This is a genomic window from Mesorhizobium sp. M4B.F.Ca.ET.143.01.1.1, from assembly GCF_004792275.1.
Classification (GTDB): Bacteria; Pseudomonadota; Alphaproteobacteria; order Rhizobiales; family Rhizobiaceae; genus Mesorhizobium; species Mesorhizobium abyssinicae.
In genome coordinates, this window is sequence record NZ_SRSR01000023.1 from 1 (window position 1) to 53800 (window position 53800).

At 66.1% G+C, this 53800-nt stretch carries 60 protein-coding genes (1 of these 60 cut by a window edge); 22 read left to right on the top strand and 38 right to left on the bottom strand.

The genetic code is table 11. From position 1 onward, the window contains the following. Positions 1 to 248: 248 nt before the first annotated feature. The 8 genes from EN786_RS32800 to EN786_RS32840 all read right to left on the bottom strand — a co-directional run bounded on the left by EN786_RS32800 (position 249) and on the right by EN786_RS32840 (position 9032). Entirely contained in the window at positions 249 to 869 is a 621-nt protein-coding gene (locus EN786_RS32800) for a 2,3-bisphosphoglycerate-dependent phosphoglycerate mutase (protein ID WP_127286529.1), read from the bottom strand. Positions 870 to 962: 93 nt separating this feature from the next. Continuing rightward, positions 963 to 1784 carry a 4-hydroxy-tetrahydrodipicolinate reductase gene (dapB, locus tag EN786_RS32805; RefSeq protein ID WP_127286528.1) on the bottom strand — a complete coding sequence of 274 codons (822 nt, stop codon included), beginning with the start codon at positions 1782 to 1784 and terminating at the stop codon, positions 963 to 965. Then, complete coding sequence (locus EN786_RS32810) at positions 1781 to 3637, bottom strand: ABC transporter ATP-binding protein (protein ID WP_189524344.1); 1857 nt, start codon at positions 3635 to 3637, stop codon at positions 1781 to 1783. The genes dapB and EN786_RS32810 overlap by 4 nt, the downstream gene beginning before the upstream one ends. 125 nt (positions 3638 to 3762) lie before the next feature. Next, positions 3763 to 4782 carry a glucokinase gene (locus EN786_RS32815; protein ID WP_127310990.1) on the bottom strand — a complete coding sequence of 340 codons (1020 nt, stop codon included), beginning with the start codon at positions 4780 to 4782 and terminating at the stop codon, positions 3763 to 3765. 331 nt (positions 4783 to 5113) lie between these two features. Continuing rightward, a complete protein-coding gene (gene mepA / locus EN786_RS32825; protein WP_135909603.1) occupies positions 5114 to 6220 on the bottom strand; it encodes a penicillin-insensitive murein endopeptidase in 1107 nt (368 codons plus the stop codon). Positions 6221 to 6302: 82 nt separating this feature from the next. Continuing rightward, positions 6303 to 7208 (bottom strand): SDR family oxidoreductase, encoded by a 906-nt coding sequence (locus EN786_RS32830; RefSeq protein ID WP_127310992.1) that lies wholly within the window; start codon positions 7206 to 7208, stop codon positions 6303 to 6305. Beyond that, positions 7205 to 8359 carry a tRNA epoxyqueuosine(34) reductase QueG gene (gene queG / locus EN786_RS32835; protein ID WP_127310993.1) on the bottom strand — a complete coding sequence of 385 codons (1155 nt, stop codon included), beginning with the start codon at positions 8357 to 8359 and terminating at the stop codon, positions 7205 to 7207. The genes EN786_RS32830 and queG overlap by 4 nt, the downstream gene beginning before the upstream one ends. Continuing rightward, entirely contained in the window at positions 8340 to 9032 is a 693-nt protein-coding gene (locus tag EN786_RS32840) for a glutathione S-transferase family protein (RefSeq protein WP_127310994.1), read from the bottom strand. The genes queG and EN786_RS32840 overlap by 20 nt, the downstream gene beginning before the upstream one ends. A 154-nt stretch (positions 9033 to 9186) precedes the next feature. Between EN786_RS32840 and EN786_RS32845 the strand changes: the two genes are divergently transcribed. After that, entirely contained in the window at positions 9187 to 9993 is an 807-nt protein-coding gene (locus EN786_RS32845) for an undecaprenyl-diphosphate phosphatase (protein WP_127287370.1), read from the top strand. A 143-nt stretch (positions 9994 to 10136) separates the two neighbouring features. On the opposite strand, the gene EN786_RS32850 is transcribed toward EN786_RS32845, so the two are convergent. Next, the gene (locus EN786_RS32850; RefSeq protein ID WP_127284846.1) at positions 10137 to 10514 is read right to left on the bottom strand and encodes a YraN family protein; all 378 of its coding nucleotides are present in this window, start codon (positions 10512 to 10514) and stop codon (positions 10137 to 10139) included. Next, positions 10507 to 11415, bottom strand: a complete 909-nt coding sequence (gene rsmI, locus EN786_RS32855) for a 16S rRNA (cytidine(1402)-2'-O)-methyltransferase (protein ID WP_127284847.1) — start codon at positions 11413 to 11415, stop codon at positions 10507 to 10509. The genes EN786_RS32850 and rsmI overlap by 8 nt, the downstream gene beginning before the upstream one ends. A gap of 164 nt (positions 11416 to 11579) precedes the next feature. On the opposite strand from rsmI, the gene EN786_RS32860 reads away from it, so the two are divergent. After that, positions 11580 to 11774, top strand: coding sequence for a hypothetical protein (locus EN786_RS32860; RefSeq protein ID WP_135909605.1), 195 nt, complete (start codon positions 11580 to 11582; stop codon positions 11772 to 11774). 73 nt (positions 11775 to 11847) lie between these two features. On the opposite strand, the gene EN786_RS32865 is transcribed toward EN786_RS32860, so the two are convergent. From EN786_RS32865 to rph, 6 genes are all read right to left on the bottom strand, one after another. Next, complete coding sequence (locus EN786_RS32865; RefSeq protein WP_127284849.1) at positions 11848 to 12285, bottom strand: EamA family transporter; 438 nt, start codon at positions 12283 to 12285, stop codon at positions 11848 to 11850. Positions 12286 to 12413: 128 nt separating this feature from the next. Beyond that, positions 12414 to 12734, bottom strand: coding sequence for a low molecular weight protein tyrosine phosphatase family protein (locus EN786_RS32870; protein WP_127311631.1), 321 nt, complete (start codon positions 12732 to 12734; stop codon positions 12414 to 12416). 59 nt (positions 12735 to 12793) lie between these two features. Then, positions 12794 to 13951: a radical SAM family heme chaperone HemW gene (gene hemW, locus EN786_RS32875; protein ID WP_127284851.1), complete on the bottom strand. Its 1158-nt coding sequence runs from the start codon at positions 13949 to 13951 to the stop codon at positions 12794 to 12796. 1 nt (position 13952) lies between these two features. Then, positions 13953 to 14600 carry an RdgB/HAM1 family non-canonical purine NTP pyrophosphatase gene (gene rdgB, locus EN786_RS32880; protein WP_127311632.1) on the bottom strand — a complete coding sequence of 216 codons (648 nt, stop codon included), beginning with the start codon at positions 14598 to 14600 and terminating at the stop codon, positions 13953 to 13955. Beyond that, positions 14600 to 15010: a VOC family protein gene (locus EN786_RS32885; RefSeq protein ID WP_127284853.1), complete on the bottom strand. Its 411-nt coding sequence runs from the start codon at positions 15008 to 15010 to the stop codon at positions 14600 to 14602. The genes rdgB and EN786_RS32885 overlap by 1 nt, the downstream gene beginning before the upstream one ends. 184 nt (positions 15011 to 15194) lie before the next feature. Next, the gene (gene rph / locus EN786_RS32895; RefSeq protein ID WP_127284854.1) at positions 15195 to 15911 is read right to left on the bottom strand and encodes a ribonuclease PH; all 717 of its coding nucleotides are present in this window, start codon (positions 15909 to 15911) and stop codon (positions 15195 to 15197) included. Between the two features lie 136 nt (positions 15912 to 16047). On the opposite strand from rph, the gene hrcA reads away from it, so the two are divergent. The 6 genes from hrcA to EN786_RS32925 all read left to right on the top strand — a co-directional run bounded on the left by hrcA (position 16048) and on the right by EN786_RS32925 (position 21739). Then, positions 16048 to 17130, top strand: a complete 1083-nt coding sequence (hrcA, locus tag EN786_RS32900; protein ID WP_127284855.1) for a heat-inducible transcriptional repressor HrcA — start codon at positions 16048 to 16050, stop codon at positions 17128 to 17130. 77 nt (positions 17131 to 17207) lie between these two features. Then, positions 17208 to 17405, top strand: coding sequence for a hypothetical protein (locus EN786_RS32905; protein WP_127284856.1), 198 nt, complete (start codon positions 17208 to 17210; stop codon positions 17403 to 17405). Positions 17406 to 17519: 114 nt separating this feature from the next. After that, positions 17520 to 18869: a sorbosone dehydrogenase family protein gene (locus EN786_RS32910; protein ID WP_127309591.1), complete on the top strand. Its 1350-nt coding sequence runs from the start codon at positions 17520 to 17522 to the stop codon at positions 18867 to 18869. A gap of 326 nt (positions 18870 to 19195) precedes the next feature. Next, on the top strand, positions 19196 to 19813 hold the full coding sequence (locus EN786_RS32915; RefSeq protein WP_127309590.1) for a LysE family translocator: 618 nt from the start codon (positions 19196 to 19198) through the stop codon (positions 19811 to 19813). A gap of 195 nt (positions 19814 to 20008) precedes the next feature. Continuing rightward, entirely contained in the window at positions 20009 to 20989 is a 981-nt protein-coding gene (cysK, locus tag EN786_RS32920; protein WP_127309589.1) for a cysteine synthase A, read from the top strand. 129 nt (positions 20990 to 21118) lie between these two features. Then, positions 21119 to 21739 carry a glutathione S-transferase family protein gene (locus tag EN786_RS32925; protein WP_127309588.1) on the top strand — a complete coding sequence of 207 codons (621 nt, stop codon included), beginning with the start codon at positions 21119 to 21121 and terminating at the stop codon, positions 21737 to 21739. A gap of 9 nt (positions 21740 to 21748) precedes the next feature. Here EN786_RS32925 and EN786_RS32930 read toward each other — a convergent pair whose 3' ends face one another. After that, positions 21749 to 22429: a TetR/AcrR family transcriptional regulator C-terminal domain-containing protein gene (locus EN786_RS32930; protein WP_127309587.1), complete on the bottom strand. Its 681-nt coding sequence runs from the start codon at positions 22427 to 22429 to the stop codon at positions 21749 to 21751. Positions 22430 to 22611: 182 nt separating this feature from the next. Between EN786_RS32930 and EN786_RS32935 the strand changes: the two genes are divergently transcribed. Next, positions 22612 to 23100 carry a RidA family protein gene (locus EN786_RS32935; protein ID WP_127309586.1) on the top strand — a complete coding sequence of 163 codons (489 nt, stop codon included), beginning with the start codon at positions 22612 to 22614 and terminating at the stop codon, positions 23098 to 23100. On the opposite strand, the gene EN786_RS32940 is transcribed toward EN786_RS32935, so the two are convergent. The 4 genes from EN786_RS32940 to EN786_RS32955 form a co-directional block, all read right to left on the bottom strand. Further along, complete coding sequence (locus EN786_RS32940; RefSeq protein ID WP_127309593.1) at positions 23097 to 24344, bottom strand: RNA polymerase sigma factor; 1248 nt, start codon at positions 24342 to 24344, stop codon at positions 23097 to 23099. The two genes, EN786_RS32935 and EN786_RS32940, sit on opposite strands and share 4 nt — an antisense overlap. A 7-nt stretch (positions 24345 to 24351) precedes the next feature. Continuing rightward, positions 24352 to 24720, bottom strand: a complete 369-nt coding sequence (locus EN786_RS32945) for a YciI family protein (protein WP_127285448.1) — start codon at positions 24718 to 24720, stop codon at positions 24352 to 24354. Between the two features lie 204 nt (positions 24721 to 24924). Continuing rightward, entirely contained in the window at positions 24925 to 25377 is a 453-nt protein-coding gene (locus tag EN786_RS32950; protein WP_127285447.1) for a DCC1-like thiol-disulfide oxidoreductase family protein, read from the bottom strand. A 179-nt stretch (positions 25378 to 25556) separates the two neighbouring features. Then, positions 25557 to 25703, bottom strand: a complete 147-nt coding sequence (locus EN786_RS32955) for a hypothetical protein (protein ID WP_126057275.1) — start codon at positions 25701 to 25703, stop codon at positions 25557 to 25559. Between the two features lie 363 nt (positions 25704 to 26066). Between EN786_RS32955 and EN786_RS32960 the strand changes: the two genes are divergently transcribed. After that, on the top strand, positions 26067 to 26930 hold the full coding sequence (locus EN786_RS32960; RefSeq protein ID WP_127285446.1) for a Ku protein: 864 nt from the start codon (positions 26067 to 26069) through the stop codon (positions 26928 to 26930). A 12-nt stretch (positions 26931 to 26942) separates the two neighbouring features. Then, the gene (gene ligD / locus EN786_RS32965; RefSeq protein ID WP_127309585.1) at positions 26943 to 29444 is read left to right on the top strand and encodes a DNA ligase D; all 2502 of its coding nucleotides are present in this window, start codon (positions 26943 to 26945) and stop codon (positions 29442 to 29444) included. A gap of 5 nt (positions 29445 to 29449) precedes the next feature. Here the strand turns inward: ligD and EN786_RS32970 are convergent, their stop codons facing one another. Continuing rightward, positions 29450 to 30124, bottom strand: coding sequence for a winged helix-turn-helix domain-containing protein (locus EN786_RS32970; protein ID WP_127309584.1), 675 nt, complete (start codon positions 30122 to 30124; stop codon positions 29450 to 29452). Between the two features lie 181 nt (positions 30125 to 30305). Here EN786_RS32970 and EN786_RS32975 point away from each other — a divergent pair, with 181 nt between their 5' ends. Both EN786_RS32975 and EN786_RS32980 read left to right on the top strand, forming a co-directional pair. Beyond that, entirely contained in the window at positions 30306 to 30674 is a 369-nt protein-coding gene (locus EN786_RS32975; RefSeq protein WP_127285443.1) for an NIPSNAP family protein, read from the top strand. After that, positions 30671 to 31015, top strand: coding sequence for an antibiotic biosynthesis monooxygenase (locus EN786_RS32980; protein WP_127285442.1), 345 nt, complete (start codon positions 30671 to 30673; stop codon positions 31013 to 31015). The genes EN786_RS32975 and EN786_RS32980 overlap by 4 nt, the downstream gene beginning before the upstream one ends. Positions 31016 to 31053: 38 nt before the next feature. Here the strand turns inward: EN786_RS32980 and mbfA are convergent, their stop codons facing one another. Continuing rightward, positions 31054 to 32037: an iron exporter MbfA gene (mbfA, locus tag EN786_RS32985; protein ID WP_127309583.1), complete on the bottom strand. Its 984-nt coding sequence runs from the start codon at positions 32035 to 32037 to the stop codon at positions 31054 to 31056. Positions 32038 to 32204: 167 nt separating this feature from the next. On the opposite strand from mbfA, the gene EN786_RS32990 reads away from it, so the two are divergent. Next, positions 32205 to 32528, top strand: coding sequence for a hypothetical protein (locus EN786_RS32990; RefSeq protein ID WP_127309582.1), 324 nt, complete (start codon positions 32205 to 32207; stop codon positions 32526 to 32528). Positions 32529 to 32837: 309 nt separating this feature from the next. After that, positions 32838 to 33815 (top strand): threonine/serine dehydratase, encoded by a 978-nt coding sequence (locus EN786_RS33000; protein ID WP_127309581.1) that lies wholly within the window; start codon positions 32838 to 32840, stop codon positions 33813 to 33815. A gap of 41 nt (positions 33816 to 33856) precedes the next feature. Here the strand turns inward: EN786_RS33000 and EN786_RS33005 are convergent, their stop codons facing one another. The 5 genes from EN786_RS33005 to EN786_RS33025 all read right to left on the bottom strand — a co-directional run bounded on the left by EN786_RS33005 (position 33857) and on the right by EN786_RS33025 (position 38634). Beyond that, entirely contained in the window at positions 33857 to 34822 is a 966-nt protein-coding gene (locus EN786_RS33005; RefSeq protein ID WP_135909607.1) for an MBL fold metallo-hydrolase, read from the bottom strand. Between the two features lie 95 nt (positions 34823 to 34917). Next, positions 34918 to 36054, bottom strand: coding sequence for an ABC transporter permease (locus EN786_RS33010; RefSeq protein WP_127309592.1), 1137 nt, complete (start codon positions 36052 to 36054; stop codon positions 34918 to 34920). Positions 36055 to 36062: 8 nt separating this feature from the next. Further along, positions 36063 to 36983 (bottom strand): ABC transporter ATP-binding protein, encoded by a 921-nt coding sequence (locus tag EN786_RS33015; RefSeq protein WP_127309579.1) that lies wholly within the window; start codon positions 36981 to 36983, stop codon positions 36063 to 36065. Further along, complete coding sequence (locus EN786_RS33020) at positions 36980 to 37933, bottom strand: HlyD family efflux transporter periplasmic adaptor subunit (RefSeq protein WP_127309578.1); 954 nt, start codon at positions 37931 to 37933, stop codon at positions 36980 to 36982. The genes EN786_RS33015 and EN786_RS33020 overlap by 4 nt, the downstream gene beginning before the upstream one ends. Further along, entirely contained in the window at positions 37930 to 38634 is a 705-nt protein-coding gene (locus EN786_RS33025) for a DUF1956 domain-containing protein (RefSeq protein ID WP_127287124.1), read from the bottom strand. The genes EN786_RS33020 and EN786_RS33025 overlap by 4 nt, the downstream gene beginning before the upstream one ends. A gap of 91 nt (positions 38635 to 38725) precedes the next feature. On the opposite strand from EN786_RS33025, the gene EN786_RS33030 reads away from it, so the two are divergent. The 3 genes from EN786_RS33030 (at position 38726) to EN786_RS33040 (ending at position 41046) form a co-directional block, all read left to right on the top strand. Next, positions 38726 to 39199, top strand: a complete 474-nt coding sequence (locus EN786_RS33030; protein WP_127287123.1) for a CYTH domain-containing protein — start codon at positions 38726 to 38728, stop codon at positions 39197 to 39199. Then, positions 39196 to 40134 (top strand): CHAD domain-containing protein, encoded by a 939-nt coding sequence (locus EN786_RS33035; RefSeq protein ID WP_135909609.1) that lies wholly within the window; start codon positions 39196 to 39198, stop codon positions 40132 to 40134. Before EN786_RS33030 ends, EN786_RS33035 begins: the two co-directional genes overlap by 4 nt. A gap of 87 nt (positions 40135 to 40221) precedes the next feature. Next, positions 40222 to 41046, top strand: a complete 825-nt coding sequence (locus tag EN786_RS33040) for a lipo-like protein (RefSeq protein ID WP_127309429.1) — start codon at positions 40222 to 40224, stop codon at positions 41044 to 41046. 21 nt (positions 41047 to 41067) lie between these two features. Here EN786_RS33040 and EN786_RS33045 read toward each other — a convergent pair whose 3' ends face one another. Then, positions 41068 to 42360 carry an adenylate/guanylate cyclase domain-containing protein gene (locus tag EN786_RS33045; RefSeq protein WP_245478174.1) on the bottom strand — a complete coding sequence of 431 codons (1293 nt, stop codon included), beginning with the start codon at positions 42358 to 42360 and terminating at the stop codon, positions 41068 to 41070. Between the two features lie 240 nt (positions 42361 to 42600). Beyond that, the gene (locus EN786_RS33050; RefSeq protein WP_127309431.1) at positions 42601 to 43389 is read right to left on the bottom strand and encodes a helix-turn-helix transcriptional regulator; all 789 of its coding nucleotides are present in this window, start codon (positions 43387 to 43389) and stop codon (positions 42601 to 42603) included. A 114-nt stretch (positions 43390 to 43503) separates the two neighbouring features. Between EN786_RS33050 and EN786_RS33055 the strand changes: the two genes are divergently transcribed. Then, on the top strand, positions 43504 to 44355 hold the full coding sequence (locus EN786_RS33055; protein WP_127309432.1) for an ATP/GTP-binding protein: 852 nt from the start codon (positions 43504 to 43506) through the stop codon (positions 44353 to 44355). Here the strand turns inward: EN786_RS33055 and EN786_RS33060 are convergent. The 4 genes from EN786_RS33060 to EN786_RS33075 all read right to left on the bottom strand — a co-directional run bounded on the left by EN786_RS33060 (position 44342) and on the right by EN786_RS33075 (position 47647). Continuing rightward, positions 44342 to 46057 (bottom strand): SulP family inorganic anion transporter, encoded by a 1716-nt coding sequence (locus EN786_RS33060; protein ID WP_127309433.1) that lies wholly within the window; start codon positions 46055 to 46057, stop codon positions 44342 to 44344. The genes EN786_RS33055 and EN786_RS33060 overlap by 14 nt on opposite strands. Before the next feature lie 78 nt (positions 46058 to 46135). Continuing rightward, positions 46136 to 46405 carry a helix-turn-helix transcriptional regulator gene (locus EN786_RS33065; protein ID WP_127309434.1) on the bottom strand — a complete coding sequence of 90 codons (270 nt, stop codon included), beginning with the start codon at positions 46403 to 46405 and terminating at the stop codon, positions 46136 to 46138. Between the two features lie 90 nt (positions 46406 to 46495). After that, complete coding sequence (locus EN786_RS33070) at positions 46496 to 47197, bottom strand: phosphatase PAP2 family protein (protein WP_127309435.1); 702 nt, start codon at positions 47195 to 47197, stop codon at positions 46496 to 46498. A 111-nt stretch (positions 47198 to 47308) separates the two neighbouring features. Further along, on the bottom strand, positions 47309 to 47647 hold the full coding sequence (locus EN786_RS33075) for a hypothetical protein (protein ID WP_127284567.1): 339 nt from the start codon (positions 47645 to 47647) through the stop codon (positions 47309 to 47311). Positions 47648 to 47993: 346 nt separating this feature from the next. Between EN786_RS33075 and EN786_RS33080 the strand changes: the two genes are divergently transcribed. Further along, positions 47994 to 49997 (top strand): PhoX family phosphatase, encoded by a 2004-nt coding sequence (locus EN786_RS33080; RefSeq protein ID WP_127309436.1) that lies wholly within the window; start codon positions 47994 to 47996, stop codon positions 49995 to 49997. A gap of 145 nt (positions 49998 to 50142) precedes the next feature. Further along, a complete protein-coding gene (locus tag EN786_RS33085; RefSeq protein ID WP_127284565.1) occupies positions 50143 to 50367 on the top strand; it encodes a hypothetical protein in 225 nt (74 codons plus the stop codon). 128 nt (positions 50368 to 50495) lie between these two features. Here EN786_RS33085 and EN786_RS33090 read toward each other — a convergent pair whose 3' ends face one another. Both EN786_RS33090 and EN786_RS33095 read right to left on the bottom strand, forming a co-directional pair. Beyond that, positions 50496 to 51176 carry a GNAT family N-acetyltransferase gene (locus EN786_RS33090; RefSeq protein ID WP_127309437.1) on the bottom strand — a complete coding sequence of 227 codons (681 nt, stop codon included), beginning with the start codon at positions 51174 to 51176 and terminating at the stop codon, positions 50496 to 50498. Then, on the bottom strand, positions 51173 to 51664 hold the full coding sequence (locus tag EN786_RS33095) for a MarR family transcriptional regulator (protein WP_127309438.1): 492 nt from the start codon (positions 51662 to 51664) through the stop codon (positions 51173 to 51175). The genes EN786_RS33090 and EN786_RS33095 overlap by 4 nt, the downstream gene beginning before the upstream one ends. Before the next feature lie 263 nt (positions 51665 to 51927). Here EN786_RS33095 and EN786_RS33100 point away from each other — a divergent pair, with 263 nt between their 5' ends. Beyond that, positions 51928 to 52965: a phosphatidylglycerol lysyltransferase domain-containing protein gene (locus EN786_RS33100; protein WP_127309439.1), complete on the top strand. Its 1038-nt coding sequence runs from the start codon at positions 51928 to 51930 to the stop codon at positions 52963 to 52965. An 8-nt stretch (positions 52966 to 52973) separates the two neighbouring features. Here EN786_RS33100 and EN786_RS33105 read toward each other — a convergent pair whose 3' ends face one another. Next, entirely contained in the window at positions 52974 to 53735 is a 762-nt protein-coding gene (locus tag EN786_RS33105; RefSeq protein ID WP_127284561.1) for an ABC transporter permease, read from the bottom strand. After that, positions 53732 to 53800: the final stretch of an ABC transporter ATP-binding protein gene (locus tag EN786_RS33110; RefSeq protein WP_127309440.1), read on the bottom strand. It continues 858 nt past the right edge of the window; 69 of the gene's 927 nt are visible here — the last part of the coding sequence; the start codon falls outside the window, past its right edge; the stop codon is at positions 53732 to 53734. Before EN786_RS33110 ends, EN786_RS33105 begins: the two co-directional genes overlap by 4 nt.

Consider the following 53800-nt stretch of genomic DNA (forward strand, 5'->3'; position numbering starts at 1 on the left):
CGGGGTCGATGGAACGGCGGACGAAGACCCTCGCTCTCCCACGGGCTTCAAGGCCCAAAGATGCTCCGGTCTCTCGTCCGCCACCGCACCTGCTGCAATAGCAGAGTCGGCAAGGGACAAGTTACAAGGATGCCGGCAGGTAGGTGAGGGGCGGCACAGGCGTCGGGCAAAAAGGGGCGGACGGAAATCAGACCGGAGGTGATTGGCCCGGAGAGCCACCGCCCCTGGCTCCCGCCGCCGGCGAAAGCTCAGCCTTCCAGCACTTCCTTCGACGCCACGGTCGAATCGGCGTTGAGCGTGTAGATCACTGGCACGCCGGTGCCGAGCTCGAGCTTGACGATCTCCTCGCCGCTCTTGCCGTCCAGCGCCATGATCAGCGCGCGCAGCGAATTGCCGTGCGCGGCCACCAGCACGGTCTCGCCACGCAGCACGTGCGGCTGCAGGTCGTGCAAGTAATAGGGCCAGACGCGCGCGCCGGTGTCCTTCAGGCTTTCGCCGCCGGGCGGCGAGACGTCGTAGGAGCGGCGCCAGATATGCACCTGCTCCTCGCCCCATTTCTTGCGCGCGTCGTCCTTGTTGAGGCCGGAGAGATCGCCATAGTCGCGCTCGTTCAGCGCCTGATCACGGATGGTCTTGAGATCGCTCTGGCCGACCGCGTCGAGGATGTGCTGGCAGGTCTTCTGCGCCCGGATCAGCGCTGAGGTGAAGGCGATGTCGAACTTCAGCCCGCGTGCCTTGAGCTTCTGGCCGGCGGCCTTGGCCTCGGCATGGCCCTGCTCGGTCAGGTCGACGTCGCGCCAGCCGGTGAACAGGTTCTTCAGGTTCCAGTCGCTCTGGCCGTGGCGCACGAGCACGAGGGTTCTCGACATGTTTGCTCCTTCGAGTTTGAGCAATTCCAGGAAAAGTGTGTCGCGGTTTTCCGTCCGGAATTGCGTAGAACAAAAATATTGGAAGAGGCCGCCTCAGCTCAGGCCGAGCACGTCCCGCATCGAATAAAGTCCGGGCTTCTTCGCGCGAGCCCAAAGCGCGGCTTTTACGGCTCCGCGCGCGAAGATCGCCCGGTCCTCGGCATGGTGGGACAGCGTGATGCGCTCGCCGGTGCCGGCCAGCACCACCGAGTGGTCGCCGACCACCGAGCCGCCGCGCAGCGTGGCGAAGCCGATCGTGCCCGGCTTGCGCACGCCGGTATGGCCGTCGCGCACGCGCACGTCGTTGCCGGCAAGCGGGATCTCGCGCCCGGCCGCCGCTGCTTCGCCGAGCAGAAGCGCCGTTCCCGAAGGCGCGTCGACCTTGTGGCGGTGGTGCATTTCCAGGATCTCGATGTCGAAATCGTCGCCGTCGAGCGCGCGCGCGGCCTGCTCCACCAGCACCGCCAGCAGATTGACGCCGAGGCTCATATTGCCTGATTTGACGATCGTCGCGTGGCGGGCAGCTGCCGCTATCGCGGCGTTGTCGTCCGCCGAGCAGCCGGTGGTGCCGATGACATGGACGATGCGCGCCTGCGCCGCGTAGCCGGCGAATTCGACGGTCGCCGCCGGCGCGGTGAAATCGAGCACGCCGTCGGCCTTGGCGAAGGCAGGCAGCGGATCGTCCGATATCGGCACGTTGATGATGCCGATGCCGGCGAGTTCGCCGGCATCCTTGCCGAGATAGGGCGATCCCGGCCGCTCGACGGCGCCAGCGACGCGCGCCCCCGGCATCGTGTGGATGGCGCGGATCAGCGTCTGGCCCATGCGGCCGGCCGCGCCAACCACCACCAGGCCCATATCGCCCGTTTCGCTCATGCCTCTCTCCCGACCGCCCTCTTCGCGCGGCTGCGCGGCGGCGGAGTTTGGATGGGCTTGGCGTCGTCGACAAGCCCCAGACCCTTCTTGCCCTGCACCCGGTGGAAACGGGCATAGACGCTGTGCGGATCGGCCATCAGCAAGGCATGGGTGCCTTCCTCGACCAGCCGGCCCTCTTCCAGCACGATGATGTGGTCGGCATTCACCACGGTCGACAGCCGGTGCGCGATGACGATGGTCGTGCGCCCTTCCATGACATGGGTCAGCGCCTCCTGGACGCGCGCCTCAGCCTCATTGTCGAGCGCCGAGGTCGCCTCGTCGAGCAAAAGGATCGGCGCCTGGCGCACGATGGCGCGGGCGATCGAGACGCGCTGGCGCTGTCCGCCCGATAGCGTCACGCCGTTCTCGCCGACCGGCGTGTCGTAGCCTTGCGGCTGCTGGCGGATGAACTCGTCCGCCGCCGCCTGCTTTGCCGCCCATTCGATCTCCGCATCCGTGGCCGAAAGCCGGCCATAGCGGATGTTGTCGCGGATCGTGCCCTCGAACAAATAGGGCCCCTGCGAGACATAGGCGATCGAGCTGCGAAGCGAATGCTTCGTCAGCCTGGAAATGTCCTGGCCGTCAACCTCGATGCTGCCGGCCTCGACATCGTAGAAGCGCTGCAGCAGCGCCACTAGCGTCGACTTGCCGGCGCCGGATGCGCCGACGATGGCCGTCACCTTGCCGGCGGCGGCGGTAAAGCTCAATTCCTTGAGCACCGGCGCGTCGGCGGCATAGCGGAACGAGACATTATTGAAACGCACCTCGCCGGTGGTGATCCTCGCTTCGACCGCGCCGGTCGCATCGCCCTGCTGCGGCTGCTGGTCGAGAAGCTCGTAGATCATGCGCGCGTTGACCAGCGACCGCTCCATGCCGACCTGCATGCGCGCCAGACGCCGCGCCGGATCATAGGCCAGGATCAGCGCCGTGATGAAGGAGAACACCGCGCCCGGCGGCTGCCCGAGGACCAGCGCCCGGTAGCCGGAATAGGCAATGACGCCAGTGACGGCGAGGCCGGCCAGCATGTCGGAAATCGGCGTCAGCCGCTCCGAGACGCGGGCGATCTTGTTGCCCCGCTGCTCGGCGCTTTCGGCGAGCTTGCCGATGCGGCGCGCCAGTTCGCCCTCCATGGTGAACGCCTTGACGATGGCGATGCCTTGCGTCGCCTCCTGCATGGCGCCGATCAGCCGCGAGTTGATCTGCACGGATTCGCGCGCGATGCGGCGCACGCGGCGCATCAGATAGACGACGGTGTAGATCAGCGGCGGTCCGATCAGCAGCGACGAGAGCGACAGCAGCGGATCCTGGTAGATCATGACGCAGATCAGGCCGAGCAGCGTCACCCCGTCGCGCGCGATCGAGGTCAGCGTCATCGACAACAGGTCGCGGATGCCGTTGATGTTCTCGTTGACCTGCGCGGCGAGCTGGCCCGAACGGGTGTCGTTGAAGAAGCCGACGCCGAGCTTCATCAGGTGGTCGAAGATGCGGCGCTGATAGCGCGCCACCAGATTGTTGCCGATCCGCGCCAGCGTCACCGCCTGGCCATAGGTGGCCAGCCCGCGCAGCGTGAAGGAGCCCATGATCCCGGCGCAGATCAGCACGATCAGATCGCCGCGTCGCTCATAGAAGATCTGGTTGACGACCGGGCTCATCACCCAGGCGGTGAAGGCCGTCGTTGCGGACACGGTCAGCAGGCACAGGGTGGCGAAGATGTAGGCTGAGCGGTATTCGCGGCCGTTTTCGGCGATGATGCGGCGCAGCACCGCCCAGGTCTCGCCGGGCCGGGCTATCGCTTGGTGTTGAAGCTGGTTCAAATCGAGGGTCGTTCCGTGGTTCCGTCTGGAAATTCGGCACCCCTCTTAGCGTTCCCGTCGCGGCTTGCCTATGGCGAAACTTCGTCGCGGCGCGATTCGCGAACCGACAACCAGGGCGCGAAGCGCTACACCCGCCAGTGCCGCCCCGCCGTCTGCACGCCGAACAGCGAGGGATTCCTGGCATAGGCGGCGAGGCCGAGAAGCGCCGCCAGCGGATGCGTGATGACATAGACCGGCATCGCGCGCAGCAAGGCGCTGTGCGGCGCCTTGTCCTCGAAAGCGGCGCGGAAATTGCCCGCTTTCAGCGCCGGCACGATCTTCTGCGCGATGCCGCCGGTGAGAAAGACGCCGCCCCGGCTCATGAACACCAGCGCCAGGTCGCCGGCGGTGCGGCCGAGGCAGGTGACGAACAGCGAAAGCGCCTCCTCCGCCACCGGGTCGGACTTCGCCAGCGCCGCGCCGGTGATCTCGGCCGGCGCGCTGAACGGCGCCGGCTTGCCGTCGGCCTTGGCCACCGCGCGGTAGATATTGACCAGGCCGCGCCCGCACAGGATCTGCTCGCCGGAAACGCGGCCTTCGAGCCGCTCTATATGCGGGAAAACCTGGAAATCGCGTGGCGAGCGCGGGCCGATATCCATGTGTCCGCCTTCGCCGGGCACCGGTATCCAGTGGTTGAGCGCATGGATCAGCCCGGCAACGCCGAGGCCGGTGCCGGGGCCGAGCACGACGCGGCTGGCGTTCGGCTCCGGCGTGCCGCCGCCGATCTTCTCCATATGTTCCTCGCCGAGCGCCACGACGGCCAGCGCCTGCGCCTCGAAGTCGTTGAGCACGACGACCTCGCTCAGGCCCAGATTGGCGAACATCTGCCTCGGCTTGACCACCCAGGGGCAATTGGTGAGCGGGATCTCGTCGCCGTCGACCGGCCCGGCGATCGCCAGCACGGCCGAATTCGGCCGCACCGAGGAACGGTCGAGCACCGCCGCCTGGATCGCCTCGTCGATGGTGTTGAAATTGGCGGTCTGGACGATCTGCGGCTCGGTCGGCTCCGAATTGGCGTCGAGCACGATCGAGAAGCGCGCATTGGTGCCGCCGATGTCGCCGATCAGGACCGGAAACCGCAGCGTTGTCTCGTCTTCACCTGCCATGCTGTTGCACGTCCCCGTTCCGGCAGTCTGCCGTTTGTCTCTTCGTTGAACTAGCGCATGGGCTTGCAAAGGGAAAGCCGCTTCGCGTCAGCTTGAATCTCGTCCTTTTCAGCGTCGGCGCCGCCCCTCGCCCGCCTGCCGGCACCCTCTCCCCGTATAGTGACGGGGAGAGGGACGCTGTCATTCGCGATCTCGCCGATTGCAGGCGTGTCAAGAAGGAGTGCCAGCGCTGCGGCCTGCCCCCTTCTCCCCGTCACTATACGGGGAGAAGTGCCCGGCAGGGCGATGAGGGGCGGCGCCTGCTTCGACAATTAGCCCGGAATGCCTGGCGTCAGTTTTCCGGCCTTGGCCGTGGCAGTGGAATGCCGATTTTCGGGGTCGGCGCAAAAGCGCTCGCCGAGGCCGGCAGCGCCGCGGCACCAACCGGCACCATCGGTTCCGCCACGGGCGGCGGCGGCTCGGCGGCCGCGATCGGCAGGTCGTTACCCGCGATCGGTAGGCCGTCGCCATGATAGGTGACGGCTTCCGCCGAAGCCGGGTTTGGCGCGTCGAGCACCGCCCGGCATTCCTTCGGCAGGTTCGCCATCGTCATGATGTCGCGCGCCTTCGGCGCGTCCGGGTTCTTGTTGGGGCGCCACGGCTCCGCGGTGAACCACCAGGCCAGCGGCTTGCCGCAGCCGTCATCGGTCGGCGTCGCTTCCTGCGCCTTGCAGCCGTGCGAGCCCGGCTGGCAGCCGATGCGCATGTGGAAATGATAGTCGTGGCCCCAGAACGGCCGGATTTTGCGCAGCCAGGAACGGTCGCCCTTCACCGTGTCGCACAGCTTTTTCTTGATGCCCGGATTGACCAGGATGCGCTCGACCTCGGGATAGCTCGCCGCGCGCTTCAACAGTTGCGTGTGCCGCGTCGTCCACAGCGCGTCCTTCACCAGATGCGTCTTCTCGTCGACCATCAGCGTTGCGCTCATCGATTCGCGCTGCGCCATCGACAGTGGCCGGCGGGGCATCGGCGTCAGCCAGATGTCGGCGTCGAGGCCGATCTGGTGCGACGCGTGGCCGGTCAGCATCGGCCCGCCGCGCGGCTGCGAGATGTCGCCGATCAGAAGGCCGGGCCAGCCGTCGGCATGCGCGTCGCGCGCCAGCTTCTCGATCAGCGCGATCATCGCCGGATGGCCCCAGCGGCGGTTGCGCGAGGGGCGCATCACTTCCCAGCTCGGTCCGTCCATCGGAATGGCGACGCCGCCGGCGAAGCAGCCCTTGGAATAGAAGCCGAAGGATTGCGCCGCCGCCACCGCCGGCAGCTTCTCGGCCCCGAACAGGTCTTTTGCCCGCGGCTCGGCCGTCAGCGCGCCCGCCGCCAGCCCGGCCAGCGCCAGGATCGCCAGCGTCGCCGTCAGGAACGGCCGCCTGACGGGCAATGATCGCAACGAGGTCACCATGAAGCCGCATCCCTCTCCTGTCGCGCCGCCCGATCCTCGAGAGCGGCCGCGGCGCGAATCATAGCATGCCCGGCGCCGCGCTTTAATCAGCGCGTTTCATCGGGCTGCGCGGCTCGCCCTCGCGCCAGCTGCCGTCGGCCCACATATGGTCGAGGGCCGAGCGGTAGTCGGGGAAGGCAAAGCGATAGCCGGCCGCCTTGATCGCGGCGTTGGAGACGCGCTTGTTCTCGCCGTAGAAGGAGCGCGCCATCGGCGAAAGCTGCGCCGTCTCGAAGGCGATTTCCGGCGGCGCTTCGACGCCCATCAGCCCGGCGGCATAGGCGACGACATCCTGCGGCGGCGCCGGCTCGTCGTCGGTGACGTTGAATATGCCGCCGCGATTTTTCCCGGCCAGATGCCAGAGCGCGCCGGCAATGTCGTCGCAATGGATGCGGTTGAACACCTGGCCGGGCTTGACCAGCCGTCTGGCGGTGCCGTCGGCCAGATTGACCAGCGCGTTGCGGCCCGGACCGTAGATGCCGGAGAGGCGCAGGATCGCCACCGGCCGGCCGATCTCCTCGCCGAGCTTCAGCCACTCCTGTTCGGCGGCCACCCGCATCACCGAGCGCTTCGACACCGGTCGGCACTCGGCCCTCTCGTCCACCCAGCCGCCGCCATGGTCTCCATAGACGCCGACGGTGGAGAGATAGGCGATCCATTCCAGCGCCGGCATCGCTGCGATCGCCTCGCGCGCGGCGCCGAGCACCGGGTCGCCGGCCTCTTCCGGCGCCACCGAGACGATCAGATGCGTGGTCGTTTTCAAGGCCTCGCCGATCTCGGCCGTCAGCGCGCCGTCGAAGCGCAGCGGCGCGATGCCGGCCTGGCTGAGCGCCGCGAACTTCTCCGGCGAGCGCGTCGTGCCGAGGATTGTCACCCCATCCCGGCTGGCGCGGGCGAAGGCCTTGCCGGAATAGCCGGCGCCAAAGACGAAGAACTGCTTTTCACTCATGCATGGACCTTTGCTGGCAGGGCCGACAGCCATTCGTCGCGCACTGTCATGTCATCTTCGGTTGCCAGGGCGGTGGCGGCGCGCGAGGCGAACTCGGTGTCGGGTAGAAGCCTGGACAGCGCCCAGACGGCCGCGCCTCGCACCAGCGGCGAGGCGTCGCCCAGCAAGGCACGGACCGCGCCCGCCAGCGCGGCGTCGCCCGAATTGCCGGCGGCGATCAGCACATTGCGGATGAACCGGTCGCGACCGATGCGCTTGATCGGCGAACCCGAGAAAAAGCTGCGGAAGGCCGCGTCGTCGAAGCTGAGCAGCTCCGCCAGCGGCGGCTCTCGCAAATCCGCGCGCGCGGCAAGCTTCGCCTCCGAGGCGGTGCGGGCGAACTTGTTCCACGGGCAGGCGGCGAGACAATCGTCGCAGCCATAGATGCGGTTGCCGATCTTGTCGCGGAATTCGCGCGGGATCGGCCCCTTGTTCTCGATGGTGAGGTAGGAGATGCAGCGCCGCGCGTCGAGCCGGTAGGGCGCCGGAAAAGCGTCGGTCGGGCAGGCGTCGAGGCAGGCGCGGCAGGAGCCGCAATGGTCCTCTTCCGCCGTGTCGGGTTCCAGCTCGGCGGTGGTGAAGATGGTGCCGAGGAACAGCCAGGAGCCGTGTTGCCGGCTGACCAGATTGGTGTGCTTGCCTTGCCAGCCGAGGCCGGCGGCTTCGGCGAGCGGCTTTTCCATCACCGGTGCCGTATCGACGAACACTTTCACGTCGCCGCCGGCCTTTGCCACGATCTTGCCGGCGATCTCCTTCAGCCGGCCCTTCATAATATCGTGATAGTCGCGGTTCTGCGCATAGACCGAGATCGCGCCGCGGTCGCGCCTTGCCTGCAGCTTGCGCGGATCGTGGTCCGGCCCGTAATTCATGGCCAGCACGACGATCGAGCGCACTTCGGGCCACAGCGTCGATGGTTCGGCCCGGCGTTCGATCGTCTCGGCGATCCAGCCCATCGAGCCATGAAAACCGTCGGCGACGAATTCGGCGAGCCTGGCCGGCGCCAGCGGGATGGCATCGGGCCTGGTGACGGCGACGGCGTCGAAACCGGCGCGCCTGGCCTCGCCGTCGATCAGCGCGCGCAGGTTTTCGGTCTTAGAAATCGAGGTCCGCATAATGCGACACCGGCGACAGGCCGCGCACCCGGTCGGACAGAAGTGGCCGGAACGAGGGCCGTGACTTGACCCTTGTATACCATTCCCGCGCCGCGGTGTGCTCGCGCCAGTCGATCTCGCCCAGATAGTCGAGCACCGAAAGTGCGGCCGCCGCCGCGAGGTCGGCATAGGTCACCCTGCTGCCGGCCAGCCAGTGGCGGGTGCCGGCCAGCCAGTTGGTGTACTTCATGTGCTGGCGGATGTTGGCGCGGGCGGCGCGGATCGCCGCCGAATCGGGCGAGCCGCCGCCCGCCGTCTCCGGCATGATCGGCTTCAGCACGCGCTCGCGCACCAGGTGGCGGGTCACCTCGCTCTCGGCCTTGTTCAGGTACCAGTCGGTCAGCCGGCGGATCTCGGCGCGCTCCATCGGGTCCTCGGCGAACAGCCGCTTGTCGCGCTTCAGCACGCCGCGCGTCTCGTCGAGATATTCGGCGATCACCATGGCGCCGACGATCGGCACGTCGCCCTCGGCAAGCAGGATCGGCAAGGTTCCGGCCGGGTTCAGCGCCAAAAACTCCTTGCGCCGCGTCCACGGCTTTTCCTCGATCAGCGCCAGCTCCTCGCCATATTCGCCGAAGGCGAGGCGCACGAACCGGCAGGAGGCGAACATCGGGTGGTGGAAGAGCGTCAGCATGGTCCCGCGATAATAAGGCGCACTGGCGAATCGCCGGCCGCGCCGGTAAGTCTTGGCCGCCCGCAAAGCGGACCGTCAGGGTGCTGCGACCTATAGGGGGACTTCCGCGCCATGACAAGCAAGCCCTTCTTTGAGTCCCAATCCCGAGGTTGCCATGGATAGCCAGACCATCGTCGAAGCGCTGCTGCTCGGCCTGCTGGAGGGCCTGACCGAGTTCATTCCGGTGTCTTCGACCGGCCACATCCTGCTCGCCGGCCATTTCCTCGGCTTCCATTCGACCGGCAAGGCGTTCGAGATCCTGATCCAGCTCGGCGCCATCCTCGCCATCCTCAGCGTCTATTTCAAACGCCTGTGGCAGATGCTGCTCGAACTGCCGCACGACCGGCTGACCAGGCATTTCGTCATCGGCATCCTCATCGCCTTCCTGCCGGCGGCCATCATCGGCGCGCTGGCGCATGACTTCATCAAGACTATCCTGTTCGAATCGCCGCGGCTGATCTGCATCATGCTGATCATCGGCGGCGTCGTCCTGCTTCTGGTCGATCGGATGAACCTCAAGCCCGTCTATCGCGACGTCGAGCGCTTCCCGACGCGGCTCTATCTGCAGATCGGCCTGTTCCAGTGCCTGTCGCTGATCCCCGGCACCTCGCGCTCCGGCTCGACCATCGTCGGCGCGCTGCTGCTCGGCGTCGACAAGCGCGCGGCGGCGGAATTCTCCTTCTTTCTCGCCATCCCGACCATGGTCGGCGCCTTCGCCTTCGACCTGTTCAAGAACCGCAACGTGCTGACCTCGGCCGACCTGCCGATCATCGCCATCGGCTTCGTCGCCGCCTTCGTCACCGCGCTGTTCGTCGTCCGCTTCCTGCTCGATTACGTCTCGCGCAACGGCTATTCGCTGTTCGGCTGGTGGCGCTTGGTGGTCGGCGGGCTCGGGCTGGTGGCGCTGATGATCTGGGGGTAAGCGCCCACCCTCCCCCTTGTGGGGAGGGTCGATCCGCATAGCGGATCGGGGTGGGGGTCAGCGCCAACCCCCGCCCCGGTTCGCCAACGACGCTGCGCGTCGCTTGCTCGCCGACCCTCCCCACAAGGGGGAGGGTAAGGCCTTCAATTCCTTCCATAAAACGCGTTCTCGACATGCACCGGCCAGCGCCAGGGCAGCACGGCCACCATGTCGAAGCGCGCCGACAGTCTGCCATAGTCGGGCTGGCGCGACAGCCAGAGGTCGGCGGCGCTCTCGATGCGGCGCTCCGATTCGTAGGCGATCGCCTCCATCGCTTCCATCAGCGTGCGCCGCGCCTTGACCTCGACGAACAGCACCAGGTCGCCGCGCCTGGCGATCAGGTCGATCTCGCCGAACCTTGTGCGGTGGCGCCGCGCCAGGATCCGGTAGCCTTTCAGCATCAGCGCCAGCGCCGCCAGCCATTCACCGCGATGGCCGCGCCGATAGGCTTTCAGGCGGCTGGCGGCCGGGCGCTCAGCCACCGCTGCCCTCTGCCGAGGTGTCCCTGAGCTCGAGCAGCCGCCGGTAGAGCGCCTGCTTCTGGCCGCCGGTCATCTTCGCCGCTTCCGCTGCCGCCTTGGAGGCCGGCATTTCGGCGGCGAGCGACAACAGCAGCCGGTCGATGTCTTCAGGTTCGTCGGCCTTGGCCTCGGCGGGACCGACGCAGATGACGATCTCGCCCTTGGGCGTGTCGGCCGCCGCATAGTGCTCGGCAAGAGCCCGCAGCGTGCCGGTCCGCGTCTCCTCGAAGGCCTTGGTCAGCTCGCGGCCGATCGCCGCCCGGCGTGTGCCGCCCAGCGCCTCGGCCATCGCCGCAAGCGTCTCGGCCAGCCGCCTGGGCGACTCGAAGAAGATCAGCGTCGCCGGCACCTGCCTGAAGCTCTCAAGTTTCGTCAACCGCTGGCCGGTCTTCACCGGCAGGAACCCGGCGAAAAGAAAGGCGTCGGAAGGCAGGCCGGACGCGGTCAGCGCCGCCAGCGCCGCCGACGGGCCGGGGATCGGCACGACGCGGATGCCACGGTCGAGCGCCTCGCCGACCAGCCGGTAGCCGGGATCGGAGACCAGCGGCGTCCCGGCGTCCGAGATCAGCGCCACGCTCTGCCCGGCCTCGAGCGCCGCGATCAGCTTCGGTCCGGCCTCGGGTGCATTGTGATCGTGATAGGCGGTGGTGCGGCGGCGGATGCCGTAGCGCTCCAGCAGCACGCGCGACACGCGCGTGTCCTCGCAGGCGACGATGTCGGCGGCGGCCAGCGTCTCCAGCGCGCGCAGCGTGATGTCGGCGAGGTTGCCGATCGGCGTCGCCACCAGATAGAGCGCCGGCGCGAGCGGCCGCGCCGCGATCTCGGTCTGCCCGATCACATAGCTGCGTTTGTCGCCGGTCACCCTTGGTCCTCCATGCAGCCTGTTTGGCACGGCTGATGCCCGGTTGCAAAACGTGACGACGAAGTAATGTCGCCCGCCATGCCTTTGCCATAGTGCGGAACGAAACCGTCACCGGCGAATTTTATCCGTGAGTCTCGCATGTGTGAGTCTCGGGGAGGCACAGGATGGATAGCCTGAAGATTCAGGACGTTTTCGAGCCCTATTATGCGGGCCGCAAGCGTTTCGCCATGCGAAGGAACAAGTGCCTGCCGGCCAGCGCCGATGACGCCGCCGGTAAAACCGAGGCCGGCAAGCGGCGTTTGCGCCGCCGGCCGAAGACCAGGCTCAAGGCCGCAACCGATAGCACGACGGAGCACTGACCGGACGATGCCCAATCGCTTCGATATTTTCATCACCCGTCTCGAAACCAGGAACAGCCGCGAAGGCGTGCCGCTAGCCCCGATAGGCGACCAGCACCGCCCCCGCCGCGATAAGGCCGACGCCAAGCCAGTTCGCTCCGGAGAGGCGCTCGCCGAGAAAGACCGCGCCAAACACCGCCACAAGCACGACGCTTAGTTTGTCGATCGGCGCCACCTGCGCCGCGTTGCCGATTTTCAGCGCGCGGAAATAGCAGAGCCACGAGGCGCCGGTAGCCAATCCGGAAAGACCGAGGAACAGCCACGTTTTTCCGGAGATCGATGCCAACGGCTGGAACTGGCCGCTGGCGGCGAGAATGGCCGCGAGCACGACCAGGATGATGGCGGTGCGGATCAAGGTGGCAAAATCGGAATTGATGGTCTCGATGCCGACCTTGGCGAAAATCGCCGTCAGCGCCGCGAAAGCCGCCGACAGCAGCGCCCAGAATTGCCAGGAAGAAGCGGTCAGGTTCATTTCGGGTGGCCTTGTCGGTTTTCTGTCCGCAAGTGCGTTAACCGGATACCGCGAAACGCGCACCACCAGAAGCGCAATCGGCAGGGCTTGGAGATTGGCTGCGCCATCAGCGCTGGCACACCGCTTCTTTACAGATATCGCGGCACCTTAGCCTCGAGCAGCCGCACCAGCTCCGGGTCCATGAACTCGTAATTGTCCGGAATGTCGAGGCAGATGACCCTTGCCCGCTTCAGGCTCGCCTTGAATTTCTTCTGCAGCTTGGCGCGGTGCGCCTTTTCCATCACGAAGATGATGTCGGCCCAGGCGACCAGCTCATGCGTCAGCGGATTGTCGGCATCGTGATTGGTGCCGGCCGAGGCGACCTCGATATCCCTTCGTTTGGAAAACACCTGCTCGGCCGTCGGGCTGCGCAAGCGGTTCTGGCCGCATACGAAGAGGATGTTCTTCAAGGGCTTTTACTCAAGCATGATCTTGTCCGAAAACCGGCTTCCACTTTTCGGGATCATGCTCAGCGCGCCAGGTCCGCCACCACGGCATCGAGCACGATCATGCCGGCCGTCGTGGCGCGCAGCCGGGAATTGCCGACCGGCGCGACAAGCCCCTCTTCCTGCAGCACCGCCAGTCGCGCGCTTGACAGGCCGCGTCCGGAAAACGCCTCGTAGCGCGCAAGATCGATGCCTTCGGCCAGCCGCAGCCCCATCAACAGGAACTCGTCGGCTTCCTCGGAACGCGTCAAAATCTCGCCGCCGGTGACGCCATGGCCCTTGGCCTCGACCAGATTTGCCCAGGTTTCCGGCATCCTCTCGGCGATGGTGACCGTGCGGCGCCCGTTCTCGACGAAACGGCCATGCGCGCCGGGGCCGACGCCGACATATTCGCCGTAGCGCCAGTAGGTCAAATTGTGCCGGCTTTCCGCGCCAGGCCTGGCGTGGTTGGAAATCTCGTAGGCCGGCAGCCCATGCGCGGCGGTCACCTCTTGCGTCAGCGCGTAGAGATCGGCGGCATGGTCGTTGTCGGGAATGGTGAACTTCTTCGCCGCGTGCAGCGCGTGGAACGGCGTGCCTTCCTCGATGGTGAGCTGGTAGAGCGACAGATGGTCGGCGGCATGGCCGATGGCCTGCTCGAGCTCGGCTCGCCAAGCCTCCGGCGTCTGGTCGGGCCGCGCATAGATCAGGTCGAAGGAGAGGCGCGGAAAGATCTCGCGCGCGAGCCCGATGGCATGCAGCGCCTCCTCGACATTGTGCAGCCGGCCGAGGAAGCGCAGGTCCTTGTCGTTCAGCGCCTGTACGCCGAGCGACACGCGGTTGACGCCGGCGGCGCGATAGCCGCGGAAGCGCTCGGCCTCGACCGAGGACGGGTTGGCCTCCAGCGTCACCTCGATGCCATCAGGCACCGTCCAGTTCCTCGCCACCGCATCCAGCACGGAGGCCACCGTCTCCGGCTTCATCAGCGACGGCGTGCCGCCGCCGAGGAAGATGCTGGTCACCTCGCGCGGTCCGGTGCGGGCGCGCATGGTCGCCAGCTCCGTCGCGAACGCGCGCGCAAAACGCTCCTGGTCGACCGGCTGATGGCGGACATGGCTGTTGAAGTCGCAATAGGGGCACTTGGCCGCGCAGAACGGCCAGTGGATGTAGACGCCGAAGCCGGGGCTGCGGTCGAGCAGCATCTCAGGCCGATCCCAACCTGGCGCGCGCGAATTTCTGGAAGGCGCGGGCGCGGTGCGACAGCGCCGTCGGCTGGCCCGGCTTCCAGCCGTGTTTTTGCTCGGCGCTCATCTCGCCGAAGGTCTTTTCGAACCCATTGGGCAGGAACACCGGATCGTAGCCGAAGCCGAGCGTGCCGCGCGGCGGCCACACCAGCGTGCCTTCAGCCTCACCGCGATAATATTCGGCCTCGCCGTCGGGAAACGCCAGACAGATGACCGCGACGAAACGGCCCGTGCGCTGCGCAGCTTCGGCCGCGCCGACCTCCTGCAGCGCCACTTCCGTGCGCTGCATGGCCATGCCGAAGTCGCGGCTGGCGTCGGGCGTCTCGGCCCAGTTGGCGGTGTAGACGCCGGGCGCGCCGTCGAGCGCGTCGACGCAGAGGCCGGAATCGTCGGACAGTGCCGGCAGGCCGGTGGCCTTGGCCGCGGCATATGCCTTGATGTAGGCGTTCTCCTCGAACGTCGTGCCGGTCTCGTCCGGCTCGGGCAGGCCGTATTCCTTGGCCGATTTCGCCTCGAAGCCGAACGGCGCCATCAGGTCGGCGAACTCGCGCAGCTTGCCCTCATTGTGGCTGGCGACGACGATCTTGTGTCCGTTCAAAGAATGCATCACAGGCCCCAGATCCTTGGCTCGGCGAATTCGATCGAATTGCCCGAGGGGTCGCGAAAGTAGATCGAGCGCCCGCCTTGCGGCCATTCGAAGTCGCTTTCGATGGCGATGTTCCGTGCCGCGAGGTGCTCGCGCCAGCCGGCGATCTCGTCGGCGCTGGCGGCAAAGCAGAGATGGCCCTCGCCCACCGTGCCATGCGCCGGCACCTTCAGCCTGGCGTCCGGCGCCGGCGGGATTTTGGTCGCCTCGGCGTTGAACAGCAGCAGCACGCCGGTCCCGCAGCGGAAGAAGACATGGCGGCCTTCGACCCTGGCGATCAGTTCGAGGCCGAGGATGTCGGAATAGAAGGCTTCGGCGCCATGCAAGTCTGTGACGTAGAGCGCCGATTCAAGGATCGCGGAGGGTATCACGAAGCCCCCCTCTCTGCCCTGCCGGGCATCTCCCCCTCAAGGGGGGAGATTGGCTGTATCGATTGCCTCAGCCAATCACCGGCGTAGCCAGATGGGGGCCGGCGTGGAAGCTTCCAATCTCCCCCCTTGAGGGGGAGATGGCCGGCAGGCCAGAGAGGGGGGCCCAGGCTCGGCATTCGAAAACCTACGCCACCGCCATCTGCTGCAAACTCACCAGGCGCGAAATTCCCTTCTTGGCCAGGTTCATCAGCGCCGCGAACTGGTCCTCCGAGAACGGCTCGCCCTCGGCAGTACCCTGGATCTCGACGATGCCGCCCTTGCCGGTCATGACGAAATTGGCGTCCGTGCCGGCCGAGGAATCCTCGAGATAGTCGAGATCGATGACCGGCTGGCCGTCATGGATGCCGCAGGAGATCGCCGCGACGTGGTCCTTCAGCACCTTGGAAACGCTGGCCATCTGGCGGGCTTCCATCCAGCGCAGGCAGTCATGGAGCGCCACCCAGCCGCCGGTGATCGAGGCGGTGCGGGTGCCGCCATCGGCCTGGATCACGTCGCAGTCGACGGTGATCTGCTGTTCGCCCAGCGCCTGCAGGTCGACCACGGCGCGCAAGGAACGGCCAATCAGCCGCTGGATCTCCAGCGTGCGGCCGCCCTGCTTGCCGGCGGAGGCCTCGCGGCGCATGCGCTCGCCGGTCGAGCGCGGCAGCATGCCGTATTCGGCCGTCACCCAGCCCTTGCCGGAATTGCGCATCCAGGCCGGCACCTTTTCCTCCAGGCTGGCCGTGCACAGAACATGCGTGTCGCCGAATTTCACCAGGCACGAGCCTTCGGCGTGCTTGGAGACGCCGCGCTCGAAGGAGATGGCGCGCATTTCGTCGGATTGGCGTTTGGAGGGGCGCATCGAGGCCTCTTGTCTCTGGTTCTTAAGGATTCGTGGCCGGCTTGTAGACGCATGCGGCGCATGGCGCAAAGGAAAATGGACCGGGTTGCGCGGGCACCGGCTAAGTCTATATTTGAACCGGAGGTTTTTGGCTCGAATGACCAAGGCAGTCGATCCGGCATCGCAGTCGCCCGTGCTTCAATCGCTCGATATGCGCTCGCGCGACATCTTCAGGCGCATCGTTGAATCCTATCTCAGGGATGGCGAGCCCGTCGGTTCGCGCAGCCTGTCGCGCATCCTGCCCTCCTCGTTGTCGCCCGCCACCATCCGCAACGTGATGAGCGACCTCGAGCATCTCGGCCTGATCTACGCGCCGCACATCTCGGCCGGCCGCCTGCCGACGCAGACCGGCCTGCGCTTCTTCGTCGACGCCTTCATGGAGCTCGGCGACCTCTCCGACGACGAGCGCCGCATCATCGAGGCGCAGGTGCGCGCCTCCGGCTCCGGCGCGTCGCTGGAGCACATGCTGACCGAGGCCAGCCAGATGCTGTCGGGCATGTCGCGCGGCGCCGGCCTGGTGCTCGCCGCCAAGAACGAGGTGGCGCTGAAGCACATCGAATTCATCCAGCTCGAGCCGACCAAGGCGCTGGCCGTGCTGGTGTCGCAGAACGGCGATGTCGAGAACCGCGTCGTCGACCTGCCCGCCGGCACCACCGTCTCGCAGCTGCACGAGGCGTCCAACTTCCTCAACGCCCACATCCGCGGCCGCACGCTGGCCGAGGCGCGCGTCGAGATCGCCCGCATCAAGGACGAGACCAGGGCGGCCCTCGACACGCTGTCGCAGGATCTGGTCGAAAAGGGCCTCGCCGTCTGGGCCGGCGCGGAAAGCGGCCTGCCGGCGCGCCTCATCGTGCGCGGCCGCGCCAATCTGCTCGAAAACGTCACCGCCCAGGCCGACATCGAGTTGCTGCGGCATCTGTTCGAGGATCTGGAGACGCAGGACGGCTTGATCCAGCTGCTCGATCTCGCCGAGGAAGGGCCGGGCGTGCGCATCTTCATCGGCTCGGAAAACAAGCTGTTTTCGCTGTCGGGCTCGTCGCTGGTGGTGGCGCCCTATCGCGACAAGGATGCCCGCGTCGTCGGCGCGCTCGGCGTCATCGGCCCGACGCGGCTGAACTACGCCCGCATCGTGCCGATGGTCGACTATACCGCGCAGCTGATTTCGCGCATGTTGCGGTAAGGTGTGATCCGGGTGAGACCGGCCTGACCTGGATCTCAACACACCGTGGAAGGCACAAGCAGCAAGGGAGCAAAAGAATGGCGCTGGAATCGCTCAAGGCCCAGATCAGCCTGCTGCTCGAGGAAATGGTCAACCAGCCCGAGGACCAGCACGAGATTCAGGAGCAGCTGCGCGAGAAGCTGCAGGAATTGCGCGCCATGGGCCTGCCGCTGCCGGCCGATCTGGTCGAGCTGGAAAAGCGCCTGGACGATGATTTCTACGCCGAAGGCAGCTGAAACCATCCCTCAAATCGGCGTGTGCCTGATGTCCCAGGCGGAACGACCGCCGCATCCGCCCGTTCACTATTCGCGACGGCGCCGCGTGCGGCGCCGAAACCCCTGGAGGCCAGGATGATCCGATTTGCCGGCCTTGCGGCTGCCGCCTTGCTGCTTGCAACGACGGCCTCTGCCCAGCAGGCCGGCGAGCCGGTGCTGACCGGCAAGAAGGCCTTCGGCGACTGGAAGGCCGACAGGCCTGGCGTGCGCCGGCTGATCAGGCCGGATGATCTGCAAAAGCCCTATGTCAGCCGCTCCGTGTCGAACGGCGCCGGCGTGGCGGATCGGCCGGAAGGCGCCAGGCCGCTCGTGCCATCAGGCTTTTCCATCGAACTCGTCGCGTCGGGCATCGACAATCCGCGGGTCGTGCGCGCGGCGCCCAACGGCGACCTGTTCGTCGCCGACAGCAAGGCCAGCCAGATCCGCGTCTATCGCCTCGCCGAAGGCAGCGCCAGGCCGGCGCAGGAGGCGATCTTTGCCACCGGCCTGACCCGGCCCTACGGCATCGCCTTCTATCCGCCGGGCGACAAACCGCAATGGGTCTATGTCGCCAACAGCAACAGCGTCGTGCGCTTCGCCTATCGCGACGGCGACCTCAAGGCCGAAGGCATGCCGGAAACCATCGTCCCGGAAATCCCCGCGAACCATCACTGGACGCGCGACATCGCCTTTTCGCCTGATGGCAAGACGCTCTATCTGTCGGTCGGATCGGGCTCCAACGTCGCCGAGGACATGGCCGCCGAGCCTGAAGGCGGGCTCGAGCAATGGGCGACGTCGGCGCCGCTCGGCGCCACCTGGGGCCCGGAGGAAGGCCGCGCCGACGTGCTGGCCTTCGATCCGGACGGCAGCAACCGGCGCAGCTTCGCCACCGGCTTGCGCAACTGCTCCGGCATGACCGTGCAGCCGCAGACGGGCGCGCTCTGGTGCGTCGTCAACGAGCGCGACGAACTCGGCGACAACGTGCCGTTCGAATACGCGACGACGGTCAGGCAGGGCGGCTTCTACGGCTGGCCCTGGTACTATATCGGCGCCAACGAGGACCCGCGACACGCGGGCGCGCGCGCCGATCTTGCCGGCAAGGTCACCGTTCCCGACGTGCTGCTGCAGGCGCATTCGGCGCCGCTCAACATCGCCTTCTATGAGGGCGGCAGCTTCCCGGCCGACTACAGGGGCGATGCCTTCGTCGCTTTGCACGGCTCCTGGAACCGCGGCGTGCGCACCGGATACAAGGTGGTGCGGTTGAAATTCAAGGACGGCAAGCCGACCGGCGAGTATGAGGATTTCGCCACCGGCTTCGTCATCTCCGACGACGACGTCTGGGGCCGGCCGGTCGGCGTCACCGTCGCCAAGGACGGTGCGCTGATCCTGACCGAGGACGGCAACGGCACCATCTGGCGTGTTATTTACGGGGACGGCCGGTCCTGAGAAACCTTACGCTGGTCGACCCCCACTCCGTCTCGGCTTCGCCGAGCCACCTCTCCCCCGATCGACGGGGGAGAGGAAAGGCGCCAAGCTTTTTTGCAGTCAACGCTCGCCAAGCAAGGCTCCCTTCCTTTCCCTCCGGAGGGGGGAAAGGTGACGCGGCGTAGCCGCGACGGATTGGGGGAACCACGTGGCAATCAAGCCTCGGGCCGTCAGTTAGCCTTGTAAGGCGAAGACCACGATGGTCTGGTGCAATGGATTCCGACCGTGAGGGAATTCAACCCTCGCCTGTTCCATGCGATAAGACCCTCCGATCTGGAACCTTATCCATGACGCTCACCGGATTCCTCGCCTACAGTGCAGCTCTCGGCATCGCCGCCGCCATTCCGGGTCCCGGCGTCACCGCGCTTGTGGCGCGGGCGCTGGGTTCCGGCTTCCGCTCGTCGCTGGCGATGTCGTTCGGCCTGATCCTCGGCGACCTCACCTACCTCACCGCCGTCATGCTCGGCCTCGCCTTCGTCGCGCAGACCTTCGGCATGGTCTTCCTTGCCATCAAATGGGCGGGTGTCGCCTATCTCGCTTTCCTCGGCTGGCGCTTCTGGACCAGCGGCATCTCGCCGGAGACTGTCGAGGCGCGCAAGGGCAAGGGCGGGCTCGCCGCCTCCTTCCTGGCCGGCCTGACGGTGACGCTCGGCAATCCGAAGACGATGATCTTCTATATCGCCATCACGCCGACCATCGTCGACCTGAAGGCGGTGACGCTCGCCGACTACGGCATCCTGGTCACGCTCACCGTCCTCGTCCTGCTGGTGGTGCTGGTGCCCTATCTGGCGCTGGCCGCCAAGGCGCGCTGGTTCCTCAAGTCGCCGCGCGCGCTGAAGGCGCTGAACCGCACCGCCGCCGGTTTCATGGTTGGCGCGGCGGCCGCCATCGCCGCCCGTCAATAGGCTGCAATCTCAACCGGCCTCCATTTCGGGGAAAGCATTCCGGAAACGGGCCGATCCGGAAAATGCTTTTCCGGGGCGGCAGCGTTTTCAGCACGCGCCCCACTCGGATATTTTCGGCCGGCAGCCTATCTTGCGCGGCTGAAAGCCCTATTCTGTCGCTTGATGCAATTGCCTGCCTGACCTGGGAGCGAAACAATGAACAAGCCCGTCACCTCCGCGCGCGTGCCCGGCCGCGGCCGCGTCTTCAATTCGATCACCGAGACGATCGGCGACACGCCCCTGGTGCGGCTCGACAAGTTCGCCAAGGAGAAGGGCATCGTCGCCAATCTCCTGGCCAAGCTCGAATTCTTCAACCCGATCGCCTCGGTCAAGGACCGTATCGGCGTTGCCATGATCGAGGCGCTGGAAGCCTCTGGCAGGATCGCCCCCGGCAGGACGACGCTGATCGAGCCGACCTCCGGCAACACCGGCATTGCGCTCGCCTTCGCCGCCGCCGCCAAGGGCTACAAGCTGATCCTGACCATGCCGGAGACGATGTCGGTCGAGCGGCGCAAGATGCTGGCGCTGCTCGGCGCCGAACTGGTGCTGACCGAAGGTCCCAAGGGCATGAAGGGCGCCATCGCCAAGGCCGACGAGCTTGCCGCCACCTTGCCCGACGCCATCATCCCGCAGCAGTTCGAGAATCCGGCCAACCCCGAGATCCACCGCCGCACCACGGCCGAGGAGATCTGGAACGACACCCAGGGCGAGGTCGACATCTTCGTCTCCGGCATCGGCACCGGCGGCACCATCACCGGCGTCGGCCAGGTGCTGAAGAAGCGCAAGCCTTCGCTGCATGTCGTCGCCGTCGAGCCGGAGGCTTCGCCGGTGCTGTCCGGCGGCCAGCCCGGCCCGCACAAGATCCAGGGCATCGGCGCCGGCTTCGCGCCGAAGATCCTCGACACCACGATCTATGACGAGATCGTCAGGGTCTCCAACGAGGATTCCGTCGCCAATGCGCGGCTCGTCGCCCGCCTTGAAGGTGTGCCGGTCGGCATCTCGTCGGGCGCAGCACTCCAGGCGGCGATCGTCGTCGGCTCGCGGCCGGAGAACAAGGGCAAGACCATGGTCGTCGTCATCCCGTCCTTCGCCGAGCGCTACCTGTCGACCATCCTGTTCGACGGGCTGGGGGCTTAAGCAGCCTTGACGGACCGTCGCGGGACGCTGGACCGCTGAAAAAACCCGTGTGGCGTCAGCGTGGCGCTTGAGCGCCGCGCGGCTTCCGGTGCAAATCTCCCTCGGCCCGCGCGGCCATTGGGAGGATTCATGTACAGACTTTACACGCGCCCCGGCAGCGGCGGCTTCGTCGTCGAGGCGGCCCTTGCCCTGGCGGGCGCGCCGTTCGACCAGGTCGACGTGCCGAAGAAGGACCCGCCCGACCAGGCCTTCCTCGACATCAGCCCGTTGAACCAGGTGCCGGTGCTGACCTTGCCGGACGGCCGTTCGATCACCGAGTCGGCGGCGATCTGCATCCTGCTCGCCGAGCGCCATCCGGAAGCCGGACTGGCGCCGGCGGCGGGCTCGCCCGCCCGCGCCGACTTCCTGCGCTGGATGGCCTTCATGTCGTCGGTCCTCTACCCGGCGGGGCTGCGTTTCTATTATGCCCATCGCTACACCGCGGCGCCGGACGGCGTGGAGGCGGTGAAGCAGGCCGCGCTGGCCGAGATGGATCGCGGCTTTGCCATCCTCGACAAGGCCCTCGCCGGCCGCGACTGGCTGGTCGGCGAGCGGCTGTCGCTGGCCGACGTCTACCTGGTCATGCTGGCGGCCTGGCATCCCGAGATCGGCAAGGTCGCCGCCGCCTGGCCCGATATCGAGCGCCTGTGGGCCAGGCTGCGCGATCATGACCTGATCCGCAAACTGAATGCCGCCCACGCGATGTGGTGAGCGGGACGTTTATCCTGGCGCGAGGCCGTCGAGCAGGAAACCGAGGCCTCTGCGGAAAGCGCCGTCCCAGTCGTCGTCCAACAGCAGCCGGGAGCGTTCGATTGTCGCGTAGCGCTCGCTGAGACGGGTGAGGCGCTGCTGCGCGGCGGCCCTGTCGTCGTCCGACAGGTCGAAGCTCGCCCGGGTGATGGTGGCGCCCATCACATAGTTCCAGAGCGACCATATCGCGGCGTTGATGTCCGCGTCCGCCACGCCGGCCCTGGACAAGGCCTTGCCCAGCAGTTCCAGCCGACTGAGGATGTTCGGGCCAAGCGCCCGGCGCGGCAACAGCGATGCCGACCAGGAATGGCTGAGCATGCTGGCGCGCCAGTCCTCGAGTATGTGAACGATCTCGCCGCGCCAGTCTTCGGACTGAGGTTCTTGCGGCGATCCGCGATACTCAAGCACCGCGTCGAGCGCCAGATCGAAGACATCCTCCTTGCTGTCGACGTGCCAATACAGGCTCATCACGCCCGAGCCGAGGCGATCGGCCAGCCGACGCATCGTCAATCCGTCGATCCCTTGCGCGTCCAGCAACTCCACCGCGGTGGCCACGATACGCTGCCGGGACAGAGGCGGCTCGCCCGCGGGCCGGGGCGGTTGACCTGGCCGCTGAGACCGTTTGCTTCGGGCGCCGCGATTGGCTGCCATTCGTCTTCCTCGCGTATCGGAGCCGCGATTCTGGCAGGCAACGCCAGGAATGTCGATGCCGCGCGGTTGACTCGTACATCGTACCATACGATGACTCGGACGCCGTACGAGTCGCGTGCGGCGATGAACCGAATTGCGATCGTGGGTGCGTTGCTCGCAGCCCGCAGAGCCAAGAGAAACTCATGCCACGCTCAATCAAGCACCTGCCCATCGGAGGGCTAATCATCATGACCATCGGAGTTCCCGCTGCGACGACAGCGAACGAGGACGATCGCAAGCTGGCCATCGTCAATCCACGGAACCTCCACGACCCGTCGCCGAATGGCTACAGCACGGCGGTGATCATGCCCCGGGGAGCACGGGTCGCCTACATTTCCGGGCAGGGCGGCCAGGACGGCACGGGCGCCTTGTCGCCGGACTTCGCCGTCCAGGTGAAACAGGCCTATGCGAACCTGCGCGCCGCGCTGGAGGGGATTGGCGCGAAACCCGATCAGGTCGCCAAGCTCACGGTCTTCGTGGTCGATCACGACATGTCCAAGCTCGAGGTGCTGACCATCAACGTCAAGGACATGTTCGGCAAGGCGCTGCCGGCGCAGACGCTGGTTCCCGTTCCCAAGCTGGCGATCGACCCCATGCTGTTCGAGGTGGAGGCCGTGGTCGTGCTTGATTAGAGCATCGTGAGCTTCGCCCGCTTTTCCTGCAGGAAGCGGCGGACGGCCGGGTCCCGTTCGAGGCCGATCGCGCGGTCGTAAGCCTCGGCCGCCAATCCGGTCGTGCCGAGCCTCGCCAGCAGGCCGGCGCGGGCAGCCCAATAGGGCTGATAGTCATCCAGCCGCTTGTCGTCACCCAGGACGTACAGCGCCGCCAACCCGGCCGCCGCGCCCTCATCCTCGGCGATCGCCACGGCGCGGTTGATCGCCACGACAGGCGAGCCGGCGAGGGCCAGCAGCGCGTCGTAAAGCTGGCGGATCGCTGCCCAGTCGGTGCGGCCGCCGCGCCGCCGCGCCGTGTGGGCCGATTGCACGGCCGCCTCCAGCTGGTAGCGGCCGATGATCTCCTTGGCGGCGGCACGTTCGAGCAGGTCTTCCGCCTCGTCGATCAGCGTGTTGTCCCAGAGCGCGGTGTCCTGCTCGGCAAGCGGCACGAAGTCTCCGTCCGGGCTGCGCCGCGCCGCCCGCCGCGCTTCGGCGAACAGCATCAGCGCCAACAGCCCTACCGCCTCCGGCTCGTCCGGCATCAGCGAAGCCACCAGCCGGCCGAGCCAGATGCCCTCGGTGGCGAGGTTGCGGCGCCGCGTCTCGGTGCCGGCAGGATCGGTCCAGCCTTCGGCGAAGGCGGCGTAGATCGCCTCCAGCACCGCGTCCAGCCGCTCGCCGAGCTCGGCCCGCTCCGGCACCCGGAACGGAATGCCGATCTCGCGGATGCGGGTCTTGGCGCGCACCAGGCGCTGGCCCATCGTCGCCGGCGAGACCAGGAAGGCCGAAGCGATGGTCGCCGCGTCGAAGCCAAGGATGGTCTGCAGGATCAGCGGCGCGCGCACGCTGGCCTCGATCGCCGGATGGGCGCAGGCAAACATCAGCCGCAACCGTTCGTCCGGCAGCTCTTCGTCGGTCATGCGGGCCTCCACCTCCTCGGCGATCAGCTTGAGATGATCGCGCGCCGCCTCGCCGGTCTGCCGCCGCCGCACCGCGTCGACGCCTCGTCGGCGCGCCACCGCGAGCAGCCAGGCTTCCGGCTTTTCGGGCACGCCGGTCTGCGGCCAGCGCTCGAGCGCCGCCGCGAAGGCATCCGCCAGCGCGTCCTCGGCGCCGGCGACATCGCGCGTGCGCGCCGCGAGAAAGGCGACCAGCTTGCCGTAGCTTTGCCGGGCGGCCGCTTCCGCCGCCGCCCGCGCGATCTCCGGGCGATTGTCCATCACTGGGTCAATTCGCGGAGGGATAGTCGCTCATTTCCCAGATCGGCCGCACCTCGATCGTGCCGGCGCTGGCGCCCGGGCAGCGCGCCGCCCAGGCGATGGCCGCATCGGCGTCCTCGGCCTCGATCATGTAGAAGCCGGCGAGCTGCTCCTTGGTGTCGGCATAGGGGCCGTCGAGCACATTGGTCTTGCCGTCGGCCGTGCGCACCGCCGTTGCGGATTGCGTCGGCCGCAGCCGGTCGCCGGCGAGCCAGGCGCCGGATTTCTTCAAAGCCTCGGTATAGGCGCCATAGGCGGCGCTGATCTGGTAGGTCTTCTCGCTCGGCGCGGTCGCCATCGCGGCTTCGTTTGCGTAGATTAAAAGCATGTATCGCATGGTCTTCTCCCGTTTTCTCGAAGGCCGCGTCATCGCCGGCCTGACCAATGTCGCCTGGGCCAGGCGGATTTCGACAGGTGCTGCGAAAATCTTTCGACCCGCGCGGCGCCTCGCGCAAGCTGGCGGCGATGATCCGTGAATCTGCGAGGATTGTCGGAGGCCGAATCTCGCCGCCGGCCGGGCCGCTCCAGCCCTGGCGGGATTCTAGCCGATCAGCCGCTCCCGCAGTTCCGCCGACGGGATCTCGCAGCTGTCCGTCCTGCCGAACAGGGCGTAGCGATTCTTGGCGATGCGGTCGTAGAGCCAGTCGCGCAGCGGCCGCGGCAGGGCGAGCAAAACCTTCGCCGCGCGCCATGGCCAGCCAAGCTCGGCCATCACGGCGATGAAGCCGTCCAGTTGGGTGAAGGCCTTTCCGTCGATCAGGGTCAGGCTGGTATCGTAGCTGTCGGTCGCCAGTCCGTGGGTGCGAAACAGCGCTTCGCCCAACGGCGACTGCGCCGTGGCGAAGCGGAAGCGCTTCCGGCGGTCGAACCGCACCACCGTCCGCACGAAACCCGAGCAGAACACGCAGACGCCGTCGAAGACGATCAGCGGCTGGGTTGCATCGTAAGCTTGCGGCGGAGGAAGGGGACGCTTCGGTTCGGGCAGGTCAATCATGTCGGCCCCGGCTGCTGGTGTCGTCAGACACTAAGCCAGCCGGCGGCGGCGTCAAAGCGGTGGCGTTGTCGCACGCCGCCGATCGGCCAGCGCGGGGCGCTCGGCGCGATAGGTGGTTGCGCGATGGCTGTCGGCCGGTTTGCAGATCCGGCTGTCATGACGGCTCTCCAGCGTCATGATCAGTGCGCGCTGATGCCGAGCGAGTTGCCGCGGCGGGCGCAGGCCGGGCCTGGGCCGCGCATGTAATAGCGCTCAGGCCGATAGGTCGGCGCGACGAATTCGCGGATGGCGGCGGCATAGCCGGCAATGTGGTTCCAGAACTTCATTTCCCTGTCCCTGTCCCGATTTCGGATGTCCCGTCCGAATTGCGGGCATCATAGCGTCGAGGCGTGAATAGTCGGTGAACGTGATGTTAATTTCTGGTCCGAAATGCCCTGCTTCGTGGCCGGAATGCGGCTGATTCGGGGTCTTTCAGAGCCATTTGCCGGCATTTTGCCCAATGTGACTTTTGCATCACATATGTTTCGTCTCGATGTCGTTCGGACGCGGTTCTGTTTCAACCGCGCGCGCCTCGGCGAAATTTCCGTGCGTGGCCCAAGTCAGGGCCCTGTCTGGAAGCGGCCTGTCTCCCGGAACCGGAGCGGGCTCTGCCCGTTCTCGGTTGAACCACCCCGCTCACGGAGTTCGTCATGGCGCCGCGCCCGGCCTGGAAAGGCTATCTCAAGCTGTCGCTGGTCACTTGCGCCATCGAGCTGACCAACGTCGTCACCCACGCCGAAAAGGTCTCCTTCCGCATCCTCAACCGCAAGACCGGAAATACGGTGAAGCGCATCTATGTCGATGCCGAGACCGGCAAGCCGCTGGAGGAAGGCGACGAGATCAAGGGCTATGAGCTCGAGGACGGCGAGTTCATCCATATCGAGGAAGACGAGATCGAGTCCGTCCAGATCGAATCCTCGCATACGATGAGCCTCGACGGCTTCGTCGACAAGGCCTCGATCCGGCAGATCTACCTCGACACGCCCTATTATGTCTCGCCGGCGGACAAGGTGTCGGAGGAGGCCTTTGCCGTCATCCGCGACGCCATGGCGGGCAAGAAGATGGCCGGCCTCGCCCGCATCGTGCTCTACCAGCGGGAACGCCCGGTGGTGATCGAGCCGCTCGGCAAGGGCATGGTGCTGACCACGCTTCGTTACGACAACACGGTGCGCCAGCCCGACAGCGTCTTTGGCGATATCAAGTCGGTCAAGACCGACGACGAGATGATAGACCTTGCCGAGCACATCATCGACCGGAAGGGGACAAAATTCGATCCGTCGAAGTTCGACGACCGCTACGAGGATGCCCTGCTCGAGCTGATCCGCGCCAGGAAGGCCGGCAGGAAGGCGCCGAAGGCCAAGGCGCCGCCGAAGCCGTCCAATGTCGTCAACCTCTTCGATGCGCTGAAGAAGAGCCTGAACGCGGAAGGCGCGGGCAAGGCCGCGTCGAAGGCGAAGCCAAAGCCAAAGGCCGGACGCGGCAAGGCCTCCGCTCCGCGGCGCAAATCGGCATAGGAGGCCGCAGCCATGGCCAGCCTCGAGCAGTATCGGGCCAAGCGCGATTTCAGGAAGACCGCCGAGCCGGCCGGCAAGCTGTCGCGGAGCGGCAAGAAAGCCGCCGGCATCTTCGTCATCCACAAGCATGCCGCGACCAGGCTGCACTACGACCTGCGCCTCGAGCATGACGGCGTGCTGTGGAGCTGGGCGGTGACGCGCGGCCCGAGCCTCGATCCGCACGAGAAGCGGCTGGCCGTGCATGTCGAGGACCACCCGATCGACTACGCGCCGTTCGAAGGCACCATCCCCAAGGGCGAGTATGGCGGCGGCTCGGTGATCGTCTGGGACGAGGGCAAATGGATTCCGGAAGGCGATCCGGCCAAAGCGATGAAGAAGGGCCATATCGGCTTCGAGCTGGAAGGCCACAAATTGCATGGCCGCTGGCATCTCGTGCGGCTGAAGCCGCGCTCCGGCGAAAAGCGCGACAACTGGCTGCTGATCAAGTCCGACGATGCCGCCGCGCGTCCCGGCGAGGACATCCTGAAGCAGGAGCCGAAATCGGTGAAATCCGGCCTGACGATCGAGGAGGTCGGCGAGGGCAAGACGGCCAAGGGCGCGAAGCCGAAAGTCTGGCACTCCAACAAGCCGGCAGCAGCCGGCAAGGCAAGAGCCGGGCCTGCCAAGCGGCTGGAGTTCATCGAGCCGCAGCTCGCCACGCTGGAGAAGGATGCACCTTCCGGCGACGACTGGCTGCACGAGGTGAAATTCGACGGCTATCGCATGCAGGCGCAGATCGCCGGCAGCGAGGTGAGGCTGCTGACCCGCGCCGGCCTCGATTGGACCTCAAAATTCGACGGTCCGGTCACCGCAGCGCTTGCCGGCCTCAAATGCCGCGATGCCATCATCGATGGCGAGATCATCGTTTTGGCCGACAGCGGCGTGTCGTCCTTCGCCCTGCTGCAGGCCGATCTCTCCGCCCGCCGCGCCGATCGCTTCGTCTACTACGCCTTCGACCTGATGCGCCTCGACGGCAAGGACCTGCGCCGCGAGCCGCTGGTCGAGCGCAAGCAGGCGCTGGCGGAACTGCTCGGCGAGCAGCCGCAGGATTCGGCGCTGCGCTTCAGCGACCATTTCCACGAGCCGGGCAAGGTGATGCTGCAGCATGTCTGCCGCATGGGTCTCGAAGGCGTGGTTTCCAAACGCGCCGACGCGCCTTACCGCAGCGGCCGCGGTCTCAGCTGGGTGAAGTCGAAATGCACGCTGCGGCAGGAATTCGTCATCGGCGGCTACCTGCCCTCGGACAAGACCGGGCGCGGCCTGCGCTCGCTGCTGGTCGGCTATTATGAGGGCGGCAAGCTGCACTATGCCGGCCGCGTCGGCACCGGCTTTTCCGGCAAGATGGCCGCCGACCTCAAGAAAAGACTCGACGGACTCACCGCAAAAACGTCGCCCTTCTCCGCCGCCGTGCCGAAGGGCAAGGGGCTGGTCTGGGTCGAGCCCGATCTTGTCGGCGAAGTGGAGTTCCGCAGCTGGACCTCGGACCGTATAATACGTCACGCCTCGTTCCAGGGGCTGCGCGAAGACAAGCCGGCGGAGGAAGTCGTGCAGGAGAAGCCCAGTAAAGCCGCCGGCAAGGGCGCGGCCGAGGCGAAGGCGGCGCCAAACGCTGCGTCAGCCAAGACCTCGGTGAAGCTCTCCCACCCGGAGAAGCTCTTATGGCCCGACGAGAAGGTCTCCAAGCAGGATCTGCTTGACCATTACGCGCTGGTCTGGCCGCGCATGGAACAATTCGTCGTCAACCGGCCGCTCAGCCTGGTGCGGGCGCCGGACGGCATCGGCGGCCAGCGCTTCTTCCAGAAACACGCCTCGCCCGGCATGAGCGACAAGATCGCCAGGATGAAGGATCCGACCGATGGCGAGGAGATCCTCTACATCAAGGATTTCGACGGCATTGCCGCGCTGGTCCAGTACGGTGTCGTCGAGGTGCATATCTGGGGCTGCACGATCGACGCGCTGGAAAAGCCCGACCAGATCATTTTCGACCTCGATCCCGATGAGGGCGTCGACGTCAAGGCGGTGCGCGAGGCGGCGCTCGACATCCGCGGCAAGCTGGACGAGCTGTCGCTCGCCAATCTGGTCAAGACCTCCGGCGGCAAGGGCTATCACGTGCTGGTGCCGCTGAAGCCGTCGGCGGATTGGGACGAGGTCAAGGACTTCGCCCATGATTTCGCCCGCGCGCTGGAGCAGGCTTCGCCCGACCGCTACACCGCGACGCTGTCGAAGAAGGCGCGCACCGGCAGGATCTTCGTCGACTATCTGCGCAACGGCCGCGGCTCGACCACGGTCGCGCCTTACTCGTCGCGCGCCAAGAAGGGCGCCACCGTGTCGATGCCGGTGACCTGGCCGGAACTCGAGAAGGGGCTGGCGCCCAACGCCTTCCCGCTCGGCGATTCCACCACGCTGGGGCAGTTGAAGAAGGCCGATCCATGGAAGGATTTCTTCAAGCTGGGCAAGCCGTTGCAACGCGGCTAGGGAAATCAGGCCAGAAACACCCTCTCGAACGCTTGCCTGCCGGTCGGCGAGAATACCACCGCGCGGCTGTCCTTTTCGCGCCGCGCCCATTTCTCGGCGATGATCTTGTCGAGGATTGCGGCGCCCAGCGTGCCGGCGAGGTGCGAGCGCCTGACGCTCCAGTCGAGGCAGGCGCGGCACACCGGCCGCCTGGCCTTGGCCTCGACATCGATGCCGAGCGCGGAAAAATGCGAGGCCGCCGCCGGGCCAAGCCTGATCTCGCTGTCGTCGCGCAGCAACACCTCCCTGTCGATCAGGCGGTCGAGCATCGCCACCGCCTGCTCGCCGGCGAGATGGTCGTAGCAGACCCGCGCCACCCGCATCGCGGCGTCGCGCGGGCCGGGCCGCACACGCTTGGGGCCGACCGCTTCGGCGACGCCGATGATCGCCTCGATCATGCCGGCGACTTGTGGCCCGGCGAGCCCGTAATAGCGATGGCGTCCCTGGCTGGCGAGCGTCAGCAATCCGCCCTCCATCAGCTTCGACAGATGCGAGGAGGCGGTGGGCAGCGACACGCCGGCCTCCAGCGCCAGCTCGGAGGCGGTCAACGCCGTGCCGCCCATCAGCGCGGTGAGCATGTTGGCGCGGGCCGGATCGCCGACCAGGCTGGCGATGCGGGCGATATCTGGTCCTTCACGCATAGTTCGATCCTTGTCGAAGCATTCCTGCGAGGAAATCACTATTGTCGGTTCAGTTCAAGGAGCGGACGACCATTGAGGCGCCCACTCCTGACATGAAGCTGACTAGCATGCCGACGGAAGCGATGTTTCGACCGCGCTCGAACTGTCGTCACTGCAAACCCAACCTGACGAGGAGACCGCCATGACCATCACCTGCTTCATCCGCTACGAGATCGATCCGTTCGGCAAAGCGGCCTTCGAGGACTATGCGCGTGCCTGGGGCCAGGCCATCCCGCGCTGCGGCGCCGACCTCATCGGCTACTTCGCGCCGCACGAGGGTTCGGCGACCACGGCCTATGCCGCCTACAACATCGACAATCTCGCGGCCTATGAGGCCTACCGCGCCCGGCTTGCCACCGATCCGGCCGGCAAGGCGAATTACGAGTTCGCCCGGCGCGAGAAGTTCATCGTCAAGGAGGACCGCATCTTCCTGAAGCTGGTGTCGGGCCCCCACGGGCCGCGGCAATTGTTCCGGACCGACGTCACGGTCAAGGAAGGGGTAGAGGCATGATCGCCGTCATCTTCGAGGTCGAGCCGGCGGCGGGCCGGCGCGAGGCCTATCTCGGCATCGCCGCCGAGCTCCGGCCCCTGCTCGACGGCATCGACGGCTTTATCTCGATCGAGCGCTTCCAGAGCCTCGCCGATCCGAACCGCGTGCTGTCGCTGTCCTTCTGGCGCGACGAGGAGGCGGTGAGGGCCTGGCGCAACACCGAGGAGCACCGGCAGGCGCAGCAGGCCGGCCGTGGCGGAATCTTTGCCGGCTATCGTCTGCGCATCGCCCACGTCGTGCGCGACTACGGCCTGACGGAGAGGGCCGAGGCGCCGGCGGATAGCAGGGCGGCGAATGGGTAGCGCCTTCCCCCACAAGGGGGGAAGGGAGAGGCTCCGCTCTACGCATTCCCGATCAGCACGCCGGCCGTGAACACCAGCGCGCCGCCCAGCACCACCTGGAAGGCGGCGCGCCAGAACGGTGTCTGCATGTAGCGGTTCTGCACGAAGGCGATCGCCCACAATTCGAAGAACACCACCACGGCGGCGACCGCCGTCGCCGTCCAGAAGAACGGGATGAGATAGGGCAGCGCGTGGCCGAGACCGCCGAGCGTCGTCATGATGCCGACGGTCAGCCCGCGTTTGATCGGCGAGCCGCGGCCGGACAGCTTGCCGTCGTCGGACGCGACCTCGGTGAAGCCCATCGAGATGCCGGCGCCGATCGAGGCGGCAAGCCCGACCAGGAAGGTCTGGAATGTGTCGTGCGTGGCGAAGGCAGCGGCGAAGATCGGCGCCAGCGTCGACACCGATCCGTCCATCAGCCCGGCCAGTCCCGGCTGCACATAGGTGAGGATGAACTGCCGCTGCTCGGCCGTCGCCTCCTCGATCTTGATCTCGCCCGGGACATGCTCCTGTTCCAGTTGATGCGCCGAGCTCTCATGGCCCTGCTCGGCCACCGCCAGTTCGTCGAGCAGTTTGCGGGTCGAGGCATCGGTGGTGCGCTTGGCGGCCTCGACATAGAAGCGGTAGGCCTGCTGTTCCATCGCCTCGGCCTGCCGGCGCACGGTCTCGATGCCGAGCGGCCTGACCAGCCAGTCGGGCTTGCGCTCGTAATAGCCCCTGACATGCTCGCGCCGGATCAGCGGAATGCGCTCGCCGAAACGCTTGCGGTAGAGCTCGATCAGCGAATCGCGGTGGCCGTCCTCTTCCTCCGCCATCGCCTCGAACACCTTGGCCGATTGCGGAAAATCTTCCGCCAGCCCGTCGGCATAGGCGCGGTAGATGCGCCCGTCATCCTCCTCCGACGATATGGCCAGCGCCAGGATCTCCTGCTCGGAGAGCGAATCGAAGGAACGGCGGCCAAAGCCGAAAACACGTGAAAGCATGAGCATGGCACTCTAGATTAGAATTATTCTAAACTATGGTTTGACCCGTTGCCGGTCAATCGCGCATCGTCCGCGGGAACAAAATTTGTTGATCCGGGACAGGCCTTAATTGTTGCCGAACGTTCACCTATATAACCGAACCTAAGCCGAAAGAAAGGAATTCCCGGATGTCGCCGAGAGAGCATGCGCACGCCTTTGATCCGAAACCCGTCCTCGATCTCATCGCCAGCATCGAGGCCGACCTGCAGCGCCTGAAAGGCCTGGTCGAGCAGCAGGTCGAGAAATTCGATCCCGCCAATCCGCACAACAAGGCTCCCGACGGCAAGCTGACGGAAGAGGGCGTCGAGTGCTGCTACCGCATGTTTGACGACGGCAAGTCGCGCTATTCGGTCGCCCAGCAGATGAAGATCTCGTTCGCCGCTGCCACCCACCGCTTCAACGCCTGGCGCAAGCTCGGCGGCAGCAAGAGGCAAAGGACGCTGTTGGGGTGAGAGGCGGCCACTTGCCACCCTCGGCGCCGCCCCTCATTGCCCTGCCGGGCATTTCTCCCCGTATAGTGACGGGGAGAAAGGGCTGGCCGTGGCCTCAGCGCCATTCTTGCAACGTTGGTGATTGGCGAAAGCCGCGATGACAGCGCCCTCTCCCCGTCACTATACGGGGAGAGGAAGCCGGCAGGCAGGTGAGGGGCGGCGCCAACGGCAGCTATGATCCGCCAACCTTGTAACCGTCACATTTTTTCGTTGGCGCGCCGCAGCCTTTTCCGTGCACCATGGGCGGTCTGTTTGCTCAAGGCCGCGCCCATGACCGTCCCTCCCGGCATCGCCGATATCCGCAACGCCGCCACGCGCCTCTCCGGCCTGATCGTCGAGACGCCGCTGATCGAATCGCCGGAGCTCAACAAGCGCTTCGGCGGCCGCATCCTGTTCAAGCCGGAGACGCTGCAGCGCACCGGCTCGTTCAAATTCCGCGGCGCCTACAACAAACTGTCGTCGCTGGGCGAGGCGGAGCGCGGTCGCGGCGTCGTCGCCTTCTCCTCGGGCAATCACGCGCAGGGCGTCGCCGCTTCCGCCGCGATGTTCGGCGTCAAGGCGGTCATCGCCATGCCGGCCGACGCGCCGGCGATGAAGATCGGCAATGTCCGCAAGATGGGCGCCGAGGTGGTTCCGTTCGACCGCTTTCGCGATGACCGCATGACGGTGGTTCGTCCCTGGCTGGACAAGGGCATGGCGCTGGTTCCGCCCTTCGACGATCCGGCAATCATCGCCGGCCAGGGCACCATCGGTCTCGAGCTGATGGCCCAGGCCAGGGCTCTCGGCGTCAGCCTCGACGCGGTCGTCATTCCCTGTGGCGGCGGCGGCCTGTCGAGTGGCATTTCCGTTGCCGTCAAGGATGCTTCGCCCGGCACCGCCGTGTGGGCCGCCGAGCCGGAACATTTCGACGACACCCGCCGTTCGCTGGCCAGGGGCGAGAGGGTCGCCAACGAGCCCGGCCACACCTCGATCTGCGACGCCATCCTCACCGCCGAGCCCGGCGCCATCACCTTCGAGATCAACCGCAAAAACCTCGCCGGCGCCGTCGCCGTGTCCGACAAGGCGACGGCGCAGGCAATGCGCGACGCCATGGCGTTCCTGAAGCTGGTGGTCGAGCCCGGCGGCTGCGTGGGCCTCGCCGCGCTCTCGTCCGGCGAGATCGATCTCGCAGGCAAATGCGTCGCTGTCGTGCTCTCCGGAGGCAATGTCGATTTCGGCACTTATGCGGAGATCATGGCGGCGGCTTAGGGGACTGCCGGCATGGACGCCTGGGTCGTTCGATGGAGCCGTCAAAGCAAAAACGTCTTGCCGACCACGGATGGAGCGACCGTCTCGCCATAGGCGGCCGCGAGCGCGCTCACGGCGCGCCAACCCGTGCAATGCCCGGGCGATATCAGCTGCAGGTCGAACTGGGCCAGCGCTTCGACCGTCTCCGGGATGATCGGCTCGGTCACCCCCGAGAGGTGGAAGCCGCCGAACACGCCGTAGAGCGGAATTTCCGGAAACCGAGCCCGGGCGTGGGTCAGGACGTTGATCAGGCCGGCGTGCGAGCAGGCGGTGAAGACGATTTGCCCCTTGCCGGCCACGTTGATTGCCAAATAGCGCTCGTCCGGCATCACTTCGTCCAGTTCCCAGTTGCCTGCGGCGGTTTGGCGATACTGGCCGGGAAAGCCGCGCTCGAAGCGGGTCACGCGCGGGATCTCGCCGCTGACATAGAACGTCTCGTCAAGAAGCAACTGCTCGTCGCGGGTGACGATGACATCGGCCCCGCTCCCGGACAGGACCTCCACGCTCGGCACCAGTTCCCTCGGCCGAAACTGCCCATCGGCGGATTTGGTCGCCCGCAAGGCGAACATGTCGGGATGCATGTAGGTCGGGACGGGCCGCCCGCCATTGCCCATCGTGATCATCTGCAGGGCGCGCGGCATTGCGCCCGCGTGATCCCAGTGCCCATGCGACAGCATTACCGCCCCAACCTCCCCGAGATCGACGCCGAGCCTGACCGCGTTGCGCTCGAACACCCATTCCTCGGGCCCGGTGTCGAACAGCAGCGTGCGGTTGGCCGATGCCGTCCGGACGGTGATCAGGCAGGAAAGCCCATGCGCGGCGCAGCACAGGCATTTGCCGGACAGCCATGGCATGCCGCGACGGCGAAGGCGGGCGAACTCGGTCTCGACGAAGCCGGGGCTCGACGACAGGCTGTCCGTCGCGTTGTCGACGAGAAAGATGACCTCTGCCGTATCGACGACCCTCATCGGACCAGCTCTGATGATACAGGAACCACCACTCTATCGCATTCGGGCAGTCCGGCACAGCCGCGACAGCGTACGGAGCCCATGCCTTGCTGGACCTAGTCCAGCGTCCGCCTGAACCGCACCAGCGCCACGCCGGCGAACAGCGCCACGACCAGCACCAGCCAGCCGATCTCGGTCGCCACCGCCGGCAGCTCGGCGCCCTTCAGCATCACCGCGCGGATGATGCGCAGGAAATGCGTCAGCGGCAGGATCTCGCCGAACAGCTGCGCCCAGCCCGGCATGCCGCGATAGGGGAACATGAAGCCCGACAGCATGATCGAGGGCAGGAAGAAGAAGAAGGTCAGCTGCAGCGCCTGCATCTGCGTGCGGGCGATGGTCGAGATGGTGTAGCCGAGCAGCACCAGCGCCAGCACGAAGATCAGCACGGCGGTCAACAGCAGCGAGATCGAGCCGGTGAACGGGATGGTGAACAAGAGCTTCGCCGCCGCCAGCACCACCACCACCTGCACGGCGCCGACCACCAGATAGGGCAGCACCTTGCCCATCATGATCTCGAGCGGGCTGGAGGGCATGGCGAGCAGGTTCTCCATCGTGCCGCGCTCGGTCTCGCGCGTCAGCGCGATCGACGTCATCATCACCATCGTCATCTGCAGGATGACGCCGAGCAGGCCGGGCACGATGTTGTATTGCGAGATGCCCTCGGGATTGTAACGCCGGTGCACCACCACTTCGAGCTGGCCCTTGGCGGTTTCCGCCGCCGCCTCCTGCATGCCGCGCGCCCGAAGCAGCGCCTGGTTGGCGACCGTGCCCAGCGTCGAGATGGCGCCGCTCGCCACCGCCGGGTCGGTGGCGTCGGCCTCGATCAGGATCTGCGGACTGTCGCCACGCTCGACGCGGCGGGCGAAATCGGCGGGAATGGTGACGACAAAGGCGACGTCGCCGCGCGACATCAGGAACTCGGCCTCGGCGGCACTTTGCGCGACATGGTCGAAGCGGTAGTAGCCGGTGGTCTGCAGCGCCGAGACCATGGCCCGCGTGTAGGGGTCGCTGCTGGTCGCCACCAGCGCCGCCGGCAGGCTCTTCGGATCGTTGTTGATGGCATAGCCGAACAGCACCAGCTGCATCAGCGGTACGCCCAGCATCATGGCGAAGGTGATGCGGTCGCGCCGCATCTGGATGAACTCCTTGATCAGCAGCGCGCCGAGCCTGGCGAAGGAGAACAGGGCGCTCATCCTGTTTTTCATCCCATATTGTCCTTCGAGCCGGCCATGAACTGGATGAACACGTCCTCGAGGCTGGTTTCGCCCGGCGTCACCGTCACGCCCTTGTGCTGCTTTTCGACATCGGCGAGCGCCGCCTTGAGCGCCTGTTTGTCGGAGCCGACGACATGCAGCGTCGCGCCGAACGGCGCCACCTGGTCGACGCCGGCGCGGCCCTGCAGCGCCTCCGCGACCTGGTCGAGGCGCGGACCCTGCACCACGAAGGTGGTGAGGCCGGCATTCTTCACCACCTCTTCCACCGTGCCGGTGGCCAGCATCTTGCCGTAGGAGATGTAGCTGATGCGGTGGCAGCGCTCGGCTTCGTCCATGTAATGGGTCGAGACCAGCACGGTCAGGCCGCCGCTCGCCAGCCGGTGGATCTCGTCCCAGAATTCGCGCCGCGCCTTGGGATCGACGCCGGCCGTCGGCTCGTCGAGCAGGAGCAGCTTCGGCTTGTGCATGATGCAGGCGGCGAGCGCCAGCCGCTGCTTCCAGCCGCCCGACAGCGTGCCGGCGAGCTGGCTGCGGCGCGTCGTCAGGCCAAGCTCCTCCAGCGTGCGCGCCACATGCTCCTCGACCGGCCTCAGCTGGTAGAGCCGGGCCACGAATTCGAGGTTCTCGCCGATCGTCAGATCCTCGTAGAACGAGAATTTCTGCGTCATGTAGCCGACTTCGCGCTTGATGCTGAGCGAGTCGGTGCGGATGTCGAAGCCGAGCACCGTGCCCTCGCCCTCGTCCGGCGTCAGCAGCCCGCACATGATGCGGATAGTCGTCGTCTTGCCGGAGCCGTTCGGCCCAAGGAAGCCGACGATCTCGCCTTCGGCCACAGTCATCGTCACATGGTCGACGACGGTCTTGTTGCCGAAGCGCTTGACCAGGCCATGGACGTCGATGACGTTCATTTTCCGGCATCCGCCAGGTCGACGTCGACGATCTGCCCGGGCTGCAGCGGGCCGGCATCGCCCTCGGGCCGCGCCTCGACCAGGAAGACCAGCTTCTGCCGGTTCTCCAGCGAATAGATCACCGGCGGCGTGAACTCCGGGTCCGGCGACACATAGCTGACGCGCGCTTTCAGCTCGGGCCCGCAGCCGTCGCAATGAACGCTGAGCAGCGCGCCGACCTTGACCGATGAGAAGGCGCTTTCCGGCACATAGACGCTGAGCTTCACGGCACCGTCCGGCAGCAGGGAGACGACCGGAGCGGTCGGGCCGGCGGTGTCGCCCGGATTGCGGATCACGTCGTTGACGCGGCCGGGCGAGGGCGCCGTCAGCACGCGCTTCGACAGCCGCCACTGAGCCTGTTCCAGCGCCGACTGCGCCTGCTTGACCTGGTTGTCGGCAGCCTTGATCGTCTCTGGCCGCGCCGGCAGTCCGCCGACGGCGAGGTTGGCCTCGGCCTGGCCGAGCTGCGCGTTGGCTGTCTCCAGCGCGGCCGACGCCGTGTCGTAGTCGGCCTGGGTGCCGGTGCCGCGCTTGTAGAGATCGCTGGCGCGATCATAGCGGCGCTTGGCGTCGGCGGCCTGCGCCCTGGCCATGTCGACTTGCGCCTTGAGCACAGCGATCTCTTCCGGGCGCTTGCCGACTTGCAGGTCGGCAAGCTGCGCCCCGGCCTGGGCAAGTGCTGCCTCGGCCTGCGCCACGGCGATCTTGGCGTCGGCACTCTCCAGCGTCACCACGGTCGCGCCCGGCGCGACGCGGTCGCCGCGCTTGACGGCGACCGTCTCCACCTGCGCCACTTCGATCGGCGCCAAAAGCACATAGTCGCCCTCGACATAGCCGACGGCGAGCGGCGCCGCCGGCGCGCAGGCGCCGAACAGCTGGGCGGCAAGCGGCAGCGAACAAAGCAAGCTCATGGTTTGCCCTCCTTGCGGGCGGCGTTGCTGCGGGCAGCAAGAATTGCGCCGAGATTGTCCGAGGCGATCGCCACCACCTTGGCGGCCTCGGCCTCGCCGATCTCGCGCCAGCCCATCCGGCGCATCACCGCCTCGCGGCCGATGCGGAAATAGATGACCTGGCCGATCAGCGTGAACACGGTGAGCCGGGTGCGCTCGCTCTCGGCCGGCTCGCCCGTCGCCTGCTCCCAGATCATGCAAAGCCTGCGGTGCGTCGGCTCGAACACGCCGGCATAGATGCGGTCGAGCGCGGCCGTCGGATGGGAAAGCTCCCTAAGTACGAATTGTACGATCTCGCCGGCTTGCGGGCTGGCAACGATGAAGGCCACCATCCGCTCCAGCGCGGCGAAGAGCTGCGCCCGCGCCGCTTCCGGACCAGCCTGACTTCCAATTGCCTGACTTCCAACGGCTTGGCCGGCAATCGTCTGGATCGTGTCGACGATGTAATCGGCGGCGGCGGTGCGCAGTCCTTCCTTGCCGCCGAAATGATAGGCGATCGAGCCGATATTGGCCTTGGCCTCGGCGGCGATCTCGCGCGTCGAGGTGCCGTCATAGCCTTGCCGCCCGAACAGCTTGAGCGCCGCGTGCACGAGCGCGGCGCGTGTCTGCTCGGCGGGAGAAGCTTCGCGATGGGAAGGTTTGGCGCTCGTTTTCTTGCTCATGATATTCGTTTAATCAATCGATTGATTAAAGTCAAATTGATTCTCGGCATCGGCTTGCCATGTTGGTCCACGCGCGCTTTAGTGCGCGGCCATGGTCAAGGAAGTAGAACGCAAGTTCCTGGTCGCCAGCCCCGCCTGGCGCGATCGGGTCGAGGCGGATATCCGCATTCGGCAGTTCTACCTTGCTGCAACACCCGGCCGCTCGGTGCGTGTGCGCATCAGCGACGGCGTCTCGGCCAAGCTGACGCTGAAGTTCGGCAGCAGGGCGCGCGAGCGCGACGAGTTCGAATATTCGATCCCGCTCGCGGAGGCGCAGGAGATGCAGGCCTTCGCCGTCGGACGTGTCATCGAGAAGACACGTCACCATGTTAGGCACCGCGGCTATCTCTATGAAGTCGATGTCTTCGGCGGGATGCTGGCGGGGCTGGTGGTGGCCGAGCTCGAGACGCCGGAAGACGTGCCTGACGAAATGCTGCCTGATTGGCTCGGCCGTGAAATCACCGGCGAGTCGAGATTCTACAACGCGTCGCTCGCCCTTGGGGGGATTCCGGAGATCGCCGCATGAGTTTTCGCATCGATCCGCGCTTGCCGCTGACCGGCGAGGTCAGGCGCATCCTGGCCGACGAGGTCGGCAAGGCGCTTGCCCATCTCGAGACGGCGCGCGACAAGCCCGAGCAGGGCCTGCACAAATGCCGCAAGCGGCTGAAGAGCGTGCGCGCCTTGCTGCGCCTGGTTCGTTCCGGGGACGAACCGTTCTGCCAGACTGAAAACGAGTGCTACAAGCAGGTATCGGCGCTGCTTGCCGGACCGCGCGAGGCGACAGCACTGATCGAGACCGTCGACCGCCTGGCTGCCGCCTTTCCGGAGCAGAGCGCCGGCGGCGGCCTCGACGCCGTGCGCGACCGGCTGGTGATGCGCCAGCATGAAATGCATGCCGGCGCCGGTCTCGATGCCGCGATCAGCGCCGCCGCCGCCGCTTGCCGGGAAGGCCTCGGCCACATCGACAGGCTCTCGCTGCCCGACCAGCCCGAACAGGCGGCCGACATTCTCGCCGAAGGCGCCCGCGCGACCTTGCGGCGGGCGCGCAAGGCGCTGGACAAGGCAGGCTCGCGCGGCGAGGCCGACGATTTCCACGATTTGCGCAAGGCGGCCAAGACCCACAGTATGCACCTGTCGCTGCTCGGCCGGCTGTGGCCGACCCCGATCAAGTCCCGCCGCAAGGCGGTCGATTCGCTGGGCGAAAGGCTGGGCGATCTGCACGATGTTTTCGTCATGCGCGCGCTGCTCGATGCCGATGGCGAGCCGCTCGGGCCGCCCGAGGACACAAGGCTTCTCGCCAAGCTCCTGAAGCGCTCGGAGAAGAGCCTCAGGAAGTCGTGCCTTGCCGATGCGATCGAGCTGTTCGGCGACAGCCCCAAGCGCTCGACCAGGAAGCTCGCCCGCAAGGCCCGCGACGATCTCGCCGGCGCCCCGGACGATCTCGCCGCGGCCGCCGGCTGACCGCTTTTCCTTCTCCCACCAGGGAGAAGCGGAGCCAGCCTCCTGCGCTGGCACTTCCCCGCCGGCCCGTGCTAAGCACGCTCTACCATGACCGCGCCGGCCGACACCCTTCTCGACCGCCTTGGCCGCTGGCTTGCCGGCCGGCTGCAGGACGAATCGTCGGGCTACGAGCCCTACACGCCGTCCGATGCCGAGACGCTGCGCCGCGCGCTCGAGCCGGGCGATATCCTGCTCATCGAAGGCAACCAGAAGATCTCGGCGGTCATCAAATACCTGACCCAGTCGACCTGGTCGCATGCCGCCTTCTATGTCGGCGACGCTCTGCCCGCGCCCGCGGACGGTTCGGAGCGGCCGCGCCTGATCGAAGTCACGCTCGGCGAAGGCTGTGTCGCCGTGCCGCTGTCGCGCTATCGCACCTACAACACCCGCATCTGCCGGGCGAGCGGGCTGACGCCGGAAGACCGCGACAAGGTCGTCGCCTTCATGATCGGCAAGCTCGGCCTGCGATACGATCTCAAGAACATCTTCGACATGCTGCGCTTTTTCTTGCCGACGCCGCCGGTGCCGGTGCGCTGGCGTCGCCGCATGCTGGCCTTCGGCTCCGGCGATCCGACGCGGGCGATCTGCTCGACGCTGATCGCCGAGGCCTATGGCCAGATCCGCTATCCGATCCTGCCCGAGATCACCCGCGCCCCCGGACGCGCCTCGGCGCAGTCGAGCTACATGCGCCGCGAAATCCTGCACATCCGCCACCACTCGCTCTACACGCCGCGCGATTTCGACCTGTCGCCCTTCTTCCGCATCGTCAAGCCGACGCTGGAATATGGCTTCGACTACCGGGCGGTCGCGTGGGGCGACGCTATGACGGACGCCGAAGCCGCAAAGGCGGGAGCAATCGCTTCAGACGGGTGATGGCTTTCGGCCTGGTCTGCGTCACGCCGAAACCGCAACGGCACCCTGGTTTTCGGGTCTGTGTCCGACCCAGACATGGACCGGTTCGTCCCGGCCGCGGATGCTCACCGGCCCATGATCGCGCGCGTTCAACTGTGTCGTGGGCGATTCCGCCTTCGCGGCCTCGATCAGTCGCGACCCAAAGCAGATACTCGCCTGAAGCTCACGGCAGAGCGCCTGCAAACGGCTGGCGACGTTGACGGTGTCGCCCACCACCGCGACGGACAGATTGCGCTCGCTGCCGACCGCGCCGAGGACGACCGCGCCGTACTGGACGCCGATCCGGACGTCCAGCGGCGGATATCCCCTGGACACACGCTGGACATTCCAGTCTCCGAGAGTGGCGATCATCGCTCCAGCGCACTGGATGGCCCGGGTCGCGTCGTCATGGCTGGCTTGCGGAACCCCGAATGTCGCCATGATGCAATCGCCGATATAGTTGTCGACGGTGCCGTGGTGGTCGAAAACGACCTGCTCCATGCGACGGTGGAACTGACGCAGAAGTTCGAACACGGCTTCGGCCGGATGATCCTCGGAATAGTGGGTGAAGCCGACGATGTCGGCGAACAGCACCGCGATTTCCTGCCGGCGGACCGGGCCGAAGGGTTCGTCATCGGTGGCGAGCTGGTCGACCACGTTGGGCGAAAAATGCCGGGCGAGATTGGCGCGGGCGCGCTCTGCCTTGACATAGTCTTCCGACAGATGTCGGGAACGCGAGACGACCAGCGCCATTATCGCGCCGATAATCAGCACGACCAGAACGTTGGTCGCCTGCGCGAACGTGTCGACGAAATTGGGGTTGAGATAGAGGTTCAGTCGCTCTGTCAGCGGCAGTGAATAGAGGTTCGTCGCCGGAATGACGGTACCCGGATGAACAATCACCCATCCCACCCCGATCGCCCACGTCAAGGCCGCGAGCGCGCCCAGATAGAGCGCCAGTCGAGTCGAAAGCGTCAGCGCGCCAAGGCATACGAAAATCAGCAGGAATTTGAAGCTGCCTTCGCGCAGTTGCATCGCGGCCGGCGCGACCTCTTGGGAAAACGGGTTGGGCGTTATCAGCAGAACGGTCAACAGAATGATGTCCAGCGTACCGACGACGTAGCCGATCCACCATGGCGCCGTGCGACGGCGCACAAAGACAAACTGGATCAGGCCGACGAGTTGGAACAGCACCAGTCCCGCCAGCACGAAGAGCAGCGAGGCATCCCAGCGGCTGATCAATGAAAAGAAGCAGGATATCGCGGCAAGCGATGCCGTACGCGCCCAGAACTGCAATGCAGCCCCCTGGCGTTCTGCGCGCTCCCGCAAGTTTTTCAGGCGCGAAAAGCGGCGAAGTTCAAGTGTTGGTGCGGTCGACATGGGATCACTTCGATGTCACGGGGACGGGTCGCGCGTTGGCAAAACCCGGAGTCTGGCAAATCAATCCGCGAATCCTATCATGAATGTGGCTTCATTTTTGAAGCACCGGCTGCGCCGTCGGCATCGCTGTGCGCAACCCTGGTCCAGAGGCAAGTATCAGGCCGGCAAGGGACGGCGTCCCTTTGCGGGAGCGGCGGCCCCAGCATCCCGCGCATGCGGCCCGATCGGCATGATCGCCGGAAACGGCGTCGCGCCGAAGGCAAAGGTCCATTTGTAGCCGATGAGCTGGTCCTCGGGCGTCGTGTGCTGGTCGTGGTGGGCAAGCAGTTTGGCGCGCTCGGCCAGTTCCTCCGCCTCGCGCCGCACCATCTCCGCCGTTTCCGGCCTCATCCGCCGCGAGAAGCTAACGAAACTCGCCTCGCGCTCCAGGTGGGTGATCGCCCAGCCGATGAAATTCTTGTTGGTCATCTCGAACAGCGGCCTCAGCGGCCCGTCAAAATTCCACTGGATCGGCGTCTCGACCAGCAGCCGCGCCGAAAGCCCGCGCCCGATCTCGACAAGGCCGAGCGCCTCGAGGTCGCGCAGGTAGAGGAACATCGAGGCTTCGCTCAGTCCTTGCGAGCGCATGATGCCCTGCGGCGTGAACTTCTCCGACAGCATGATGAAGACGAACAGCAGCGCCGGCCGCGCCGCCAGCTTGCGCTCGATCTCCGGCGCGACGTGGTTGGCCGGCCCCGGCCCTCGGTTCATCGAGCCGAGCACGTTTTCGAGCTCGACATCGGCGGCGGCGCAGATCTCGACCAGGCGGTCGAGCTTGCAGTTCTTCTCATGGAAGATACGCTTCACCGTCGGCTCGGAAACGCCCATGCGCTCGGCCAGCATGCGATAGGTCAGGCCTTTCGCCTTCAGCGTCCGTTTCAGGGCCTCGAAGATCGGACCATTCATGGAATGCACCTCGTCAGCGTAATTTCGTATCGATTGTCGATACTAGCTGGAAGAGGCCTTCCGGAAAAGTATCGAAAAACCTAGCTCTCCGTCCGTCATTACAGGAGACCAGTCATGAAAACCCTCATCGTTTCGACCATCCTCGCCTTCGCCGCCATGACGCCAATCGCCGAGGCCGGCGAAATCTGGCGCGCCTCGGGCTTCGAGCAGCCGGAATCGGCGCTGTTCGATGCCGCCAACAAGCGCATCATCGTCTCCAACATCGCCGGCAATCCCGGCGAGGCCGACGGCAACGGCTATCTGTCGGTGCTGTCGCTCGACGGCAAGCTCGTCACCCGGCATTGGACCGACGGCATGGACGCGCCCAAGGGCATGGCGCTCTCGGGCGGCAAGCTCTACGTCGCCGACATCACCAAGGTCCGCGTCGTCGATCTGGCCAGCGGCAAGTTGGTCGCCAGCATCGACGTGCCGAACGCCGTCTTCCTCAACGACATGACGGCGGACAGCGCGGGCAAGGTCTATGTCAGCGACATGCTGGCCGACACCATCTACCGCATCGACGGCGACAGGCCGGAGCTGTTCGTCAAGGACGCGCTGCTTGCCTCGCCCAACGGCATCTTCGCCGACGGCGGCAGGCTGATCGTCGCCTCCTGGGGCAAGGGGATAAAGCCCGATTTCAGCACCGCCGAGCCGGGCGGCCTGCTTTCGGTCGACCTCGCCAGCAAGGCGATCTCGCCGCTGCCCGGCGCGGAAAAATTCGCCGACCTCGACGGCGTCGTCGCCATCGGCGACAGCATCTACGCCACCGCCTACATGACTGGCACGCTTTATCGCTACAAGGATGGCGGCAAGCCGGAGGCCTTCGCCACCTTCAAGCCGGGCAGCGCCGACATCGGCACCGACGGCAAAACGATCTTCGTGCCGCTGATGAACGAGGGCGAGGTCGCCGCGCTCAGTCTCGATTGAAGCCGTCGGGCGCCTTCAACTGCGCCCGCGCGTCGCGGATCGAGGCGGCATAGGTGACCAGCGGTCGCTTGACGCCGTGGTTGATCAGCATGCGCCGCGTCTGCGGCGCGGCGCCGGCGATGATGAAGCGCACGCCGGCGCGCCTCGCTTTGTGCGCCGCGCCCTCGATGACGTTGGCCGCGGTGGAATCGAAGAACGGCACCGCCGAGCAGTCGAGGATGAAGTTCTTCCTCTGGTCGGCGATGCGGTCGAGCACGGTGCCGACGGTCGAGGCGGCGCCGAAGAAGAAGGCGCCCGAGATGCGGTAGACGACGGTGTCGGCATCGCTCGCCTCGCTGGAATCATAGGTGCTGGCGCGGTCGGCGATGTCGTCCGGCACCAGCGGCTGATCGGCCTCGACGGCGATCGACTTGGCCATGCGGTCGATGAAGAGGATCGAGCCCAGCGCGAAGCCGACGACGATGCCCTCGGTGAGGTCGCGGAAGACGACGATCAGGAAGGTCGCCATCAGCACCAGCGCATCGCCGCGGGAGGTGCGGAGCAGCGTCGCGAAGGCCTGCTTCTCGAACATGTTCCAGCACACCACCGCCAGCACGCCGGCAAGCGCGGCCAGCGGGATGTAGCTGGCCAGCGGCGCCGCCACCAGCATCAGCACCAGCAGGATCGCCGAATGCGCCATGCCCGCGACCGGTCCATGCGCGCCGGCCCGCACATTGGTGGCGGTGCGGGCAATCGTGCCGGTGGCGCAGATGCCGCCGAACAGGGCCGACGCGATGTTGGCGAAGCCTTGCGCCACCAGCTCGCAATTGGAGCGGTGCCGCCGCCCGGTCATGCCGTCGGCGACCACGGCGGAGAGCAGCGATTCGATCGCGCCGAGCAGCGCGAAAGCCACCGCATCCGGCAGCACGTCGACCATCCTGTCGATGCCGATGGGCGGAAAGGCCGGCCACTGCAGGCTGCGCGGGATGCCGCCATAGCGCGTGCCGATCGTTTCGGCCGGCAGCGCGAACAGCGCCACGGCCAGCGAGGCCAGGCCGATGGCGATCAGCATCGCCGGCCATTTCGGCCGCCAGCGCTTGAGGAAGACAATGGTCGCGATGGTCAGCACCGCCACGAAGGTCGCGGCCGGATTGATCGTGCCGGCCGCCTCACTGAGCGCCATCAGCTTCGGCACCAGCGGCCCCGGCTCCTTGCCGGCAAGCTTCAGGCCGAACAGCTCGGTGATCTGGCCGGAGAAGATGATGACGGCGATCCCCGCGGTGAAGCCGACGGTCACCGGATAGGGGATGAACTTGATGTAGGTGCCGAGCCTCAGATAGCCGATGGCGAGCAGGAAGACGCCGGCCATCATCGTTGCCAGCAGCAACCCGTCGACGCCGACGCGCGCCACCGTCGCCGCCACCAGCACGATGAAGGCGCCTGCCGGGCCACCGATCTGGAAGCGGCTGCCGCCGAGCGCCGAGATGATGAAACCGCCGACGATCGAGGTGTAGAGGCCGCGCTCGGGCGTCACGCCGGAGGCGATCGCGATCGCCATCGACAGCGGCAGCGCCACGATGGCAACCGTCAGCCCGGCAATCGCGTCGGTCCTGAAGTGTGCTAGCGAGTAGCCCTCACGCAGCACCGTCACCAGCTTTGGGGTGAATAGTTCGGCAAATGTCGGCCGTGCCTGCTGGTGGTTTGCCCGCCGGGCCTGATCCATGGACTGCCTTCCGCGTCTCGAAGGCGGCGGGGATCGTCGGCAGCATGTCGGCGGTCGCCGTCGCGACTATTACGCGACTCAGCCTTGCGGGTTCTGCGATACGGCCGGCTTGAGGCGCACGCCCCGGCCGCCGCGCTCGCTGGCCTGGTTCTCGCCGATCAGTTCCACCCCGGCCTCGTCGAGTGCCTGGATGACCTTCATCAGCGTGTCGACCACGCCCCTGACAACGCCGTCGCTCGCCTCCATGCGCTGAATGGTCGGAAGCGAAACCCCGGCGCGCTCGGCCAGCGTCTTCTGATCGATGCCGGCCAGCGCCCTCGCGGCGCGCATCTGCTGGGCGGTGATCATCGGCCAGAACCCTTGTCTGAGTCTGCAGTATCAATGGATAATACAAACATCATGATGTTTCAAGCATCATTGAGTATGGATAAAACATGGCTACTCACTGTCGCTCACCGCATGGCGCCGCTGCAGGAACCGCGCCACCAGCCAGCACAGCATGGCCCAGGCGAAGCCGGCGCACCAGCCGCCGAGCACGTCGGACGGCCAATGGACGCCGAGATAGACGCGGCTGGTGCCGACCAGCACCGTGATCAGCACGGCGAGGCAGAGCACGAAGATCTTGGTCGTGCGGTCCGGCAGGAAGCGCGCCGCCAGCGAGCCGAGCGTGAGGTAGGTGACCGCCGACAGCATGGCATGGCCGCTCGGGAAGGAGAGCGACGTCTCGTCGACGAGGTGCGAGACGAGTTCCGGGCGCGGCCGGTCGATGCCGGCCTTGAGCAGGCTGGACAGCACCTGCCCGCCGGCTACCGCGACGAAGATCAGAAGCGCCGATCCCGGCCTGCGGATCAAAAGCAGGTAGACGATCACCGCCGCCGTGATCAGCACCAGCACGCTGGTGCTGCCGAGGCTGGTGATGTCGCGCATCGCCCCCTGCAGCCACAGCGGCCCGATCGGGTGGTCGGGTTGCCCAGCCTGGCGGAAGGCGAGCAGGATCTCGGTGTCGAAGGCGTGCGGCGTGGTGGCGTGCGCGGCCTCCATCAATTCGACGAAGCCCCACAGCCCGAAGGCGACCACCAGCCCGGCCAGAAGGACCGGAAACTCGATCTTGTTGAAGAACGCGACCGCGGCGGATTTCATCGGGCGGGACCTACAGCAATTCCAGGAAAAGTGCGCAGCGGTTTTCCGTCAGGAATTGCGTCAAAACAAAACTCGGGGCGGTTCGGCGATTCCATGAAACGCTGAACCGCCTTAGAGTCGCTGCATATAGGGCCCGAGCGTGATCAGCGCCACGGCGGCGATCGCCAGCACGATGCCGGTCGCCTGCAGGGCATTGACCTTCTCGCCGAAGAAGGCGAGCGCCACGACGTTCACCGATACCAGCTGGATCACCGCCGACAGGCTGAACGACACCGACATGCCGAATTCACGGATCAGCCTCAGCATGATCAGATTGCCCAGCGAATAGAGCGCCAGCGTCAGCACGATCTTGCCGAGGCTAGGCGCCAGCCCCCATTGCTTGGCCGCGGTCGCCGCGAGCAGGAAGATCACGGTCGAAACGCCAAGCTGCACCAATCCCCAGAAACTCACGGTTCATTTCTCCCAATTGCCGCCATCGCCATGCGTGCCGCAGTCCTTGTTTCCGAAGCGCGCGAGGCCGTCAAGCAGACCGCGCCTGACCAGCGCCCCGCTCCGACAGGATCGAAGCCGGATGTCGCAAAATGCGTCCCGGCCACCATGATCGGTGCCGACCGATGCGATATTTTGAAATCATGCGCGAGCGATGATGGTCACGAGTGCCGGCCGACGGGACAGGCGCTGTTCATGAGCCGGCAAATAAACTGCCGAAAACGCGCCGGGTGTCACGAAAATGTGATCCAGCGGTTATAGGGGTCGACAGGTCACATGCTCCAGCCAAGAAGCCAGAGGAAAGCTCATGTCCGACCACCGCTCCCCTGACGCCGGTTTCCGAACCAGCCAGCTCGAGGAGAATGACGGCCCGGCCGTCAATCCCACCGACAACCGCACCATGGGCGAGATCATCGCCGCGCGCTTCTCGCGCCGTGGCTTCCTGAAGGGTTCGCTGGCCGTTTCGGCCATCGCCGCCACCGTCAGCCCGCTGGCGCTCGTCGCCGCCGACGATGCCCGCGCTGCCGAGGCCTCGGCCTTCACCTTCGACGAGCTCGAGGCCGGCATCGACGACAAGCACCATGTCGCGCCGGGCTACGATGCCGACGTGCTGTTGCGCTGGGGCGACCCGCTGTTTGCCGACTCGCCGGAATTCGACCCGGCAAAGCAGACGGCCGGGGCCCAGGCAAAACAGTTCGGCTACAACAACGACTATGTCGGCTATATCCCGATCGACGGCTCGGCCGAGCATGGCTTGCTGGTGGTCAACCACGAATACACCAACCCGCATCTGATGTTCCCCGGCATCGTCAAGATCGTCGACAAGGACGGCAAGAAGGAAGCCGAGGTGGCGCCGCTCAGCAAGGAGCAGGTCGACGTCGAGATGGCGGCCCATGGCGGCTCCATCGTCGAGATCCGCAAGGACGGCGGCAAGTGGCAGGTGGTGCGCGACGGCAAGCTCAACCGCCGCATCACCTCCAACACCGAGATGCAGATTGCCGGCCCGGCCGCCGGCCACGACCGCCTCAAGACCAATGCCGATCCCTCCGGCACCAAGGTCATCGGCACCTTCAACAACTGCGCCGGCGGCGTCACCCCCTGGGGCACCTATGTCATGGCCGAGGAGAACATCCATGGCTATTTCTCCGGCGAATTGCCGGAAGGCCACAAGGAAGCCGCCAACTACAAGCGCCTCGGCATCCCGGAAGGCGCCTATGAGTGGGGCGCGCATTACGACCGCTTCAACCTCGCCAAGGAGCCGAACGAGGCCAACCGCTTCGGCTGGATCGTCGAGGTCGACGTCAATGATCCGGCATCGGTGCCGCGCAAGCGCACCGCCATGGGCCGCTTCAAGCATGAGGGCGCGGAATCGATCGTCGCCAAGGACGGCCGCGTTGTCTTCTATCTCGGCGACGACGAGCGTTTCGACTACGCCTACAAGTTCGTCACCACCGGCAAGTTCAACGCCAATGACCTCGCGGCCAACAAGGACCTGCTCGACGACGGCACGCTGCATGTCGCCAAGTTCGGCGAGGACGGCACGGTCGAATGGATGCCAATCGTCTTCGGCCAGGGCCCGCTGACTGCCGAGAATGGCTTCGCCAGCCAGGCCGACGTGCTGATCGAGACGCGACGCGCCGCCGACCTGCTCGGCGCCACCAAGATGGACCGCCCCGAGGACATCCAGCCGAATGGCGCCAACGGCAAGGTCTATGTCATGCTGACCAACAATTCGAAGCGCAAGGCGGAGCAGGTCGACGCCGCCAATCCGCGCGCGTCGAACGCCTTCGGCCACATCATCGAGATATCGGAGGATGGCGGCGACTTCGCTGCCGCCAAGGGCAAATGGGAAGTGCTGCTGAAATGCGGCGATCCCTCGGTGGCCGAGGTCGGCGCCACCTTCTCGACCGCGACCACCGCCAATGGCTGGTTCGGCATGCCGGACAATTGCGCCGTCGATTCGGCCGGCCGTTTGTGGGTCGCCACCGACGGCCAGGGTCCGAAGGCCACCGGCCGCACCGACGGCCTGTGGGCGGTCGACACCGAAGGCGCGGCGCGGGCGACCTCGAAGCTGTTCTTCCGCGTGCCGATCGGCGCCGAAATGTGCGGCCCGCTGTTCGCGCCGGACGACCAGACCGCCTTCGTCGCCGTCCAGCATCCGGGCGACGGCGGCGAGGACTGGGAGGCCTTCGGCCGTCCGTCCTACTATGAGGACCTGTCGACCCGCTGGCCCGACTTCAAGCCCGACATGCCGGTCCGGCCGTCGGTGGTCGCCATCACTAAAAAGGGCGGCGGCAAGATCGCCGTCTGACCTGCGGTCATCTCGACCCATTGCATGATCAAAGGAGGGATCTCGGCACCCCGAGATCCCTCCTTTTCACTTCAGGAACCAGTCAAGCTTCGGGAAAGATTGGCAATTTATGCGCGGCGCCCTAGGTCCTTGTCAGGAGACTGCCATGCCAAAGTCTGTTTATGACCGTGGCCTGCTGAAGCCTGCCGACATCGCCAGGCTGCAGCGCGTCTTTGACGAGGCCTGCCGGCGGCGCCAGGCGCATCCCGATTCGGCCGAAGCCCGGGAAATCGCCCTGAACCTGCTTGCCCTGCACAATGCCGGCATGGTCGAAGAGGACATGCTGATGGAAGCCGTCGGCTTCCGGCGGCTTGAGCCAAAGTCGGCCTAGAGCAATTCCAGGAAAAGTGTGAGCGGTTTTCCGTCCGGAATTGCCTCAAAACAAAGAGACGGAGCAGTTCGCCGTTTCCGTGAAACGGTGAAACGCGTCAGGTCCGCGAGAACGGCCGCTGGTGCGCCCTATCCGGTGCGCTGAACCACGGCCATGTTCATCATGCTTCTCAGCCGGAAGCCGATGGACTCGTACAGTCCGATGGCCGCGACATTGCTGGCATAAGCGTGGAGATAGGGGATTTCGCCGCGCGTCATGATTTGATTTGCCACGAACAGGGACAGCCGCCTGGCGAGGCCGCCGCCGCGGAAATCCGGATGCGAGCACACGCCACTGAGCTCCGTGTAGCCAGGCTGCCTCATGCGCTCGCCGGCCATCGCCGCGAGCCTGCCGTCGATCTTGACGCCCCAGAAATCGCCGAGGCTCAACGCCTCCAGCGTGAACGGGCCGGGCTTGGTGGCCGCCGCCAGAGCGAGCATCTCGGCGGCATCGTGCTGCGTCAACTGCCGGATGCGCTCGTCGGACACGGCCTGCACCGGCTGCTCGGCGATCATCTGAACCAGCGACGCGGTCGAAATCGCGGACAGCGCCGCGGGCAGGACGATTGCGTCCGCCTGGACCACGATTGAGCTTTCGAGCGGCGGAATTAGCCTGCCCAGCGCATCCAGGCTAGCGGTGTCGTCCGCCGCGGTGGCCGCGAACGGAACGATCGACGGCCTGTATCGCTTGGCCAGGCTGTCGCCTTGCGCGAAGGACTGATGTCGCGAGCTGAGCGCGCTCCAGATGGGACGGTCGAGCAGGTGGTTCATCGCACCGGACTCACGGCCTTTTCCACGCGACGGTCGAGCGGAGACGCGGCTAGGCGGTCCTCGATTTCGGCGAGCTGGCCTAGCAGCGGCCCGGACAGGTCGGCGCACAGAGCCGCAACGGCCCTCTCGATGCGAGGCCAGACTTCGCGCTTCGCCACATCGACCAGCCGCCGGCCGTTGCGGCTGAGGGAGACGATTCGGCGCCGCTGGTCGTCGTTCGACGGGCTGACCTCGACCAGTCCCAGTTCGGCCAGCAGCGCCACGCAGCGCGTGACGCCCGGCTGGGCGATCCCGAGCGACTGCGCCAGCTCGCCGACCGGCAGCGGCCCCAGCCTGTCGAGCGCGGCGAGCAGCGGATACTGGCTCGACTGGACCCGGACCTCCAGCTCGTCGAGCACGCGCTGCGTATCCGCCTGCAACTGCTCGCCGATGCGCTTGAACCTGCTGCCCAGGCACAGAAAGCCAAGCGACCGTATGATGTCGTCCATGATCCAGCTCGTTCAGTCAGAACGATAACATGATATATAACATCGCATGAAAAGTCAAAGCCTGCTACCACAGGATGCAAGCCGATCCGGCCGATTAGGGCGCATGGCGCGCTGTCCACTCGCCACCCTTTGGCCGAGATTTCCCCTTCTGTCGGTGCCGATTGCATCCTATATGGCGCCTGCGCGGTATGATTGACCGTGCCAAGGCGACTGATTCGGGCCTGCGGGTCGACGGGTCTCCATCTATCGGCACGCGGAACCTCATGCCCTCCCTGCGGATCCACATTGACAGGTTTCTCGAAGGCGCAGCACCCAAGGTTCCGCGGCGCGACCTGACGCATCTCGAGCGCCTGGCGCTGGTGCGCCGGCATGGCGATTTCTCGCTCGCCTATTCCACCGCCGTGCAGCAGAAACTGTCCTATTTCAGCGATGGCGACGGCTACATCGCCTTCGGCACCAAGATGAAGCACCATTTCGCGCTCGGCGATCCGGTGGTCCATCCGGCCGAGCGGCCGGCCTATATCAAGCGCTTCGTCGAGGCCGCAGGCGATCCCTGGTTCGTGCAGATCGGCGCCGATACCGCGCGGGTGCTGGCCGGTCTCGGCTACCGGATCAATCGCCTCGGCATCGACACCAGGCTGCACCTGCCCGCGCACGATTTCTCCGGCAAGCGCAACGAGACGGTGCGCTATTCCGAACGCTGGCTGTCGAAGAAGGGCTTTTCCTTCGAGGAGGACAGGCGCAACATCTTCCTCGACGAGATCGCCAGGCTGTCGGAGAACTGGCGCGGCGAGCGCATCGTCAAGCGCTGGGAGATGGGCTTCCTCAACCGGCCCTTCGCCGATCATCTCGGCGCCGACATGCGCCGCTTCGTGCTGCATGGGCCGGAGGGCGAGCTGGTCGCCCTGCTCGATTTCGATCCGCTGTTTCGCGACGGCAAGGTCATCGGCTACACCACCGCCTTCAAGCGCAAGCATATCGACGCCACGCCGCATGCCGAGATCGGCCTGACCAAATTCGCCGTCGACCGCTTTCGCGAGGAGGGCAAGTCCGTCGTCACGCTGGGTCTGTCGCCGCTGGTCGACATCGAGGCCAGCGGCTTTGCCGAATCGAGCTTCTGGCGCAGCACCTTCCAGCGCGCCTATGGCTCCGCCTGGATCAATCGCTCGAAGTTCAATTTGCAGGGCCAGGCGGCCTTCAAGCGCCGTTTCCACGGCCAGGAACAGCCGACCTATGTCGCCTTCCGCAAGGGGACGCTCGTCGAGATGCTGGGACTGCTGCGGCTGGTGAAGGCCATCTGACCTGCCGGTCAGTTCCGCAATCGATACCCGGTCCTGAATATCCAGGCGACGATCGCGATGCAGACGCCCAGGAACACCACGGTCATGCCGAGGCTGATGCCGACCGACACGTCCGACTTGCCGTAGAAACTCCAGCGGAACCCGCTGATCAGGTAGACGACCGGGTTGAACAGCGTCACCGTGCGCCAGATGCCGGGCAGCATGTTGATCGAATAGAAGCTGCCGCCGAGGAAGGTCAGCGGCGTGATGATCAGCAGCGGCACCAGCTGCAATTGCTCGAAGCTCTTCGCCCAGATGCCGATGATGAAGCCGAACAGGCTGAAGGTCACCGCCGTCAGCACCAGGAAGGCGAGCATCCAGAACGGGTGCTCGATATGCAGCGGCACGAACAGCGAGGCGGTGGCCAGGATGATCAGGCCGAGCACGATCGACTTGGTCGCCGCGCCCCCGACATAGGCGATGACGATCTCCAGATAGGACACCGGCGCCGAAAGCAGCTCGTAGATCGAGCCGACGAATTTCGGGAAATAGATGGCGAAGGAGGCATTCGAGATCGACTGCGTCAAGAGCGACAGCATGATCAGCCCCGGCACGATGAAGGCGCCGTAGCTGATGCCGTCGATCTCGGTGATGCGCGAGCCGATGGCCGAGCCGAAGACGACGAAATAGAGCGAGGTCGAGATCACCGGCGAGATGATGCTCTGCAGCACGGTGCGCAGCGCGCGCGCCATTTCCACCCGGTAGATGGCCCAGACGGCGCGCAGGTTCATGGCTCTTGCCTCAACAGGTTGACGAAGATCTCCTCCAGCGAGCTGTTCTCCGTGTCGATGTCGCG

What these genes read in the sequence shown, in the direction of transcription:
- EN786_RS32800 (WP_127286529.1), bottom strand. Translation starts at nt 869, where the DNA reads ATGTCGAGAACCCTCGTGCTCGTGCGCCACGGCCAGAGCGACTGGAAC.
- dapB (WP_127286528.1), bottom strand. Translation starts at nt 1,784, where the DNA reads ATGAGCGAAACGGGCGATATGGGCCTGGTGGTGGTTGGCGCGGCCGGC.
- EN786_RS32815 (WP_127310990.1), bottom strand. Translation starts at nt 4,782, where the DNA reads ATGGCAGGTGAAGACGAGACAACGCTGCGGTTTCCGGTCCTGATCGGC.
- mepA (WP_135909603.1), bottom strand. Translation starts at nt 6,220, where the DNA reads ATGGTGACCTCGTTGCGATCATTGCCCGTCAGGCGGCCGTTCCTGACG.
- EN786_RS32830 (WP_127310992.1), bottom strand. Translation starts at nt 7,208, where the DNA reads ATGAGTGAAAAGCAGTTCTTCGTCTTTGGCGCCGGCTATTCCGGCAAG.
- queG (WP_127310993.1), bottom strand. Translation starts at nt 8,359, where the DNA reads ATGCGGACCTCGATTTCTAAGACCGAAAACCTGCGCGCGCTGATCGAC.
- EN786_RS32840 (WP_127310994.1), bottom strand. Translation starts at nt 9,032, where the DNA reads ATGCTGACGCTCTTCCACCACCCGATGTTCGCCTCCTGCCGGTTCGTG.
- EN786_RS32845 (WP_127287370.1), top strand. Translation starts at nt 9,187, where the DNA reads ATGGATAGCCAGACCATCGTCGAAGCGCTGCTGCTCGGCCTGCTGGAG.
- EN786_RS32860 (WP_135909605.1), top strand. Translation starts at nt 11,580, where the DNA reads ATGGATAGCCTGAAGATTCAGGACGTTTTCGAGCCCTATTATGCGGGC.
- EN786_RS32865 (WP_127284849.1), bottom strand. Translation starts at nt 12,285, where the DNA reads ATGAACCTGACCGCTTCTTCCTGGCAATTCTGGGCGCTGCTGTCGGCG.
- hemW (WP_127284851.1), bottom strand. Translation starts at nt 13,951, where the DNA reads ATGCTGCTCGACCGCAGCCCCGGCTTCGGCGTCTACATCCACTGGCCG.
- rdgB (WP_127311632.1), bottom strand. Translation starts at nt 14,600, where the DNA reads ATGCATTCTTTGAACGGACACAAGATCGTCGTCGCCAGCCACAATGAG.
- rph (WP_127284854.1), bottom strand. Translation starts at nt 15,911, where the DNA reads ATGCGCCCCTCCAAACGCCAATCCGACGAAATGCGCGCCATCTCCTTC.
- hrcA (WP_127284855.1), top strand. Translation starts at nt 16,048, where the DNA reads ATGACCAAGGCAGTCGATCCGGCATCGCAGTCGCCCGTGCTTCAATCG.
- EN786_RS32905 (WP_127284856.1), top strand. Translation starts at nt 17,208, where the DNA reads ATGGCGCTGGAATCGCTCAAGGCCCAGATCAGCCTGCTGCTCGAGGAA.
- EN786_RS32910 (WP_127309591.1), top strand. Translation starts at nt 17,520, where the DNA reads ATGATCCGATTTGCCGGCCTTGCGGCTGCCGCCTTGCTGCTTGCAACG.
- EN786_RS32915 (WP_127309590.1), top strand. Translation starts at nt 19,196, where the DNA reads ATGACGCTCACCGGATTCCTCGCCTACAGTGCAGCTCTCGGCATCGCC.
- cysK (WP_127309589.1), top strand. Translation starts at nt 20,009, where the DNA reads ATGAACAAGCCCGTCACCTCCGCGCGCGTGCCCGGCCGCGGCCGCGTC.
- EN786_RS32925 (WP_127309588.1), top strand. Translation starts at nt 21,119, where the DNA reads ATGTACAGACTTTACACGCGCCCCGGCAGCGGCGGCTTCGTCGTCGAG.
- EN786_RS32930 (WP_127309587.1), bottom strand. Translation starts at nt 22,429, where the DNA reads ATGGCAGCCAATCGCGGCGCCCGAAGCAAACGGTCTCAGCGGCCAGGT.
- EN786_RS32935 (WP_127309586.1), top strand. Translation starts at nt 22,612, where the DNA reads ATGCCACGCTCAATCAAGCACCTGCCCATCGGAGGGCTAATCATCATG.
- EN786_RS32940 (WP_127309593.1), bottom strand. Translation starts at nt 24,344, where the DNA reads ATGGACAATCGCCCGGAGATCGCGCGGGCGGCGGCGGAAGCGGCCGCC.
- EN786_RS32945 (WP_127285448.1), bottom strand. Translation starts at nt 24,720, where the DNA reads ATGCGATACATGCTTTTAATCTACGCAAACGAAGCCGCGATGGCGACC.
- EN786_RS32950 (WP_127285447.1), bottom strand. Translation starts at nt 25,377, where the DNA reads ATGATTGACCTGCCCGAACCGAAGCGTCCCCTTCCTCCGCCGCAAGCT.
- EN786_RS32955 (WP_126057275.1), bottom strand. Translation starts at nt 25,703, where the DNA reads ATGAAGTTCTGGAACCACATTGCCGGCTATGCCGCCGCCATCCGCGAA.
- EN786_RS32960 (WP_127285446.1), top strand. Translation starts at nt 26,067, where the DNA reads ATGGCGCCGCGCCCGGCCTGGAAAGGCTATCTCAAGCTGTCGCTGGTC.
- ligD (WP_127309585.1), top strand. Translation starts at nt 26,943, where the DNA reads ATGGCCAGCCTCGAGCAGTATCGGGCCAAGCGCGATTTCAGGAAGACC.
- EN786_RS32970 (WP_127309584.1), bottom strand. Translation starts at nt 30,124, where the DNA reads ATGCGTGAAGGACCAGATATCGCCCGCATCGCCAGCCTGGTCGGCGAT.
- EN786_RS32975 (WP_127285443.1), top strand. Translation starts at nt 30,306, where the DNA reads ATGACCATCACCTGCTTCATCCGCTACGAGATCGATCCGTTCGGCAAA.
- EN786_RS32980 (WP_127285442.1), top strand. Translation starts at nt 30,671, where the DNA reads ATGATCGCCGTCATCTTCGAGGTCGAGCCGGCGGCGGGCCGGCGCGAG.
- mbfA (WP_127309583.1), bottom strand. Translation starts at nt 32,037, where the DNA reads ATGCTTTCACGTGTTTTCGGCTTTGGCCGCCGTTCCTTCGATTCGCTC.
- EN786_RS32990 (WP_127309582.1), top strand. Translation starts at nt 32,205, where the DNA reads ATGTCGCCGAGAGAGCATGCGCACGCCTTTGATCCGAAACCCGTCCTC.
- EN786_RS33000 (WP_127309581.1), top strand. Translation starts at nt 32,838, where the DNA reads ATGACCGTCCCTCCCGGCATCGCCGATATCCGCAACGCCGCCACGCGC.
- EN786_RS33005 (WP_135909607.1), bottom strand. Translation starts at nt 34,822, where the DNA reads ATGAGGGTCGTCGATACGGCAGAGGTCATCTTTCTCGTCGACAACGCG.
- EN786_RS33010 (WP_127309592.1), bottom strand. Translation starts at nt 36,054, where the DNA reads ATGAGCGCCCTGTTCTCCTTCGCCAGGCTCGGCGCGCTGCTGATCAAG.
- EN786_RS33015 (WP_127309579.1), bottom strand. Translation starts at nt 36,983, where the DNA reads ATGAACGTCATCGACGTCCATGGCCTGGTCAAGCGCTTCGGCAACAAG.
- EN786_RS33020 (WP_127309578.1), bottom strand. Translation starts at nt 37,933, where the DNA reads ATGAGCTTGCTTTGTTCGCTGCCGCTTGCCGCCCAGCTGTTCGGCGCC.
- EN786_RS33025 (WP_127287124.1), bottom strand. Translation starts at nt 38,634, where the DNA reads ATGAGCAAGAAAACGAGCGCCAAACCTTCCCATCGCGAAGCTTCTCCC.
- EN786_RS33030 (WP_127287123.1), top strand. Translation starts at nt 38,726, where the DNA reads ATGGTCAAGGAAGTAGAACGCAAGTTCCTGGTCGCCAGCCCCGCCTGG.
- EN786_RS33035 (WP_135909609.1), top strand. Translation starts at nt 39,196, where the DNA reads ATGAGTTTTCGCATCGATCCGCGCTTGCCGCTGACCGGCGAGGTCAGG.
- EN786_RS33040 (WP_127309429.1), top strand. Translation starts at nt 40,222, where the DNA reads ATGACCGCGCCGGCCGACACCCTTCTCGACCGCCTTGGCCGCTGGCTT.
- EN786_RS33050 (WP_127309431.1), bottom strand. Translation starts at nt 43,389, where the DNA reads ATGAATGGTCCGATCTTCGAGGCCCTGAAACGGACGCTGAAGGCGAAA.
- EN786_RS33055 (WP_127309432.1), top strand. Translation starts at nt 43,504, where the DNA reads ATGAAAACCCTCATCGTTTCGACCATCCTCGCCTTCGCCGCCATGACG.
- EN786_RS33060 (WP_127309433.1), bottom strand. Translation starts at nt 46,057, where the DNA reads ATGGATCAGGCCCGGCGGGCAAACCACCAGCAGGCACGGCCGACATTT.
- EN786_RS33065 (WP_127309434.1), bottom strand. Translation starts at nt 46,405, where the DNA reads ATGATCACCGCCCAGCAGATGCGCGCCGCGAGGGCGCTGGCCGGCATC.
- EN786_RS33070 (WP_127309435.1), bottom strand. Translation starts at nt 47,197, where the DNA reads ATGAAATCCGCCGCGGTCGCGTTCTTCAACAAGATCGAGTTTCCGGTC.
- EN786_RS33080 (WP_127309436.1), top strand. Translation starts at nt 47,994, where the DNA reads ATGTCCGACCACCGCTCCCCTGACGCCGGTTTCCGAACCAGCCAGCTC.
- EN786_RS33085 (WP_127284565.1), top strand. Translation starts at nt 50,143, where the DNA reads ATGCCAAAGTCTGTTTATGACCGTGGCCTGCTGAAGCCTGCCGACATC.
- EN786_RS33090 (WP_127309437.1), bottom strand. Translation starts at nt 51,176, where the DNA reads ATGAACCACCTGCTCGACCGTCCCATCTGGAGCGCGCTCAGCTCGCGA.
- EN786_RS33095 (WP_127309438.1), bottom strand. Translation starts at nt 51,664, where the DNA reads ATGGACGACATCATACGGTCGCTTGGCTTTCTGTGCCTGGGCAGCAGG.
- EN786_RS33100 (WP_127309439.1), top strand. Translation starts at nt 51,928, where the DNA reads ATGCCCTCCCTGCGGATCCACATTGACAGGTTTCTCGAAGGCGCAGCA.
- EN786_RS33105 (WP_127284561.1), bottom strand. Translation starts at nt 53,735, where the DNA reads ATGAACCTGCGCGCCGTCTGGGCCATCTACCGGGTGGAAATGGCGCGC.